Source organism: Enterococcus sp. 3C7_DIV0644 (assembly GCF_002141235.1).
In the GTDB taxonomy this organism is placed as follows: Bacteria; Bacillota; Bacilli; order Lactobacillales; family Enterococcaceae; genus Enterococcus_D; species Enterococcus_D entomosocium.
This window is the reverse complement of sequence record NZ_NGLK01000001.1, coordinates 2261755-2318477: the sequence shown is the minus strand read 5'-3', so window position 1 is coordinate 2318477 and position 56723 is coordinate 2261755. Positions and strand designations below refer to the sequence as shown.

Genomic DNA, 56723 nt, shown 5'->3' with positions numbered 1-56723 from the left:
TTGATACATTCCATTGCTCCTTTCACGATTCCTTCCCCATATTAGTCACTTTTACTTAAACTTGCAAGGAATAAGTTTCAGCATTTAAACATTGCTTTAAAAATTCATTAAACCCTCGTTTTTTTTGTACGATTTATCGGTTGTTTAAGATTACATCATTTCTATGCCCCTATAGTCTAGCACAGATGTTTCCTGTTGTGAATATAACATCAAAAGATTAAAAAAATATCAAACAAGATTTATTTTAACCTCGTAAAAAAAATTTGTCTGCGATGGATATGCTACAATAATGACAACCATGAAATTGCCAGGAGGTGCCCTATGTATCTCGAACAAATCACTTTTCCCGATCAAGAGACCGAGTTTGATTTTTTCCTTTCCATCAAACGAACCGTTTATGATTCTTACTACCCTTTTCAGATTCTCAGTGCCCGCCTTTTTCAGCAGATCGATTTTGAACCGGTCACGATCTTATATGGCGGCAATGGTTCTGGCAAAACCACCGCATTGAACGTGATTGCCGAAAAGATCCACGCGCAGCGCTTTGCTGCGTATAATCGCTCGAATTTTTTCGAGGACTACTTAGCCTACTGTACTACTGGCAGCATCGACGAACCGCAAGAAAAAGTACTTTTGACCAGCGATGATGTCTTTGATTACATGCTGGCTATTCGAAACTTGAATCAAGGGATCGATCATCGCCGAGAAGAAGTATTCCAAGAATACTACCAAGCAAAGTATGCAGACTTTCGTTTCACGGGTTTTGACGATTACCATGAATTGAAGAAAATCAATCTTGCACGATCCAACACACAGTCCAAATTCACCCGCAAGCACTTGATCGACAATGTCCGAGAATATTCCAATGGTGAAAGTGCCTTTCGCTTCTTTCAAGAAAAGATTCGTCCCAACAGCCTTTACTTATTAGATGAACCAGAAAATTCTCTTTCTGCTGAGCGTCAGCTGGAACTGGTGCAGTTACTGGAAGATTTTGTCCGCTATGAACAGTGTCAATTCATTATTGCTACCCATAGTCCTTTCGTTTTATCTTTAAAGGAAGCCAAAATCTATGATTTGGATCAAACACCTGTCGATGTTCGGAAGTGGACGCAGTTAGCTAATGTCCAGCAGTATTACCGCTTTTTTCAAGCACATCAAGCCGAATTTGATGATCGATCATGACCAAAGCAAACCATTTTCCGTCAAAGATTTCTTTTGGCATTTTTTTCCGCTACACTCACACAAAGACCAAAATCAAACTGATCAGAGCAATATAGAAGGCGACCACTCCCGCAATTTTGTCCCACTTGACTTCTGCTTGGTTATACTGATCGGAATGCTCCGCAATCTGAGCGGACAAAAAGTAGAACTTTTTAAAAACAAGCAAATACCCTGCTAAACCAAATAGTACGGCTAAGGCAAGTTGGTTGATTTGGCTTGAAATGACCTGATTCTGATGAAGCATTACCAACCCTACGGCACTAACCTCCCCTCATTTCATGAGGTTGGCTCTTGTACGATTCATGCACCTCCCCCTTTCTTTCAAAAATGCCAATACATCAAAAACATTCATTTTCTGACTAAATTATAGCATATTTTGAATAAAAAAATAAAATCCAAGAACTCGTAAACGAATGTTCTTGGATTTTTATCAATCGAAAAAGATGATTACTTGCTGGCTAATCACCACCAGCAAAAATTTCTTCTTTATTATAAATCGGTGTATGTTTTTTCAAGTCTTCAAGTGTTCCTACTTGTCTCCCTTTGGAGTAAAAACCATCTAACAAGCCTAAAGATTGAAAAATCGTTTGCTTATAGGCAATTTCCGCATTCCATTCCGTGGTATCTAGTATTTGCAAAGCTTTATGGATTGCTTCGATGCCAGATGCTCCTGGCGCACTGATCAGTACCCCATGACTGTTGAGGAGCAACATATTCGGTAAGGCGAGTTGTTCTTTTTTCATGTAATCAGAAACTAATTCTGCTAATTCTGGTGAGCAATTAGGTTCAAAGTCTAGTACAGGAATATAGCCAATTTTTTGGGTCGCTTCTGTTAAGTTAGGCATATCCAATCCAGCGGTTGCCCAAAACATCGAGTGAGGAGAATGGGCATGTAAGACTGCTTTTATCGCTGGATTCGTATCATAAACCGCTTCGTGTAAGTTGATTTCTCGTGTCAGCTGACCAACCCCATCAATCACTGTTCTCGTATGAGGCTCAACGACTAAAATCTGGGCTGGTGAGACCTCTCCTAAATAGGCTTCTGACATCATAGTTGGTGTCATAATAATGTATTCTTTTCCAGTTTCATCGGTTGTTTTAAAAGAAAAATTACCGCCTGCAACATTTGTATTCTTCCGGGTAAAAATCAATTTTACGATTCGTGCTAAATCTTCCCGTTCTCTTTCAAAAATCATCCGTCCATCTGACATATTCAAGACCACCTTTTTTATTTTTCAAACGTTTTGTTGCGTAAGATTGTTTGTACAGCTCCCCTTACTTTAGCTGCTTCTTCCTCTTTTTTCTTTTTCCGTTCATCGTATTCTTTAAAAAGTACTGGACTGCCATATTTGTATACACAGACTGCTAGACCAATCGCTACGACATTAAATAGGTACTGTTGTGTCACCAAAGCTAAGAGATAGCAGCCAATTGCTAGAAAAAGAAGCAATTGCCATTTTATTTTTTCGCTCTTTCCCATTCCTGTCGTCCTTTCCTTTTTGAAAATATTAGCCATTCGTCGCACGTACTTGCGTCGATGGGGTCCCTTGTTCTTCATATCTTTGACTTGGTACCTTTACCTTATTCATATATTTATACAACCAGACAAACATTGCGATAAACACAACGGAACCGACGATACCCAAGATATTTCCTTTAAACGCTTCTGCAAATAAAATTCGAAATTCCGGTCCTTCGATCGAAGACCAAGTGATTTGCTGCCCTTTTTGTATTCCTTCTACTGCGCCGGTTCGATCTGCTAAGCCCGTTAGGATCGGCGTCAAATACGTAGCTGCATATAGATAGATTGGCATCGAAATAACCCCCATGATCAGCATACGAACCAAGTTTCCGCCGGTGAGCAATAATCCACCTACTGCGATCGAATAGTTAATGATTCCTGCTAAAGGCAACACAGCATTTCCCGGCAAGATGATAGCATAGCCAATAAAGACAGGTACCAACAAGATAGCAGTGACCCAAATCTCAGAGCGACCAGCTAATACGGGCCAATCTAACCCAATGTAAACTTCCCGATCTTTAAAGCGTTTTTTCATCATTTCCGACATTGCATCAGCCAGTGGTGAAAGAGACTGCATAAACATTTTTGAGATCATTGGGAACAAAGCCATTGCAGTCGCGATTTGAATAGCTAAGTTCAATGAGCCTGACACGCCATAAGCTGCAGCTAATCCCAAGCCCAAACCAATGAGAAAGCCCATCACCGAATTTTCAGAGAAGATACCGATTTTCTTTTTTAAGGCTTTGGTATCGGCCCGTCGATTAAAGAAAGGAATTTTATCCATAATCACATTGATCGGTAATAAAAGCACTGCTGAAATATTCATCAAGTGGGTCACTGTTACTAAAGGAATACCAGTCAAATCCTCAATGTGGCGTTGGAACATATCCCCCATTTTAAGTTCCAAGATAACCTGTACGATGGCGGTGATAAACCCAGCAAGTAAACTTCCACTGATAAAGTAGACCAGATAGGCAGTCAGCGCTTTGCCCCATACATTCCACATATCGACATTCAACGTCTTGGTCCAGTTCAAAATCAACATGACAAAATTCACGCCAAGAACGACGGCAAAGAAAACAAATGCATAGGACCATGACCAGGTGATACTTGCCGCTCCTGTCCACCCTAAATCTAGCGCAGGCAAGTTCAAGCCAGTGTTTTTTGCCAATGCTTCGGAAGCTGGACTAACTGCATTTGACATAAAGCCAATGACCATAGACATCCCAGTAAAAGCAATACCTAACGTGATTGCAGACATAAAGGCTTTTTTGAATTTCATCCCTGCAACCAAGCCTAGGATTAAAATGATTAGCGGCACAAAAATAGCGGAACCTAAACCTAAGATATAATTGATAATGTCTTGAAATACTTGCATTTTTTTCACTTCTTTCTTTTGATAGGATGTTTTGTACTAGCCAATCAATTCTTTGATTTCTTCATAAATCGTATCCATACCCATACCGGTAAGAAACGGAATCCCAGCAAAAACGTGTACACCTAGCTCAGCGGCTTTTTCCAATACTTCATCATCTGGCTGAGCAACATACACATAAATTCCTGTCGACGGCAATTCATTTTGGATCGACTTGTAATCAACTGCTTCAACGGGGAAATCGATTCCGTCATCTTCAAGCATTCCAGCAATTTTACTTGCGATCGTTTGACTTGTTGCAACCCCACTTCCACATGCTACGATCAATCTTCTTTTCATCTTAAATTCCTCCAAAAATTTTATTTTGTATACTGTGTAACTAGCTGATAAATTGCCTGCACTTCTTGTGTTTCAATGAATGCCTTTACAAATCCTTCATCCATAAATAATGCCATTAACGATTGCAGTAAGCCGACTTGCTCTTTTGGTTCTTTGATTCCTAGAAAAAAGAGATCCTTGACCTGCATTTCTTGACTGTCGCCCATTTGCTTCATCTTCACCTCGTTTTTCAGACGCACGATCGCAATAAAAGGCTTTTCGACATACGCTGGTTCTGAATGAGGCAAGCCAATATTCAAATACTGTGTAATCAGTCCAGTTGGAAAAGCTTGTTCTCTTGCTAGTAATCCTTCTACATACTGTTCATTCACAAAACCTTGTTGCTGTAATCGTTTTGCTATTTCTTCAAATAGTTCTTTCAACTCCTCTCCTTCCACATCGAGAAAAATTAGCCTTTCATCAAACATGCTCGTATAGCCCACCTATTCTTCCTCCTTGTTCAACTCAAATGATAAATATTGTTAAAGTTTGTTACAATATGTTTTACAATGTAAATATACAATAGTTAATTTTTCTTGTCAACGCTTTCTTTTGGTATTTTTTTCAAACTGATTCCTTTCACCAATACACGAAACTATCAAACTTTAACAAAGATGAACATTTTCCCTTGCTTTTTCCAAAAGTAAATGCTATTAATTAATGTATAAAGAACATCGATAAAAAAGAAACTTAAAAAAATCGTTAATCAACCAGAGGTGAAACTATGTTAAAGAAAGAACGGCAAGAAAAAATTCTAGCGCTAGTGAATCAGCACGATTACTTATCCATTGCAGAAATAGCCAAAACATTAGACGTTTCCGATATGACCATTCGTAGAGATATTACAGAGTTAGCGAATCAATCTTTATTGGTAAAAATCTATGGTGGCGCCCAAAAACTCGAAAAAATCGAACACGAGCTTTCTACTCAAGAAAAAATCGATACGAACGTTGCCGAAAAGAAATTCATCGGAAAAGTAATGAACAGTATCATATCAGACAACGATACTATCTATATCGGTGCGGGAACTACGATGCTCCACGCTTTACCTGAACTAAAAAAAGCAAACTTATTCGTGATCACAAATAGTTTACTTGCTTTTAATTATTTGATTTACAACACAGACTATCGTGTCTTATTGACCGGTGGAGAATTTTCCCGCACGACGGAAGAATTTTATGGGGAAACAGCAGAGAAGAGTTTTGAAAATTTAAATATCGATATCGCTTTTGCTGCTACAAATGGGATCTTTGAAAATAATATCACCACTGCAAATCTTGTTGAAGGTTCGATTCAACGAGTCGCATTCAAACATTCCCGCAAAAAATGCATCGTTGCAGATAGTTCCAAGTTTAATCGCTCTGACGTTTATACCTTCTACTCGCTTTCAGATATCGACTATTTGATCACTGATGATAAACTTTCTGAGACTACTTTTGACTATTATCGTTCCTTTACAGAGATCCTCAAGGAGGAACAAAAATGATTTTAACCATCACAATGAACCCTTCCATGGACTACAACTATCTTGTTCCTTCGCTAAAATTGGATCAAGTAAATCGGGTAGATAACCCACATACATCAATTGGAGGAAAAGGCATCAATGCTGGCAGAGTCATCGCACAATCTGGGGAAGCCGTTTTATTGACAGGTATTTTAGGTGGACCTGTAGGCAAAACGATCCTTGATTCTTTACTAGCTGAAGAACGTTATGTATTGGATTTCCTCACCATCGACGGCAATTCTCGCAATGCGATCACGATCATGCATGACGGTAACACTCATACTGAGCTAGTAGAAAAAGGACTTTATCTGTCGGAGGAAAACGAACAACTTTTTTACCAACACCTTGCAGCAATAATTAAACAACACCCCATCACGGTCGTCTGTATTTCTGGATCAGTAAATTCTGATAATGGACACTTTCACGATCAGTTGCTTCAATTCATCCGTCAATCATTAGGTGAACAAGTCCCGATCCTCATGGATATAGCTGGGGAACAACTAAAAAATTGTTTGACTCAAACGAATGCTCGTCCGAATTTTATTAAACCAAATCAACAGGAATTAGAAGAACTAATGGGTCAAAAATTGCATTCATCGCAAGACATTTTCTCTGTCTTAGAGAGCACTCTTTTCGAAGGGATCGACACCGTCATGGTTTCTCAAGGCGGCGATGGGGCAATCGTTAAACACCAGTCGACTTTTTTTAAGATCGAGATCCCTAAAATCGCCATCGTTAATACGACTGGCTGTGGCGATTCAACCGTTGGTGGTATGGCTGTTGCAATGAATAAACAGTATCCAATGGAACAAGCATTGACCTATTCTATGGCTTGTGGCATGTCTAATGCGCTTTCGAAAACAAACGGTACGATCGATCCTGCACAAGTCGCTGCATTTAGCGAAAAGATCCACCTTTTCAAGATCAAAGAATAAACGGCTACCTATTTTTTTGGTTCTCTTGATTACGCAAAACATTCGTTGGTACAAAGAAAAAAAGCCCTAGCTAAGTGCAACTGATTGGTTCAGTGTTCTTAGCTAGGGCTGATTTTGTTAGTGGTTAAACATATTGTAATTCTTTGGCTTCTTTGTAGGCTGCATCGATCAAACCGCCGCCCAAGCATTCCATCCCGTCATAAAAAACGACTGCTTGTCCAGGAGTGATGGCGCGTACTGGTTCGTCAAAAATCACTTCTGCCCGATCTCCATCTAATAGACGCACCGTTACTGGTACATCTTGTTGACGGTAGCGGAATTTTGCTGTGCATGAAAATTCCGTTCCGCGGTCTTGTTCTGTAGTAAAGTGGATTTGGCTTGCTTCCAAGCGATCTGCATACAATGCGGGGTGATGGAATCCTTGCCCCACATACAAAGTGTTGGTTGCTAAGTCTTTTCCTACGACAAACCATGGTTCTTGAGTGGCACCGCCGCCGCCAATGCCTAAGCCTTGACGTTGTCCGATGGTGTAGTACATCAAGCCATCGTGTTGTCCTTTGACTTCGCCATCTAATGTAACCATATTGCCTTTTTTCGCTGGCAAGTAATTACTCAAAAATTGTTTGAAATTCTTTTCTCCGATAAAGCAGACACCCGTGGAATCTTTTTTCTTGGCTGTTGCTAGACCTGCCCGTTCAGCGATCGCTCGTACTTCTGATTTTTCCATGCCGCCTAGTGGGAACATGGTTTTGCTCAATTGTTCTTGTGACAATTGGCTTAAGAAATACGTTTGATCTTTGTTGTTATCCACGCCTCGCAACATATGAGTTACGCCGTTTTCATCAACGGTCACTTGCGCATAATGGCCGGTTGCTACATAATCGGCACCAAGATCCATCGCATAATCCAAAAAGGCTTTGAACTTGATTTCCTTGTTACACATGACATCTGGATTAGGTGTCCGTCCGGCACGGTATTCTGCAAGGAAATATTCAAATACACGGTCCCAATATTCTTTTTCGAAATTCACTGAATAATAAGGAATCCCGATTTGCGCAGCCACTTTGGCTACGTCTTTGTAGTCTTCTGTTGCGGTACAAACACCGTTTTCATCGGTATCATCCCAATTTTTCATAAAGATCCCGACAACATCATACCCTTGTTCTTTCAGCAAAAGTGCTGTTACTGACGAGTCTACCCCGCCACTCATTCCAACCACCACCCGGGTGTTTTCGTTAGACATGATTGTTTCACCATCATTTCAATTATAGATTCTGAAATCATCTACGATTTGAAGGTCGCAACTTTTCAGTAATTTGCATTATACAACAAAACACAAAAAACTTCACTGTTTGCTGTCTTTTCTTAAAAATTCCTTTTTTAGAAAAGACATCTGGAGAGAAGTAACTGTTCGTTATTCCACCTACTCAGCCAAATAGAGGAAGCGCTGCTTTTGTGTCTGTCATCGACAGCTGTCCAAACAGTAACAACTTACTTTTCAAATGGTGGTTGTCATAAAATCGTATGAAATTCTTCAGGAAATGCAGAAATGCTCTTATTAGAAAAAGACTATACTTCTCTTAGATACTACTTTACGAGGAGGGGCATTTCATGCGATCGCACACAAGGATATCGAAAACGAGGAGAAACGATGGGAAGAAAGAAAAGAGCCTTGCACTGCTGCTTTTTCTCATCGGTGGTGTTTTTGTCATTCATTACGTGATTGATCAGGTCAGGGATGCTGCGTTTGATCAGACAGCGCTTGTCTCAAAACAGTTCACTCGCCAAGCCAATCAAGCGATTCAACAAGCGATGGCAGACACGCAGCAACTGCCGTTGATTGTACAAACCGATCAACGCTGGGGCAATAACACGTATGGATATGGAGAAGAGCAAAACACCTTTGCGGCAAACGGGTGCGCTATTGCTTCTTTAGCCATGATCGATGCTTTTTGGACGGATCTTCCGCCGAATCCTGACAAACTATTGGAGTGGGCTGGCGATCAATTTTATCTTCCCAAACAAGGAACAAGTTGGCAAATCTTTCCTCAGTTTGCCGAAGCTTTTGGTTACCAATTTGCCGATTTAGGGGATTCATTTGAGGCTGCCTATGAGAAAATGACACAAGGCATCCCCGTTGTGGTCTCGGTTCAAGCAGGAACCTTTACGACATCCGGACATATCATGGTATTGGCTTTGAACAAAGAAGGAACGATTCAAGTATTCGATCCTAATGATTCCCCCGAAAAAGCCCATTATGAGAAAAGCTATCCTAACGATGTCTTTCAAGCAGAAGGAATCCATTATTGGAGCTTTTGGCTTTGATGTTCTGATCGGCTGAAGCTGCAAAAATACACCTTTTGTGGGACAAAAAAAGACTAGCCGCAGCTAGTCTTTTGCTTATCTTGCTATTATTGAACGCGTGGTTCGTTGTTTTCTTGAATACGCGTCGTTGTCCGGTTGAAGGCACCTTTGGCTTTACGTGTTTGTTTTGACGCAAAGTCGCCAGTTGTTTCTGCCGCACTGCTTACTTTGTCTTGAACTGTTTCAGAGTCTTTTTCGAATTGTTCACGTGTTTTGACATCTGCTACATTCACGTTTACTTCGATGACTTCTAAATTCGTCATTTTGTTGACTTGTGTTGAAACAACCTCTTTGATTTGGTCGTAGATCGTGGTCATGTCGCTGCCATATTCTGCAACGATATCAAGATCGACTGCCACTTGTTTTTTCCCAACTTCAACGTTGATCCCTGAAGTCACATCATCGGTGTTGACTAATTTACCTGCAATATTTGAGAAGAAACCGCCATCGACTGTTAAGAGTCCGTCTACAGATTCTAATGCAATGCCTACGATTTTTTGAATCACTTTATCTTCGTAAGTTAATTCTCCTTTAACACCTGTTGTTGGTTTTGTTTGGTTTTCCATCGTACATTCCTCCTACTATAATCTTGATATAAATTAAACTAATAATGTTACCAAAGTTAACGGCGCGGTCTTTGAAATTGTTCAAAGAATCCGACTTCTTTGAGATAAAATCCCAGATACGTACCTAGTGCCGTAAATAGCACCAGCAGTATGGTTTTCAAAAAGCCGATCGTTAGAAACAGGATCGCTAGGATCAAACCGAAACCTGCAAAGATAAGCGGGATCTTATAGTGGTAGAACCATTCACTCATACCTGTTCCTCCTAAACTACACGCGGTTGGTCATGGGCTGCTGGCGTTTCTTGCGTATCTTTTAAAACAACTTCCGTTTGGATATTGCTTTCGATACCGAAAAGCTGCTGCAGACTGCTGCTGATCTCACCAACCAAAGCTTCTTGTTTTTGCGGGATGGCTGCTGTTTGTTTCATTTCTCCATCGATTTTTACCGCTACTTTATTCTTGACGATTTTGATTTTTACCGATGGCTGATGGATGAAATCTGCTTGTTTCACCCGCTCGAGCACAAAATGCTCTAACGCCTTCTTCTGAATCACTAAATCGCCTGTCTTATGGGGAATGATCAAGCGGTCTGAGCGTTTTGGATAAAACAAAACGACAAAGAGTGCGATCACTGTAAAAATAGCAAAGCCAACAGATAACCAAAAGAGCAGCATACTCATGGAAGATCCGACCCAAGGATATTCATCCAAAGGAATCAAGTAAACAGGAAATGAAGCCGCTTGCTGATTGGCGATGATCCCAAAATAAAAGACAAGTAAGAGTAAAAGTAATCCGATGATAAAAATCACTTTAGAAATCTTACGCATTGGCAACCTCCTTTACTGCTTTCTACTTAAAGCATACACATTTCTTAAATATCCATCAAATAATAACTCTTGGAATCGATTATTTTTTACATATAAAGTTTATTTTTATCAAAAAAATTTCCTTAATCAAAGCTTGCTGTCAAAGTCATCACAAAAAAAGCAAGCCGTCCGACGTTGTCTTGACGCTTGCTTTTCTTGTTATCTGTTAACGAGCTAGCTTGGCAAGTTCTTGTTGCTTTGCATGATGTAGCACCGCCAGTTCATTTTCGGAAACTGGTCGACCGAAGGGACGCGGCTGCGGCAGAAACGCCAATTCCGGTGCATCGACTCCTACGTTGAGATTCTCAGCGATTGGTACACTGTGATGATGGATATGCCCATGCAGATTGCGGCTGTTTTTGGTGATCCCCAGCAGCATAGGATAATGGGTTAGTAAAAATTGCTGATGAGCAAACTTCAGCAAGACACCAACATCTTCAAACGCATACTTTTGGGCTCCCAAACAACCAGGATCATGCTTGCGCAAGTACGCAAAGAAAGCCCGAGTATCATGATTGCCTTTGATAAAAACGATTTTGCCCTGCAGCTGTGCTAACAGCGCCGCAATTTCTGGAAAACCTGCTTCATAAGCAGGGTGCATCGCGACATCCCCTAAATGATAAACGACATCTTTATCCGCAACCACCTCATTCCAGCTGGCGATCATCGTTTCATGCATTTGCGTCACTGTCTCAAAGGGGCGTGGGGCAAAGTCATTGTCCCCGAGCAAGGCTGCATGAAAATAATGGGTATCAGACGTAAAAAATTTCATAGTCGCTCCTTACTTTACTGCTTTTTTCTGTGATCTGCGTCTTTAAATCATCGCTAACGGCTGCTTTTTCGTTGGCTCCGGAAAGCGTGCATCGATTGTCGCCAATTCGCTTTTGGAAAAAACGATTTTGGTAGCTTCAATGTTCTGCAGCATATGCAGCGAGTCACTGGTTTGGGGGATCGCTAAGACGTGGGGTTGTCGAAGGGTCCATGCCAAAAGCAGCTGAAAAATCGTGCAGCCTTTGGCTTCTGCCAGCTCTTTCACCACTTCATCATTTTTGAAGTGGTGCCCTAGCCGATCGCCTTGAGCAATGGGTGAGTAGGCAATCACCGGAATCTCAGCCTCTGCCTGCCAAGGCAAAAGATCGTATTCGATCCCCCGGGCACCTAAATTATAGAGTACTTGGTTGGCGGCACATTGATCGCCGTTTTCTAACCGCAACAGCTCCTCCATATCTGCCACGTCAAAATTAGAGACGCCCCATGCACGAATCTTTCCAGAGGCTTTGGCAGCTTCTAGTGCGTCAACTGTTTCTGCTAACGGCACATCTCCTCGCCAGTGGAGCAGATACAGATCAAGATAGTCGGTGCCTAAACGCGCTAAGCTACGGTCTAAAGCTTTCGGCAATTCATCTGCGGAGGCATTCCAGGGATAAACTTTTGAAATCAAATAAAGATCCCCTCGTGTAAAGGGCTGGATCGCCTTGCCAACTAGCGTTTCTGCGTTTCCCTCGCCGTACATTTCTGCGGTATCGATGACAGCCGCTCCGGCTTTGATGCCCGCTTGCAGCGCATCGATCTCGGCTTTTTCCTTAGCAGGGTCATCCCCCATATGCCAAGTCCCCATTCCAACGGCTAACACGGATTGCTTGTTTAAGGTTCGTTTCATCTGGATTCCTTCTTTCTCGTCTCAACGTATCCACTTTCTGAGAACGGCTTAGGTTTGTTTTCTTTAGTATAAAAAGAAACCGGCAAAGATACAAAAGAAGTGTATCAATCCCTTGCCTGCTTGGCGGAGTGACACACTTCTTGCCCTTTGAACGGTATAGCTGCTTTTGACAAAAGCTTACGCTTTGACAAACAACCCGCGGCTGATAAAACCATCCATTAAAAAGTAAAATTTTTCTTGCAACATTTTGTGCTGTTCATCTTTGAAAATATTGACTGCTTTTAATCCATTGGCTGTCGTGATGGACATCTTGAAGGTTTGCAGATCTTTTGCAACAGTGATTTTTAATTTAAAGCCTTCTTTGCTTTGGGGTGTTGCTTCAAGGCCACGAATCAATTGGAAGTTGCCGCCGTTCGTTTCTGTAAAGCCATTATCCCGCAACGTATATTTTTTTGCTTCAGGAGCAATGCGGTATTGGGTTGCTGCGCCTAAAACGGTTGCTGTTGTTTCAAATGCCATGTTCTTCACCTCTTTAACATCATTTCTTTCATTATAAATAGTTTTCAGCGAGATTGCTAGCTGTTCTCCTACTTTTTCGTTGCTAAGACAGTTTCTGCTAATAGCTGAGCAAATGCTTCGATTTCCGCCAATGTGTTGCCATAGCCAAAGCTGATTCTGACCGATTCCCGAATAGCTGGATGCTCTTTGCCCACCATCGCTTCGAGCACATGGGAGGGCTCCACATTGCCCGCCGTACAAGCGCTGCCTGTCGAGATCGCAGCCCCTTTTAAGTCCAATTTCATCAGCAGCAAGTCACTGCTGACACCTGGGAAACGCAGATTCAAAATATGCGGCAATTTGTGTGCTGGGTCACCATTCAACTGAACATCGATGCCTTGTGCTGCTAAGGTCTCCATCAGTACATCGGCAAATGTTTGATATTGTTCCGCCGCTGCTTGCTGCGCTTCGGGGGTATGCAAAGAAGCTGCTTTGGCCATTCCCATGATGGCTGCTAAGTTTTCCGTCCCTGCTCGCCGTTTTTCTTCTTGTTCGCCACCATGGAGTAGCGCAGGTAGCGACAAGCCATCTCGTTTATACAAAAAGCCGATCCCTTTTGGTCCGTTGATTTTGTGAGCGGAAATGCTTAAGAGATCAATACTGTTTTCATTGATTTCAAGCGGGATTTTGCCATAAGCTTGCACGGCATCGGTATGAAAAACGGCGGGATGCTCCCGTAAAAGGGCGCCAATTTCTGCAATCGGCAACAAATTGCCCGTTTCATTGTTTGCCGTCATTATGGATACTAAAATCGTATCGGGACGTAAGGCAGCCTCAACTTCACTGACGGCCAATTGCCCCTTTTGATCTACGGGCAAATAGGTCACCTCAAAGCCTAAGCCTTCTAAATAGCGCATACTCTCAATGACCGCCGGATGTTCGATCTGGGTCGTAATGATATGTTTGCCTTGTGCTTGTTTGCTAAGGGCTGTACCGATGATCGCTGTATTATCGCTTTCGGTACCTCCACTGTTAAAAATGATCTCATGTTCCTTGACCCCTAGCTGCTGAGCGATCGCTTGACGAGCCAATTCTAATTGGGTGTGGGCGTCTCGACCATAATGATGAATGCTTGATGGATTGCCAAAAAATGTCTGCATCGTCTCACTCATCACTTTGATCACTTCTGGGTGCAGCGGTGTCGTTGCTGCATGATCTAAGTAAACCATTCTTTTCACCTATCCTTCATTACTGCCATTATAACAAATCTTCCTCAGACGTCTATCGTGAGTGTCCATACGAAAAAACCTGTCAGTCAAAAGCGGAAAAATCGCCAATGATGACAGGCAGCTGAACGCGTTCAGCCTTACGAAAAATCAGGAACGTGTGCTGTTTTGCTTGTGCGAATCACGTCACTTACTGATCGTTTTATTTTTTTCCAGGTTCAGAGGCAATGACAGTCAATTCACCAACCAATTCCCATTTCTTGATCGGGTTTGGCAAAATGCAGCTCGTGCCCATTTTTAGTTCATAGGAATGACCGTCGATCATCAACTGCCCATACCCATCAATCACGGTCATCAAGGTATAATCGGCCTTTTGTGCCAAAGATAATTTCCCACGTACTTCCCATTCATACACATTGAAAAATGGCGTTTCAAGATAGGTAACGACTGCTGATTGTCCTTGTTTGACTTCACGGATCGATAATTCTGGCGTCCGTGCAGGAATCGTCGTCACATCGATTGATTGTTGGATATGCAGCTCCCGTGTTTGTCCTTGATCATCAGTACGATCATAGTCGTACACCCGATAAGTCGTATCCGAGCTTTGTTGGGTTTCTAAGATCATGATCCCTTTCCCAATGGCATGGATCGTTCCACTTGGCACGTAGAAGAAATCGCCTTTTTTCACAGGGACTTTTGTTAACAAATCATCCCAACGACCCGCTTCGATCATTTCCGCAAGTTCTTCTTTGGTTTGTGCATGGTGGCCATAAATGATTTCCGCACCTGGTTCGGCATCAATGATGTACCAGCATTCCGTTTTCCCTAATTCCCCTTCATGGGCTAACCCATACGTGTCATCAGGATGGACCTGAACGGATAGATCATCTTCCGCGTCTAGAATTTTAATTAATAATGGAAAGACTGGTTCGTCTGAATGTCCAAACAGTTCTTGATGGTCTTGCCAAAGATCCGCCAATGTTTTGCCTTTAAACGGACCATTTTCAATGACGCTCACCCCATGAGGATGCGCACTGATCGCCCAATCTTCACCGATCTTGTCACTCGGTAAATCAAAACCAAAAACAGAATGCAGGCGACTGCCGCCCCAAATTTTTTCTTGAAAAACAGGTTTCATAAACAATGGTTCCATAATTGTTCCCCTCTCTAGTTGTTCGTGCATATTATAGCATGAATCCGCTTATTCGGCAGATTCTTTTAAGTAACATTGCAGGATTTCGTCACGATGACCCAAGTAGCTTTCTCGATGATCCACTGGATGGACCCGATTCGATAAGAAAATAAACGCTTTTTTGTTAGGAATATCTACTGCAAGAAACGTGCCTGTATAGCCTGTATGAAATAATTGGTACGGCGCACCCAATAAGTCCCAGCCATAGGTGCGGGGCTTTGTGCTTTCAGGCGTCTGCCTCTGAGCCAGCGCCTGCATCACTTTTTCTGAGAAAAACGGCGCACCTTGCTGCTGACCATTTGCCAATAACAGTTGAACGAACAGCGTCAAATCATCCACGGTAGAAAACAACCCGGCGTTGCCGGCATGGTTTCCCAGCACTCGTGCTTTTGGGTCATGGGTGATTCCTCTAAGGATACTGCCGTCTGGCTGCTGCTGGGTAGGCACGATCAATGGCAGCTGTGAAGGAGGAAAAGGCGGAAAGCCGCTGTTCTTCATGCCCAAAGGCGTCAAGACTTCTTCTTGAAAAATCTCGGTCACTGGTTTTTGATACAGCTCCTCCAATAAAAAGCCCAGCAAAATCGTCCCAGTATCCGTATAGCTGACCGTTTGACCGATCGTATCACTGCTTTCAAGCTGCAAATACGCCTTGCGCAAGGCAGCAGCATCCAACTGGTCTCGATGAGGAATCCACGTGTTGATGGCTGCCGTATGCGTCAGCAAGTGCTTGATCGTTACCCGATCGTCTTTAAACGCTGGCAACCAACGAGTAAGCGGTGCCTCCATCTCGATTTTCCCTTGATCCCACAATTTTAACAGGACGGTGGTTGTACAAATGACTTTCGTCAATGAGGCTAAATCAAACAAATGATCTTTCGTCATGGGTTCGGTTTTCGGAAGAAGCGCTGCCTGTCCGAATACCTGGGTCTCTTGGGTTTCACCAGCGATAAAACGCAGCACCGCTCCTGGGAAAACGGTCGGCATTTTTTCTTGAATGAGCTGTACTGTTTTTGGGTACATTGTCATCGTTCCATACTCGCTCCTTTCAGGCTTGTCTTGCTTCTAACTTTAGCACTTTTTGCCAATGAAAAAAACTACCCATTAAGGATAGTTTTCAGATTTTTTTCTAATCAGTGTTACATAGATTACTCATCGGCTGGTGCAGCTTTTGCTTGCGCCTTTTGGATGATTCTCAAATAACTGTAACACGCACATTGGCTACATAGTCCCCCTACGATCAATCCCGCGAGTAAGGGATTGATCAAGACGAGCAGTAAAGCGAGGCCACTCAACAGCCCTAGCAACATCAGTGTCTGCAACGGTGCCCAAAAGATGATGAAAAAGCTTTTGATCAAGGCGAGCCGCATGGGTGCCGCCAAATGCACACTGTCGCAGATAAAATACAGCAACCACACGAGTAAAATGATACTTAAAAACAAATAGCCGACAGCCAATAAGGGCAACTGAAAGGAATCGATTTGGCGATAAGAGCCTAACAGCAGCAAAGCGAGACTACCGAAAAAGAGGCCTGCGGCAAAACTGCGCCGATAATTTTCCCGATAGAGCCGCCAAAAGGTCCCTCCGATGGCCTGTCGTGGTTCTTGATAGTACAACCAGCGCCGCATGACCCCAAATAAAGCAAAGGTCGCTGGCAAAAGAATGCTAGGAAAACTAATGATCAAACCAACCAAAGAGAAAAGAAACTGACGAGGAGAGCTGGGGAAAATCAGCCCCAAAGCTAGCAATAGAACGGGCAGATTGAACAGTAACCAGTAGCCATTCAAAAGCAACATACTAGCTATCGCTTGACTGGCACCATACCAACGATACCATCGTTCATTTCCCATCAGTCCGCCTCCTTTCTCTAATCAGCTGATTTACCCTCTAGCGGGCTAAGTTTTGTAGATTTTGCTGCCATTTCTCTGTTTGATAATCCAGCAACTCTTGATAGCCCGCTGCTTGTGCTTGGGCTTCCGCCTCAGCAAAGATGGCACGCACTTCTTCATCGCTGTCAGCAAAGATCGCTGAAGCATTGGCTTCTTCAAAAATATCGTTGATCCGTTGCTGAATGATTCCTTCTGGTGAGTCTGGCATCGGGTTGATCGCCGCAAATTCCGTGTCGTCTTTTTGCGTGTCCCAAGTAATAGCATGCTGCCATTTCGTTGCCCAGTTCATTTGATCTTCTGGAAGATTCAGTTCAAATTTTGTTTTGGTATTGTCTAAAAAGGCGGAGTTGCCGTTCCATTGGAAACTTGAAGTTGCTTGCTCAATCTCCGAAACGCCTGCACTGTCTTCTGCATAGGCATCCGTAAATTGCGTATAGCCTTCTTCGTCAAAGCCATCCCAATACTGGCCTTCTGGACCAAACATCAAGATCGATTGGCCCAACGGTCCTGTCAACCAGTCTAAGAAGGCAAAGACTTTTTCTGGGTCTTCTGCATTTCTAGTAATGACACTGACATTCCACCCTAGCATTTCATAGGAACCTGGGAAAATATTGTCAGGATCTAGTCCTGGTTTTGCAATCGGCTCGATATAGAAATACCCCGCATCTGGGTTTTGCTCTTGTAAGATATAGTGGGCATCGCGAGCATGGTTGGACGGGCTGGCAGCCGCATAGACAGCTACGCGGCCGCTAGTTACTTTTTCTGCAACCATATCCGCATCTTGGGTCAAGGTATCTTGGGTCATCAAGCGCTCACGGTACAATCTTGACGCATATTCAATCGATTCTACGTAGTTTTCATTGGCAAAGATCGAGGTCAACACGTCGCCTTCAGGAACAGCGCGAATGCGGATATCTGCTGGTGAACGCCCTTCTGCAAAGGCGGAGTATAAGACATTGATCCCTTGTCCGCTGACATCTGTTTCAAATGGAATAACATCAGGAAACTCTGTTTGAACTTCTTTCAAATACTCATAAAGATCATCGGTTGTTTTCAATTCTGGCGCACCTAAAGCATCATGGATCTCTTTATTGACGACATAACCGGCATTCCCGAAAGGCTCCGAGCTATACCAGTTGGGAAATTGATAGAGCTTGCCGTCTTCTGAACGAAGCATGTTCAGGATGTCTTCTCCCGCCCATTCTTTCAAGTTCGGATACTTATCCAAGTAATCATCAAATGGCACTAAGGCACCCGCTTCTCGCAGCCGTTCCACATCCGACCCTCGATCAAGCCAAATAAAATCAGGTAGATCATCGCCAGCGATCATTGTGCTTAGCCGCTGTGCTGCATTCCCGCCACCATCGATTGCGCGAATATCTACCTTGGTCAGTTCTTTGATAGCAGCAGTTGCTGGATCATCTCCCCAACGATCCATCGTGTACCAATCATAATTACCAAACATCGTGATCTCCAACGGTTCACTACCTAATTCAAAGACCTCCGAACTGTCACGGTCATTCGCTGCCGCCCCATCACTTTCTTTTATCCCTGACTCACTGCCGCAAGCAGCCAGTAAGAGACTCATCGCAGTCACTGACAGCACGCCTTTTAATACCTTTGCTTTCATTCTTTTATCCCCTTTCAACGTTTCGTTCCTTCTCTCCTCTAATCAAGAGAGTTCCTCCTGCTCTGCTAATCTTTCAACGAACCAATCAATACACCTTTTACAAAATACTTTTGGACAAACGGATAAACCATTACGATCGGCAAAGTCGCCACCATCATGATCGCCATCGACAAGGATTTTCCTGTGACACCAGTCATTTCCGCCAAACGTGCTGCTGAGCCAGAATCGATTTGACTCATTTGCGAACTCACCGTGTTCGAATTCAAGACTCGTTGCAAAAAGGTCTGCAAGGGAATCAGATGATCTGAAGTAATGTAGATGCTTGGCATAAACCAATCATTCCAATGCCCAACGGCGGTAAATAGCGACAAAGTGGCAATGACTGGACCTGATAACGGCAAAATGATTCGGAAAAACGTGCCCCAATACCCACAACCATCAATTTTCGCTGAATCTTCCAATCCTTTCGGCAGTTGCTGAAAGAACGTACGGAAGATGATCATATTCCAAACACTGATCAGACCAGGAATGATCATTACCCAAAAAGAATCCATCAGTCCAAGTGAACGTACCACTAAAAAAGTTGGAATCAAGCCGCCGCTGAAGAACATCGTGAGGATGAAAAAAATCGTAATAAATTTTCGCCCTATCAGTTCTCTTTTTGACATTCCATATGCTGCCATCGCTGTCAGCATGATCGATGAAAACGTCCCGATCACTGTCCGTAAGACACTGATGAAAAAGGCATTCATCAAGCGCTGATCTTGAAAGACGATCTGATAGTTTTCCAACGTAAATTCTCTTGGCCAAAACGTGATCCCACCGGTCACCGTGTCACGTCCAGAATTAAAGGAAATCACCAGTGAATTCCAGAAGGGATAAAATGTCAAGAATGCAAGCGTTATCAAGAAAAGGTAGATAAAAATCATCATCGCTTGGTCGCCCCAATTTTTCTTCATTGTTCATTTCCTCCTCTGCTGATCACCATAAGCTGTGACCCACTTTGCGTGCGAAAAAGTTTGCTCCGCTCAAAAGAGTGACACTAATGACTGCTTTGAACAAACCAACAGCTGTTGCGTATGAATATTGAGAGTTGCTGATCCCTACCCGATACACATAGGTATCAATGACATCCGCCACATTTCTAAGAGCTGGATTGCTCCCAAGTAAAAGCAAATCTTCAAAGCCCGCATTCAATAAGTTGCCGATCTCCAAAATGAGAAAAATCGTAATGATTGGAACGATCGAAGGCAGAGTGATCAAAAAGACTTGCTGAAATTTCGTTGCGCCATCTAGTGATGCTGCTTCGTACAGTTGCGGATCGATCCCAGCAATGGCTGCCATATAGACGATCGAGCCAAAGCCAATCGATTTCCAAAGATTTGTCGTAACGATGATCGTCCAGAAATAGCGAGGGATCGATAAAAAGTTGATTGGTTCATCGATCAGGTTTAAACTCTCCAAAGCAATATTTAAGCTACCGTTATCCATCGATAAAATCGACATCGTAAACCCCGCCACGATCACCCATGATAAAAAGTGTGGGAGATAAGTAATCGTCTGCACCACACGTTTGAATGCAACGTTCTTGACCTCGTTAAGCATCAACGCCAGCAAAATCGGTGCTGGAAAACAAATAGCAATCTTTAGCACACTGATCATAATGGTATTCCGTAAAATTTCCCAAAAACGTGGTTCACTAAAAAAGCGCCGAAAATTATCAAAGCCGATCCATGGACTGCCTGTCATACCTTCAAAAATATTGTACTGTTGAAATGCCATCAAAATCCCGTACATTGGGATATAGCTAAAAATGCCTACCAGTAAGATCGCCGGCAGTACCATCATCTGCAGATCCCACTGAGCAAAATATCGGTGTATCCACTTTTTTTCCATCACATCTACTCCTTGTCTTCCCGTTACTGCTCAACACCATAAGAAACCGCATACATTAATAACAACAAATAACCTCTGCGTCCAGAGCCATCGAATCTCGATTCTTTTTTATTATAAATTAAGAATAACCACAATTCAATATAATGTTTGCGATTTTTGAATCATAATGGCTATTATATTAAGTTTTAAGACAAGCGTTTCAAATATTAAATAACTAAATAAGAAATTCAAAATAGATTGGACCTGTTCTACTAATGCAGATAAACTACCGTTTTTTCAATGATTGGTCTTCGAATCGATGTAACAGGTTTTTGCACTCTTTCGTGCGAAATAAAAACAAAAGTTTCTTTTTTTGACAAAAAAAAGAAAAAGCAGAGAATAGTCCTCGCTGCTTTTTCTTTCAAAACACTTTATTTTTTAACGATAAACCACCATTCGATACCGATCGCATCGTAGGTCGTCAACAATTGCCGTTTTTTGTCGATGAAAAACTCTTGGTTCTTCTCAGACAAGTGTTTTTCCAATGTATCGATATCTTCTTGACTGATGGAGATTTTCAAGAAGTCTAAGCCAAGCACCTCGTGGCTCGGTAAGTCGATCGTACCACCTTGTGCTTCAGTCAAGCCAACTTGGAAGTCACCATCATTGAGGATAAATTCCTTTGTTTCGGCTTCTTTTGTTTTCAATCCTAAGCTTTCTTCTAAGAAAAGCTGCTCTTTGGCTAAATCACTGACGTTTAAATACAGCTTGCCAAAATGAGCCTCTTTTGATAAGCCAGCCGCTTTTGCAGGTGCCGCTTTGATCAATTCTGCTTCGTCTTTTGGTACCGCAGTTCCTGCGGGTGCTGTAAATAAGACTTCGATTTTGTTTCCTTCTGGATCCGCTATAATAAAGCCTAATTGATTCGCTTCATAACGAGCTTCTTCGAAAGCAATCGCTTTTTGTTGGGCATTGCTCGCGATAGTTGCCGCTTCTTCTAGCGAGGATATGGCTAAAACGATGCGCTGCATCTTTTTGATCTCACCGAAATGGTCGTTGGCACGCGGGCTTTCTTCCAACCATAAAACTTCTCTATCTAATCCTTTTAGACCAAAGATGGCCAACTCATTTTCTTCTCTTTTCAGCTCAAAGCCAAGTACATCGCGATAAAAGGCAATCGCTTGATCGCGGTCTTTTACCCGAATTGCAACAGTCAGCAACTTCGTACTGCTCCCCAATAAGAAATCTGTCATTGTTTCTCCCCCTACTTACATATGTACTCATTGTACTGATAAAACGAAATTCTAGCAAATGAAATCCCTATCTCTTTTATTCTTTTTTTAGAGAAAATAAGAAGAAACGCACAGAAAAGTCAGAATTTTGCATTTTTATGAGTAGAGAGGAGGCGCTTGGGTGTCGCTAATGGCTTCAACTACAGCCAGCTGCTGCTGGACTTGCCGCGAGGATCTGGGTTCCTAAACGATCGATCCGATCGGTGATACAAACGGCAGCTACCCCTGCTTTTAAGGCTTTCTGAGCACTTTTTAGTTTTGGCAGCATGCCGCCCGTGACTACTTCTTCGGTGATCAAGCGGGGGATCTCTTCAAAAGAAACAGCGGATAACCACTTGCTTTCTTGCTTGATCCCAGGGACATCCGTCAACAAATACAGTTTTTCGGCTTGTAAGCTGGCTGCGACCTGACAAGCCACTTCATCCGCGTTGATGTTCAACCATTGCCCCTCTGGCGTAATTCCTAGTGGGGCCAAGATCGGGACATGTTTTTTCTCTGTCAAGAGCTGCAAGAAGGCGGCGTTGATTCGCTGAACTTTCCCTACTTGCCCTAATTTCTCCTCATCGATAACTTCTCCTTGGATCAGCTGATCACAGCCAGCATTCAGTCCCACGGCATGGAAGCCAGCTTGCTGGAAAGCGGTCGTGATCAGCGGTTGAACTTGTCCCAAAAGGACCATTCTAGTTACTTCAAGCGTCTGGGGGTCGGTCACCCGCAGGCCGTCTTTGATCGTGACTGTCAACGCCATTTTCTCCATCATTTCTGAGATGTAGTGACCGCCGCCATGGACGATGACCACTTTTTTGCCCGCAGCTTGCCAATCTGCTATCGTCTCAAAGAATGACGGGGTTAAATTGTCTGAAGCGACACCGCCGATTTTTACTACGATCGTCTCCATCTACTCGCTCCTTTTTGTCTAGTACCTGATTTGTTTCAGGTATGATATAGTGCGTTGATTTTCACATAGTCATAGGTCAGATCACAGCCCCAAGCGGTGCCAACACCTGCCCCTTCTTTCAGCTCAACAGCGACTTTGACTTCATTTTCCGCCAACTGTTCTTGCATGATGGTTTCGTCAAAAGCTACCGGTGTCCCTTGGACAAAGACGGGAATGTCGGCTAATGCGATCGATACCGTTGCTGGATCGATGGGTTGCCCACTATAGCCCACTGCACATAAGATACGCCCCCAGTTTGGGTCTTTGCCAAAGAGGGCTGTTTTGACCAGCGGCGAACCGACGATGGTTTTGCTGATCATGCGGGCTGCTTCATCGGTCACAGCTCCACTCGTGTGAGCTTCGATCAATTTGCTGGCGCCTTCTCCGTCCTTCGCAATTGCTTTGGCTAAGGCGGTCAGAACTGCTTTAAGCATCCCTTTAAACTCATGATAAGCTGGCGTATCGGCTTCGATCGTTGGATTTTTGGCTAACCCGTTGGCTAAAACTAACACCATATCATTGGTAGATGTATCACCATCGACCGTGATTTGATTAAAGGTGACATCGGTCAACTCTTTCAGCAGTGTTTGCAAGAGTGCTGACGAGATCGCTGCATCCGTCGTAACAAAGGCCAGCATCGTGGCCATATTAGGATGGATCATACCAGACCCTTTGGCACAGCCCGCAACAGTCACCGTTTTGTCAGCGATCGTTGATTGGATGACACTGCTTTTTTCAGTCAGATCCGTCGTCAAAATTGCTCTTTGAAATCGGTGGGCATCCCCTTGCCTGTTTAGTTGCTGAATCCCTGCCGTGATTTTTTCCATCGGTAAGCTCTTACCAATGATCCCGGTGGAGGCTACCGCAAAGGCTTCGGGACTCGTATGCAGCTGGGCTGCTGCCAATTCTGCCATCTCTTGTGCATCTTTTAAACCTTGCTCCCCGGTACAAGCATTGGCATTGCCCGCATTGACGATCACGCCTTGCAAGGTGCCTGCTTGCATTTTTTCCTTTGTAACGAGAATGGGTGCCGCTTGTACTTGATTGGTGGTAAAGACTGCCGCAGCACTGGCTGGCACTTCAGAGACGATCCAACCAAGATCGACTTTCTCTTTCTTCAGACCGCAATGCAGACCGTCGGCAAAAAAACCTTTGGGGGTTGCGATCGTTCCTTCGATTTCTTTCATTTTCTTTCCTCCTACTGCCACCTTTTTGCGGATTGTCCACTGGCTGACACGAGTATCCTCACGCGTCTGTTGGCTATTTTATGGATATAACGGTGCTTGCATAAGACCAGTCGTTTCTGGTATCTTTGCCCATCGATTGAAGTTTTGGATCGCTTGGCCAGCAGCCCCTTTGCCTAAATTATCGATCACTGCGACAACGGTCAACACTTGGGTCAGTGGATTGAAGCATAGGCCAATGTCACAAAAATTCGTTCCCGTCACTTGCCGCAGCTCTGGCAGCTTTCCTAACGGTTGCACTCGGACAAACGGATGGTTTTGATACGTTTTTACATATTGCTCATAAACGGCTTCTTGGGAAATCGCGTCTTTGAGAGGCGCATAAAGCGTCATAAAAATCCCTCTTTTGACAGGAAGTAAGCTGGTAGAAAATTGGATCGGCGGTATTGCCTGATCCCATTGTTGAAACTGTTGCATGATCTCGGGAATGTGCTGATGCTGATTTGGCTTATACATCGTCATGTTATCTGCAGCGGTTGTAAAGTGACTGGTGTCGGACAATTTCTTACCAGCACCCGACAAGCCCGACTTGCCATCAAAAATCAACGTACCGCTGAATAGTTTTTGCTGAACCAACGGCGCAGCAGCTAAAATGGCAGCAGTCGCATAACAGCCTGGATTGGCGATCAAATTGCCAGGAGTCGTTGCAAACTCAGGCAGCGAATAGGTCGCGTGTGCCAACAACTCGGCAGGGGCAGCTTCTTGGTGATACCATTTTTGATAGCTATCCCGATCCTTCAATCGCAGATCACCAGAAAGGTCAATCACTGGAAAGTCATTTGCGACAAAAGTAGCTGCGAGTTCTTTGCTGATTCCAGCAGGAGTCGCAAAAAACACGAGTTGATTTTCCTTTTGGATTTTTTCTGCATCAAAAGGTTCGATCAGCTGCTCTGTCAGCCCAACTAGATGAGGATACAAAACTGATGAATTTTCATGCATAGAATGACTATGCAAGGTGCCCACCTCCAATTGGGGATGTTGCTGGATCAAACGAATCAATTCAATTCCGGTATACCCTGTTACACCAACGATTGCTGCCTTCAAACACGTCACTCCTCAAAAGAATTTACTTAAGATTATAAGAAACTCCCATTGCTCTGTCAATGATTATTTATAAAACTATTCAAAATAAATTCGCTGTTATTCGGTTTTTATAAGAAAAAATGCCCAAAAAATCTATTTTTATACAATTATGCTAAGATTGCTTGTAAAATCGCCAAGGCTGCTTTCGTTTCCTCTTGCGAGATCGTTAAGGGTGGCAGCAAGCGCAAAACCTTGGTACCCGCCTTTAATGCGAGGAGGCCTTGGTTCCGCAGTTGAGTCAACACGGATTGCAAGCTTTCCGAATCTGCTAATTCGATACCAATCATCAATCCTTTCCCACGAATCGCCTGCACCTTAGATAGTCCTTGCAATCCGTCGAAAAACTGCTGCTGACGCAATTGAACATTGACTTGAATGTCCTCTTCTTGCAACACACTGCAGACGGCACTAGCAGCGGCCATCGCTAATTTATTGCCACCAAAGGTCGAACCGTGACTACCGGGTCCAAAAGCCGTTTGCAAATGACTTTTGCCTAGCATTGCTCCGACAGGGATCCCGTTACCAAGCCCTTTTGCTACGGTAAAAAGATCAGGTTCAATGCCGTATCCTTCAAAAGCAAACAGTGTTCCTGTCCGTCCCATCCCGGTTTGGATCTCATCCACCACCAGCAGTGCTCCCTGCTCCTGACAAAGGGCTGCCACCCCTTGGACCCACGCCACCTCGGCAGGGATTACGCCGCCTTCGCCTTGGATCAATTCTAAAAACACGGCTGCCGTCTGCTCATCTAAAACGGCTTGCAATGCCTCAAGGTCATTAAACGGTACATAAACCATCTCTGGTACCAGCGGACCAAACCCATCGTGAATACTGCTTTGCCCAGTCAAAGACATCGCGCCAAAGGTCCGACCGTGGAAAGATTGTTCAAAACTGATGACTTTGCTACGGCCAGTCGCTTTGCGAGCCAGCTTTAAAGCTGCTTCGTTCGCCTCAGCGCCGCTATTACAAAAATAGGCCAGATACGGCTCGTCTGATACGTTCTTTTGGTTTTGGGTCAGCTTTTGGGCAACTTCTTCTTGTAGTTGGCTGTCATATAAATTCGGCACATGCCAAATCTGCTCTGCTTGGGTCATCAAAGCGGCTTGCACTTTGGGATGTCCATAACCGAGATTGACAACCCCGATACCGCTCGTTAAATCTAAATATTGGTTCCCTTGCGAATCTACGACATAGCTCCCGCTGCCTTGCTGGATATCGATGGGCAAACGGCTGTAATTAGGAAAAAGATGACTCATTGGATTCACTCCTTGTCTTGGATCATTCGAAATTATGTATTAATATACATTTTTATCTAGATAATTGCAATAAATATTTAAATTAAAGCGGTAAAAATTCATAAAAAAAGAAAGCAGTGACAATCACTGCTTTCTTTCAGTCAACCTTTGGCGGTCTGTTTATTATCATTTGGGGAAGAATTTCTTTCATTACAAACAGTGGATCACGCCACTTCTTCTGAAAATTGACTGTTATAAAGGTCTGCATAGAAACCGTTTTGCGCCATCAATTCCTCATGGTTTCCAGTTTCAACAATAGATCCGTGATTCATCACGATGATATTGTCAGCATCACGAATCGTAGAGAGACGGTGAGCAACCACAAAGCTGGTCCGATTTTCTAACAAACGCCCCATTGCTTTCTGGATCAAGATCTCAGTCCGCGTATCGACACTAGAAGTTGCTTCATCCAAAATCAAGACGTCCGGATCCGCTAAGAAGGCGCGGGCGATCGTGATCAGCTGACGTTGACCTTGGGAGATGTTGCTGGCTTCTTCATTCAAGACCGTATCATAGCCTTCTGGCAATTTGCGAACAAAATCATCCACATGGGCAGCCTTCGCCGCAGCAATCACTTGTTCTTTGGTCGCTTTTTCATTTCCATAATGAATGTTGTCATAGATGGAGCCGGTAAACAACCACGTATCTTGCAGCACCATCGAGATATTACTACGCAATTCATCACGAGTCAAGTCTCGGGTATCTCTGCCATCATAACGAATGCTACCGCCAGAAACATCATAAAAACGTTCCAAGAGATTGATCAGCGTGGTTTTCCCAGCGCCGGTTGGTCCTACGATAGCCACCATCTCACCAGCTTTGACATCCAGATTAAAATCGGTCATCAATAATTTGTCTGGGGCATAACCAAATTGAACATGATCGAAACGAACTTTGTATTCACTGTCTTCCACTGGTAAACCAGAAGGCTCATCATTCATTTCTTCTTCATCCAAGACTTCAAAGACCCGTTCGGCAGATGCAACGGTTGATTGGATGGTGTTTAGCAAACTAGCGATTTGAGTGATCGGTTGAGAGAATTGATTGGTGTATTGCAAGAATGCTTGCACATCCCCTAACGTCATGTTCCCATTCGCTACCTTGATTCCACCAAGGACAGCCACGAAGACATAGCCTAAGTTTTTAATGAAGTTCATCAAGGGCATAATGATCGCTGAAATAAATTGGGCTTTCCAACCAGCAGAATACAGACGGTCATTTTCTTCTTCAAAAACGACTTGATCGGCAGCTTCATGGTTGAAGGTTTTGACTACTGTATGACCGCCGTAAGTTTCTTCGACTTGGTCATTGAGCAATCCTAAACTTTTTTGTTGGGCCGCAAAGAATTTTTGCGATTTTGGTGCGACGATCATCACGACGATCAAGCTTAAAGGAACCGTTGCTAAAGCAATCAAAGTCAGTTGCCAACTGATCGTCAGCATCATCCACAAAACCCCGATAAAGGTCACGACACTCGTAATAAATTGGGTCAAGTTTTGTTGCAGGGTACTTGCGATATTATCCATATCATTGATTGCCCGTGACATGATATCCCCATTTGAGTGAGTATCATAGTAAGAGATCGGCAAGCGGTTCATTTTTTCATCTAAGTCTCGACGCAGCTCATAAACCGTTCGTTGAGAGACACGGGTCATAATAAACTGTTGTAGAAAGTTGAAGACGGCTGAAATCACATACATGCCGATCGCGATCAAAATGATTTGACCAACTTTCTCAAAATCGATAGGAAATTCTGTCACCTGTTGGCCGGCTTGCATCTGCTGCGTACCGATCATGACCCCTTTAAAAATTTCAGTGGTCGCTTCCCCTAAAATTTTCGGTGTTTGGATTTGGAAGATCACGGCTGCGATCGCTAAAACGAAGACGGCAATGATAGCGAGGGAGCGTTTCGACATGTACCCGAAAAGCCGTTTGACCGTCCCCCAAAAGTTTTTTGGTTTTGGTCCTTTGGCACCGATGTTACGGCCCGGGCCGCCACCCATTGGTCCGCCACGGTGTTGTGTTGTTGTTTTCTTTTCACTCATGCAAGATCCTCCTCTCTCAATTGTGAAGAAACGATTTCTTGATAGGTTTCATTGTCTGCCATTAATGATTCATGGGTCCCTTTCCCTACGAGTTGTCCTTCATCCAATACTAAGATCGTATCGGCATCCATGACGGTGCTGACCCGTTGGGCAACCACGACCATGATGCTGTCTTGCATGTCGCGTTTCAGCGCTGCTCGTAAGTTTGCATCGGTTTTGAAGTCCAATGCGGAGAAGGAATCATCAAAGACATAGACATCTGCTTGTTTCACTAACGCACGAGCAATCGCTAAACGTTGACGTTGTCCACCAGAGAAGTTGCCGCCGCCTTGTTCTACACGGCTATCTAAGCCATCTGCCAGTTCGGAGACAAAATCTTTGGCTTGGGCGATCTCTAATGCTTGCCAGATTTCTTCGTCTGTCGCATCAGGTTTTCCGTATTTCATATTTTCACGAATGGTACCGGAAAACAGTACCGCTTTTTGCGGAACAAAGCCCACGACTTCTCGTAGATTATGCTGGGTGATTTCTGCAATATTGACCCCATTGATTTTGATTGCACCAGACTCCACATCGTACAAACGAGGCAAGAGATTGACTAGGGTCGTTTTCCCTGAGCCCGTCCCACCGATGATGGCAACAAAATCACCAGATTTTGCTTGGAAGTCGATATCTTCCAACGCCAATTTCTCAGCGCCTTGGTAGCGATACGCCACATGGTCAAAAGTCAAGGTTGCTTGATCCCCTTGTAAGCTCAATGTCGCTGGTGTTTTTGGATCGAGAATTTCATCTTCTTCATTTAAGACTTCGTTGATCCGGTCAGCTGATGCTTGGGCTCTTGGCACCATCACGAAGATCATGGACAGCATCATAAAGCTGATCAAAATTTGCATCGCATAAGTCATAAACGCAATCAGGTTCCCGACTTCTAAGGTCATTTCGGCAATATAATGACCACCAAACCATGTGATGGCAATGTTCGTTCCACTCATGATCAACGTCATTAAAGGCATCATCAAGGCCACGATGGTATTTACTTTGATCGCGGTGTGGGTGTAATCTTTGTTGGCTTGATCAAAGCGATTCGCTTCATAATCCGTCTTGTCAAATGCCCGAATAACGCGGACCCCCGTCAAGCCTTCACGAAAGACTAAGTTCAAACGGTCAGTTTTCTTTTGCATACTTTTGAATAAAGGAACGGCAAAATACATAATACCGCCAACTAATACTAGCATGATAGGAATAACGACTAAAAAGATTCGTGTTAATTGGGCATCTTTTTGATAGGCCAAGAAGCTCGCCCCAATCAGTGTGATCGGTGCATTGATCATCATACGTAAAAACATTTGCGTCACCATTTGAATTTGGTTGACGTCGTTAGTGGTTCGTGTGATCAATGATGCGGTCCCAAATTTATCGAAAGAACGAGAAGAAAAATTCTCAACTTTTTGGTAAATGTCCGAACGTAGTTTTTGTCCTAATTTTTGTGATTCTCTTGTTGCGAAATACGTATTTCCTAAAGCAGCGATGATACTGATCAATGAAAAGCCGATCATGTAAAAGCCGGTTTTCCAAATGTAATCAATGTCCCCTGTCGCCACACCATTGTTGATAATATTGGAAGTCAATGTCGGTAGATACAAATCAGAAACGACTTGGATCACCATAAACACCACTGCCATGATTATGGAAATGACGGATACGCGTTTTATCAGCTTAATCATAAGTTTCCCCTCTTTCTTTTTTTGCGCCCTCTCTTAACCAGCGGACTTTACTGTTGAAATCAGCGATCGCTTCGGCAGGATCATAGTCTGGATCAAATGCTGATTGGCGATAGGCTTCGGCAATCGTCGAAAAGACGGTATGCATCAGCAGCTGGATCAGCATTTTCAACTCATGGTCGTCTTTGACTTTCAATAAATCTTTGTCGACCTCTGACAAAAAGATGGCTTGCTGCTTCTGCCGATCGGCTTTGTGTTCTTGATGCATCTTGTGCTGCATCTCTGGCACGACTTTATGGAAGGAACGATAATCCATACTCATAAATAAATTGCGGTAAAAGTTTGCGTTTTTGCCTTTGAAAACCTCGGCGATCATCCGTGAAAAGTACCATTCGAACCCCGCAAACAGATCACCGTTTTCATGTTGGATCGATTTCAGCAGATCTCGCTGACTATTTTTTTTCAACGTATGGAAATAATAGTAATAAAGATCTTCTTTGTTTTCGAAGTATTGGTAAAAACTCCCGCGAGGAATCTCGGCATCTTTGATGATGTTGGCGATCGAGGCGTCTTTCAACGGCAGCCTTGAGAATTCTTTTTTCGCCGCATTTAAGATGCGCTTTTGTTTTTCTGGCGGCAAGTGAAAAAATGTATCGGTCGGCATCACAAGCAACTCCTTTCTAATTTAAAATAAATCACAGCTCTCGATATGACACGTTGTCATATGACACTGTGTCATTATACACCCCTCACCAGAGAATGCAAGAATTTAAATTTGACTTTTTTATGAAGGAATCGATTCTGGTCTTTTTATAAAGGGCGTTATTTGAAAAGAAATAACCAATGAAATTTCTGAAAACAAAAAACCTTCGTTTCCCTGATGGAAAACGAAGGTTGCTATTTTTTCATTCCGCCGATTATAAATAACGGTCATTTTTTCTTTCGGCGCCATAAAATCAAGAAAACGATCAGCAGCAGGATAACACCGGCGATCAATAAGGTATAACTTGGCGCTTCATTGGTTTTAGGTAATGTTTTTTCGCCATCGGCAGTAGCGTTGGCCTCTTTCGAAGAAGTCGTTGTCGCTGTTTCTTGGGCTGTCGTCGAAGTTGCCGTCGCTTCTTCAGTCGTACTCGTTTGCGTGCCTGTAGGCAGATACATGGAATCATTTGCCGCTTGAATGATATAAGAGATCCGTCCGGGGACAAAGGCACCTGGATCAACTTGCATCTCTTGTTCCATCTGATTCAAATTGGTCAAAATTGAAATCATCCATTCGTTGGAAACGGCTTGATTCAAATGTAAAAAGACTCCGTCTGATGGATAGACGACCCGTAAATATTCCTGCAACTGATCCACGACAGGAATCAAGTCAGCAAAACTGGCGTAGCTATTCGCATCAAAAGCCAGTTGCGGCTCAATGGCTTCCCAGGATAACGTCTGATCGACAAACAAGGCACCGATGATTTTTGCCAAGTAAGCAATATCAAAGCCCATCGCATCACTAGAATAACGTAACGCTAGGCGATTGCCATTGGTCAATTCTTCATCTGTCAACTGGTCCAACTGTTCTTGGGTAAATGCGGTCACACTGCCTTCAGTGATCCCTTGGGTTAAGGCGCTACGAAGCGAACTAGGTTCATCGGCTAACGTGTTGATCTCATTGACGTTTTGCGTCCCTGTCTCTGCTTGGATCGAGGCAATAACGGCTTCGGAATCGACTGGCTCTTGATTCTCGTCAGCTGTAGTTTCTGAAGTAGCGGATTGATCCGTTTCTTGGTTTTCATCTGTACTTTCTTGGGCAGAATTTTGAATCTGCTCACTGTCTGTTTGCCCTTCTGATGAAAGCGTCTCGCTAACGGCAACCGGATTGTCACTTCCACTCGTAGCCGTTTCATCTGCATGAACCATCATTGGTGAAAATGCCAGCGTCATTAGTCCGAACCAAATTATTTTTTTCATCATCATTGCCTCCTCGAATGGGATTTCTCCCTTTGTAACGAAACTGTAACATAAAGGCCTCGTTTCCGCAATCAATTTAGTAACTTCTTAAAAAAAACCTCCATCTTTATCAGATAGAGGTTTTACCATTATTTTATCGTTGCCACATGCATGACTGCTTGACCTGCGTTTGTTTCCGCGATCGGTAACAGTTCAACGTTGGCTGCTTGGTCCATATTGGTGATAATGACAAGCATCTCAGAAGCTTTGCCTTTAGCCGTCAACTGCGCCAAATCGACTTGGGCAACTTGGGTGGCTGGTGTCACCGCTTGGCCTTCCTCCACCAGGATCTCAAAAGGTGCTCCTTGCAATTCGACGGTGTCGACACCCATGTGCAGCAGAATCTCTAGCCCGCTAGCAGTCTTGATCCCCAATGCATGTTTCGTTGGGAAAATCGTCGTGACGGTTCCTGCTGCTGGTGCAAAGATCGCCCCATTGTCTGGCAAGACGAAATACCCGTCGCCCATCATTTTTTGCGAAAATACCGGATCACTTGACGCGCTGATCGATTTTGTCGTACCTGTTGCTACTGCGTATAAGGGTGTATCGATCGTTGTTGCTGATGAATTTGCTGCCGTTTCCTTTGCAGCCGTTTCACTCGTTTCTTTTGGTTGCGGTTGCACAGTGACGGTTGCAGCTGGTTTTGCCTCCTCTGCCTCAATCCCTTTGACTGCTTCTAAGCGATCTTTAGGAATCCCAAAGAAGTAGGTGGCAACGAAGCCGCCAGCATAGCCTGCTAACAAGCCGAAAATATAGCCCATCCAACGGCCGTTGGCAATCAATGGAATCAAAGCTAGCCCTGATGGTCCAATCGCCGTTGCGCCGATATTTGTCAAAGCGCCAATGACCGCACCACCGATCCCACCACCAATACAAGCAGTGATAAATGGTCGACCTAATGGCAATGTCACTCCGTAGATCAATGGTTCGCCGATACCTAAGATCCCAACTGGCAATGCACCTTTGATCATTTCAGAAAGCTCTTTGTCTTTACGTAGTCGTACCCATAAGGCGAAAGCTGCTCCGACTTGACCGGCACCAGCCATGGCTAAAATCGGTAATAATTGCGTGCTGCCTGTTGCTTCGATCATTTGGATGTGGATCGGGGTCAAAATTTGATGCAAACCAAACATGACCATTGGTAGGAAGGCCGCCCCTAAGACAAACCCAGAAAACGCACCGCCCACATTCAAGACCCAAGTGATTGAACCGACTAAGCTGTCAGAGATCAGACCTGCCAATGGCATGATCAAGAAAATCTCCGTCAAACCGATGATCAACAAACACAACGTCGGAGTCACGATAATATCGATCGCTTCAGGAATCACTCGATGCAGCACTGCCTCTAATTTCGCCAAAAGCCATACAGCGAAGATCACACCGATGATCCCTCCTTGGTTGGCAGCTAAAGCTTCGCCGGTGAACAAGTTTTGGATCGGGGCTTCTGGGTTCATACCGGTCAGCAAGATGATCGAACCGATCACTCCACCAAGGGTTGGATTGGCTTTAAAGACCTGCGCAGCATTGACCCCAGTAAAGATTGCTAAATAGGTGAACATCCCATTTCTTAGGACGTTTAAAATCATGACATAATAATTCCAAGTGTCTCCATCTAAATTTCCAGCAGTGATCATGTTGGTCAGAACGGAGGCGATCCCTGCAACGAGTCCTGCACCAACGAAGGCTGGAATCATTGGAACAAAGATATTTGAAATGTCTTTCAGCAGCGACTTCAATGGTGATGATTTTTGTTTGGCTTTTTGGGCTGCTTTCATCTCTGCCGTTTTTTCTGATAACGCCTCTTTGCCTGATTTTTGCTGCGGGATCTCTTGCCCTAAATCAACACCGGCTTTTGCCACCATTGCGTTGGCTACTTTGTTGACTTTCCCTGGTCCGATAATGACTTGCAGCTGCTCGTCATTGACGACACCCATCACGCCGGGAATCTCTTTTAACCCTTGTTGATCGACCTTGTCGTGGTCGCGGACGGTCATTCGTACGCGAGTCATACAGTGATTGACTGTTTCTACGTTATCCATTCCGCCGGCTTCTTGAAAAATCTTCTCCGCTAACTCTTCTACCGTCAGTGTTTCTTTTGCCATTACTTTTCTCCTCCTAACGCCGTTTTGACAAACCCTTGTGCCGTGGCAAGTTTTGCTTGTGCTTCGTCTTTCGTGCTATCCGTCAACAGCATCACGATCGCCAATTTGACATTCTGATCTGCTTCTTCAAATGCTGCAGCGGCTGTTTCATAATCAGCTTCAGTTGCCTGCATGATGATCCGTTTTGAGCGTTCCACCAATTTTTCGTTGGTCGCTTTCACGTCGACCATCAAATTATTGTAGACTTTACCGATCCCTACCATCGATAACGTCGAGATCATATTCAAAATCAATTTTTGGGCAGTTCCTGATTTCAAACGAGTCGAACCCGTCAGAAACTCTGGGCCACAATCGACTTCAATTGGAAAGCTGGCATGTTGAGAGATCTCCGCATCTTTGTTACAAGCGATCGTAGCTGTTGTGGCACCAAGCTCATTGGCGTAATCAAGAGCCCCAATCACGTAAGGCGTTCTACCACTGGCAGCGATCCCGATCACCATGTCATTTGGGTTCAACTTCAGATCGACAAGGTCTTGTTTCCCTAGCGTTAAGGAGTCTTCTGCTCCCTCGACAGCAACCGTCATCGCTTCTTCACCACCGGCGATCAGACCGACCACCATCTCAGGTGATACCCCAAAGGTTGGGACACATTCGGCCGCATCCAAGACGCCTAATCGACCACTTGTCCCAGCGCCAAGATAAATCAAGCGTCCGCCTTTTTTAAAAGCAGCGATAGTTTGTTCAATCACTTTTTCAATACTAGGAATTTCATTTTCCACCGCATAGGCAACTTTTTGATCTTCTTGGTTCATTTTTTGACACGCTTCTAAAATTGTCATTTCATCTAAATTACTCGTTTCGCTATTGCGTCGTTCAGTCGTTAATTTGTCTAAATTGATTTTATTCATTGGAATCATCTCTTTCTAAATTAAATCGCATCCCTGCTTTGATTTGTTGGATCAAAGGCAGATCAGCTGGTATCACCTGAGCGGCGAGGTTGACTTTGGGGTCTGCAGGCAATGGTCGTTTGCACACTTGAATCTCTCCCATATAGCGCAAATACTCTTGGTTATCGATCGTCACAGCACCAATTGTCCGCTCTTGACTAAGTTCAGGTTTGACTTCTGGAATGGCATTGAAACGGGCATCAGCACTGCGCAAGACATCCCGAGCTTCATCGTAACGATTCTGGTGATCCCCTAGTACGTGTTCAAAGTAAGTAGAACCAAGATCTTTGACCCGCAAAACGATCCGCGCTTCTTGCAGATACGTCGCAAACTGCTGCGCACTTTTTGCAGAAACCATCCCATCACCAATGTAAACAGCATCAACTGAGCCAGTAGCCAACAAGTCGATCGCTGCGGCAAAAGGCGACCAGTTGCGGTGTCTTTCCAGTGTGGGTAATCCTTGAAATAACGGTCCGCGTTTCTTGGCATCTCCTGGAACAAAGGCTTGGACGAAAAAGCCTTGTGCTTTCAACCAGCGGTTCTTCTCCTGAAACCAGTCAGCATCCAGTCCTGTTTCTGGTCGGGGGTAATAATTGTGCCAAGCTTCCAAACGAGTAAAATCAGCTCCATACGTCTGCAGCTCTCGAATGTCTTTTTCCGTTAATGTACTGGCATTCAAACTAATGGTCATTTCTTTTGAAAAAGCAGCGATTTGTTGATTGTCAATGGCATAGTCCATTCGTAAACCAGTGACACCGATCTCCCTTAGTTCCGCCAGATTGTCGATGGAAAAGCCCGCTTCTGCTAAGGCGTTTCCAGAAATATCTACCATTAAAGACAGCTGATGGTCTTTTGCGAAACCTCCCAAGTCCGTCAGACGCTGCCGATAGGTACTGCGATCGTCTTCTGGTATGTGCATGGAGGTGAAAATCCCTTTAAAGCCTGATGCCATCGCAGTCATCTGCTCAAGTTCTGCTGCCGTCAAGTCTTCGTTCATAAATACAGAAAAGCCGAACATCTCTTTGCCTCCTTGGTGAGTCACTATCGTGATACCGTTTTCTATAAAAGCATTATAACTGATTCTCTTCCTGTTCGCAACTATATTTCATAATTAAATCATCAATATAGAAATATCGTTTCATTTAATAAGAAAGCTTTACCGTTTAAACTTTCTTATGCCCTTCTTTCTGCACTTGTGGTACACTTTATTAGGAACGAAACTTGCTTTCGTCATTTTTACATAGTAGGAGGAATCACATCATCAATGATTACAATGGATGATATTATTCGCGAAGGCAATCCAACCTTGCGTGAAGTAGCAAAAGAAGTACCATTTCCTTTGAGCGAAGAAGATATCGCACTAGGAAAAGAAATGATGACCTTTTTAGAAAACAGCCAAGACCCAGTCAAGGCAGAAGAACTCGAATTAAGAGGTGGTGTTGGTCTAGCAGCTCCTCAATTAGATATTTCAAAACGAATCACAGCGGTCCTCGTCCCTAGCAGCGACCCAGAAAAAGCAGAACCTGATTTTAAAGATGTTCTTTACAATCCTAAAATTCTAAGTCATTCCGTGCAAGAAGCTTGTTTGGGTGAAGGCGAGGGCTGCCTGTCCGTGGACCGTGAAGTCCCTGGCTACGTGGTACGCCATGCCCGGATCACGATCAGCTATTACGACATCAACGGCAAAAAGAAAAAAGTTCGTTTAAAGAACTATCCTGCGATCGTCGTTCAGCATGAGATCGATCATTTGAACGGGGTCATGTTCTACGATCATATCAATCAACAAAATCCTTTTTCATTGAAAGAAGGCATTTTAGTCATCGACTAACTAAAAAGTCTCTACCGACATTTTGCGGCAGAGACTTTTTTTTCTTCTATATTATTGAGTATCCTCTGGATATCTTCTTTCACGATTTTGGCATTAATTGCCTTTCGCTAAACTTTCTTGATGATCGGCTTTGATTTTTTCTAATAACGCCGGTTGTTCAAAAAGATCTAACGCGGTCAGCGCTAAAAGTTCAGCCGCGATAGCGATCGACTGCAAGCCTTTTTCACTCTTGGCAGCGGCTTTGAATTCTTCCGAATGACCCGCAATGTAGTCATCTGAAATCGAAACGGTGGGTTGGATCGTCGGGATCACTTGACTGACATTGCCGACATCAGAAGAACCAAGACTTGTTTTGGCTTCCGTATCGATCTCATCGGCAGGTACGCCCGCTTCTTGGGCATGGGCAAAGAAAATCTCATCAAAACTTGGTGTCACGATCACATCATCGACGGAGTTTTGGAACAAGCCGAATTCATAGGTCGCTCCCGTAGCTAAAGCGGCTCCTTTGACGATGTTTTCGACTTTCTCGTAGACATCGTTCAAGGTCGCTCGATTGGCTGCTCGTAAATAAAAACGACCGGCTGCATATTCTGGCACGACATTGGCTGCCACGCCACCATCGGTGATCACACCATGAATATTGACGTCTTTTGGTAAGTGCAGACGCAATCCATTGATCCCGTTAAAGACTTGCAGCAATGCTTCTAACGCGTTGATGCCTTTTTCTGGTGCAGCTGCCGCATGGGAAGCTCGACCATAGAACTTGATATCCACTGGATCATTGGCTAATGACGCTGTCGTTTTGCCATAGCGATGGGCTGGATGGACACAAAGAGCGGCATCGACATCATTGAAGAACCCTTCACGGACAAAACTGCCTTTAGCGGAACCATTTTCCCCACCTTCTTCTCCTGGCGTCCCATAGACTCGAATCTCCCCGCCTAGCTCATCGATGAAAGGTTGCAGGGCACTGGCTGCTAAGACGGAATAAGTCCCGAAGAGATTGTGCCCACAAGCATGACCGATCCCTGGTAACGCATCGTACTCAGCTAAAAAGGCAATCGTTGGGCCCGGTTTTCCACTGACATAGCGGGCATCAAAGCCGGTACGATGTCCTGCGACATCCTTTTTAACAGCAAAGCCTTCTTTTTCTAATTGGGCGATCAGGGCATCGGCTGAGTAAAACTCATAGTTGCTGACTTCTGGGTGATTATGGATATCTAATGCCAAGGCTTGATAAGCGGCTAAACGCTCTTGGATAAATGGTTTAATCGTTGCTTTTGTAATAGTTGCTGTTGTCATAATCAAATCTCTCCTTTTTTATACATGTTTTTTCAATTTTATATCAAATTACGTGGTACTTATTTTGCCCCAAAGGTTTCCCAAGCAGGAACACTTGATCCTTTTGACGTTTCCTCGATGACTTTTTTCGTATCCTCTGTTTGGTAAGCAGCAACCACTTTTTGGTAAACTTCATTGTCTTCATCTTCTTTACGGGCGGCAATGATGTTGACGTAAGGACGGGCCGTTTCATCAACAGGCTCTAAAAAGATTGCATCTTCGGTAGGCACAAATCCTGCATCTACCGCCATGCCGCTATTGATAACAGAAACATCGACATCGGAAAGTGCCCGGGCTGTTTGCGCTGCATCAAGTTCCGAAATTTCTAAATTCAAACGGTTTTCAGTAATATCCGCGACCGTTGGTGTTTGTCCGGCTGCTTCATCCACTTTGATCAATCCAGCTGATTGTAACAAGAGCAATGCCCGACCACCATTGGTCACATCATTCGGGATCGCAACTTTAGCTCCTTCAGCCAAGTCGTTGACATCCGTCACTTTGTCGGAATAAATGCCTAATGGCGCGTTGACTGTATTGCCGATCGATACGAGATCGGTACCAAATTCTTTATTATAATTGTCCAAGAAAAATTGGTGTTGGAATGAATTGAGGTCAATGGAACCATCAGCTAATGCTGCGTTGGGTTGATTGTAATCAGAGAATTGGACATATTCTAAATTGATGCCTTCGTCTTTCAAACGATCTTTGACATCATCCCAGACATCGGTGTCCGCGCCAATCACTCCTAATTTCACAGTGACTTCTTCTTGATCAGTGGCTGCGGCACTGCCATTGTTTCCGCATCCGGTAATAAATAATAATGCTGCCCCTAAGACGATTGATTGTACGATTTTTTTCATTTTTTCTTCCTCCATAGACTTGCTTGTTTTTTTATTTGTACGTAAGTGGTGGTCAGTGTGATACTCGTTTAATGAGTAGGTTGCTGACAAATTGACTGATAAAAACGAATACTAAGATGATCAAGGTCGCCATGATCGTGACATCGGTCTGGAATCGGTTGTACCCGCGGGTGATGGCTAAGTTACCTAAACCGCCAGCGCCAACTGCTCCTGCCATGGCGGTCAATCCGATCACATTGATCACGGTCAATGCAGAGACCCGAATGATTCCCGCCACGCCTTCTGGCAAATAGACCCGAAAAATGATGCCGAAAGGACTGGTGCCCATCGCTTCGGCTGCTTCCACGACACCGGGGTCAACTTCTAGCAAGGCAATCTCGATCTGCCGAGCAAAGAAAGGAATGATCCCAGCAATCAGAGGAACCAATGCTGCTGTTTCGCCGATCGTCGTTCCCACAAGAAATCGGGTAAAGGTTCCTAGCAACGTCAATAAGATAATAAAAGGGATCGAGCGGACCACATTGATGACCTTATCGAGAAATTCAAAGAGTGGTCGATTTTCTAAAATTCCACTCGGTCGAGTCACTACCAGGACGATCCCTAACAAGATGCCTAAGATGCCCGCGATCAAGGAGGTCCAAAAAACCATATACAAGGTTTGGATCGTTGCTGCGACAAATTCATCTTGGATCGCAACAACATTGGGAAAATATCTTTCTAATAAGGCAGCCATCTAAAATCCTCCTTTAATCACATTGTTTAATGGTTCTGCATGATTTTCTTTTAAAATATTGGTGTACACTCCTTGAGACTTCAAATATTCTAAGGCATGTTTGCGCTGTTGGTACTCTCCGGATAAGCTAACGACCAAGCTGCCGATCGGCACTTCTTGCAAGATCTCCACGTTGCCGTAAAGAATATTGGTGGTCACTTTGTAGCGACTGTACAATTGGGCGATCAGTGGTTCATTGGTTTGATCCCCCACGTAGGACAGCTCCACCAGCCATTCATTCGGTGCCAAGGAAGAAAACTTCGAACTGCCGAGGATCGTTTCTAAGGCTTGGTCGATGTGCGTCGCCGTTCGGATGAAATCTTTGGTCAATGGTTTTTCTGGTTGGCTAAAAATCTGAACGCTCGAACCTTGCTCAATAACTTCACCGTCTTCCATCACTGCCACTTTGTTGCAGATTTCTTTGACAACTTGCATTTCATGGGTAATGATCACGATGGTCAAACCGAGAGTCCGATTTAATTTTTTCAACAAAGCCAATATCTGTAAGGTCGTTTTCGGATCAAGGGCGCTAGTTGCCTCATCACACAGCAAGATCTCTGGATCATTTGCCAAAGCTCTGGCAATGGCGACCCGCTGTTTTTGTCCTCCAGATAGTTGGCTAGGAAACGCTTGGGCTTTTTCTTCCAATCCAACAAGCGCCAGCAGCTCGGTTACTTTTTGATGACGTTCCTGTTTGGACCGTCCCCCATATTTCAAGGAAAAATCCACGTTATCAAAAACATTGCGGCTGTCCATCAAGTTGAAGTGCTGAAAGATCATTCCGATCGTTTTCCGTTTTTCTCGCAGGTCTTTCGCAGAAAGTGTGGTCAGCTCCGTGCCGTTGACGACGACGCTGCCGCTGCTTGGGCGCTGCAATAAGTTGATCACACGGACGAGTGTACTTTTCCCGGCGCCTGAGTAACCCACGATGCCGTACACGTCCCCTTTGTCGATCTCGATCGATACGTTTTTGACCGCTTGGATCGCGGGTTTCTTTGATTGATTGAATGTTACTGATATATCTTTTAATGAAATCATCGTCTTCCCCCTAGTTCTTGTCTTTTTCAATAAAAAAAGGCATCCTCAAACAAGTCACCTGTGACTTGTTTGAGGACGCCTTTTTGCGTGTTACCACCTCAGTTTAAGCTGTACTCGCATACAGCTCCTTTTCGAGTACGATCATACTCTAGCCAGATAACGGTCGCTACCGTCGTCGCCTTGCAAACTACTGCTCGGAACGAATCACTCCTTGGCCATTTTCTAAAAGTCGTTTGATGCTTCTTTTCAGCTACCGAAGCTCTCTGTTGAAAAAACGTGCTTTTGTACTTACCAATTCTTCGTGTGTGGTGCTATTTGATTTTTGTGTATAAAAAAAGTCCTTTTACCAGCGTTTGCTAGTAAAAGGACGAATACTCGTGTTACCACCTTTTGTTTAGAAGGTTTCCCTTCCCTCAACCCAACGTCTAGCCGTGCTAGAGATTGGTGCACTTTGTAACGGTAGTGCGCATCCGTGATTGCCTACTTATCGACAATCAATCCTCCAAGGCCATTTTTCATCGCTTCTGACTTGACTCTTTCCACCAACCAGAGTCTCTCTTTAAAGTATCCGCGGTTACTTTCCTTCTCAACAGATTCATTATTCTTGTTGAGTTGTACTTTACTGGAAAATGAACGCCTTGTCAACAAAAAATCACAATTTTTTCATCTAAGTGTTCCCCAAGACTGCCGATAGCGTCCTTGCCAGAATGGTTTACGCCTCAATTTTGATAGAGCATGCCTTTTTCTGCTAACTGTTGTTTGGCTTTTTCCAGAGCCGCAGGATCGGTGTAACGCAACGTATGCAAGTGTACCCCATTGGTTAAATCTGAGAGCAAGCGGGCTTCTGCATGTTTGGTTTTGTTGATGAAATCAGTCACGTCTTGGTCTGTTTGAATCTGCAAATTGCCAGTGATCTCTCCATAGATTTCATGTTCAACGATGACATCGACCACTTCCACGCCACAAGCGACAAAAATCCGCAATTCTTCTTCGGTTTGTTCAGGCCGATGCTGCACCGCTAGCTTGCTGACATGCCCCGCCTCATTCAACAGTGCTTGCAGTCGATAGCCGCGAGCAGTGGCCGCGATCGCTTCACCGGCTGCTCGCAGCAAGGCAATGTCCCCAACGATGATTTGGCGACTGACTCCTAGTGATTCTGCCAGTTTGCTGGCACTGATCGCTTTGTCCGCTTGCTTCAATGCCGCTAAAATCGTTTCTCGACGTGTTGCTCCATCCATACTCATTCCTCCAATTGATTCTCTTGATAGGTTTTTGAGTGTTTCATAATTGATTGAAACATGGCTAAAATCGTTTCCTCATAGGCTTGATTTGAAATCGCCTGCCGAATATTTTCCAGCACTTTCTCTTCACGATTTTCATCTAAAACCGGCAACTGACTACTTTTCTTCAATTGCACGATTTCATTAACTGTACTCATGCGTTTTTCTAAAAGATGCGTGAGCTGCCAATCAATGTCATCGATCGCCGCTCGCTGAACAGCCAAAGGATCTTGCTGGTTGTTTTCTTCTTCCAAGTCGATCGTCTTGATGACCCGTGCCGGATTTCCCGCCAGCACAACATTGTCTGGGAATGATTTTGTGACCACACTGCCAGCCCCCACCACGACATTGTTACCTAAGCGCACCCCCGGCAAAATCGTGGCCGCGCCACCGATCCACGCGTTATCGCCAATCACGATCGGTGCCCCTAATTCTAAGCCGCTATTTCGTTTGACCGGATGCAATGGATGAGTCGCCGTAAACAACCGAACATTGGGTGCCAGCATACAGTTGTCACCAAAGGTAATTGGACAAACATCTAATAGCACACAGTCGTAGTTAGCATAGAAGTTTTTGCCGACAGAAATATTGTAGCCATAATCAAAGCGGACATTCGGTTCGATATAGATTCGACCAGTCACAGAGCCGAAAGTTTCTTTTAGTAACTGCTCTTTGATTTTTGCATCAGTTTCTTGGTTGATCAGGTTCATTTGTTCACGGGCATATTTCCGGTCTGCCACCAATTCTGGATCTGGGGAAAAATACAATTCGCCAGCAATCATTTTCTCTTTTTCGGTACGTTGTGTCATATCATAAACTCCTTCATTCAATTTTCTGGAAAAACGTTTCGGCTGCTGCTGTCAACATGCCATATTCATTCGGGATCGCCAATGGTTCCTTATTGATGACCAACACCTGCTGGCTGTAATCGACTAGCCCTGCAAAAGGATAGACTTGCAGCGAAGTCCCCACGACCACCGTCAGGTCGGCTTGAGCAACGGCCTGAATGGCTCCTTCAATGGTTTCATCCGTAAATCCTTCCCCATAAAGCACGATCGCCGGCCGAATCTGACCGTCACATCCTGCATGGTGCCAATCCTGCAAATACGCTTGCCAAGGTACCGGATTACCGCATTTTCGGCAATAACAGTTGTACAAGGAGCCGTGAAAATCGATTCTTTGGTGACTCCCCGCTTTTTCATGCAGTCCATCGATGTTTTGTGAAACGACCCAAACTGTTTTTTTCGTTTGCAGCGCAGCCATTTTTTGATGAATGATGTTCGGCTGGGCCTGAGGATGGTAGAGGTGCTTGACGAACTGATAAAATGTTTCCGGTTCGTTTTCTAAACAGTCATGGCTTAACAAATACTCTGGCTGGGCCAGTCCTTGATAGACCCCTTTTAAGGAACGGTAATCAGGAATGCCCGATGGGGTTGAAACACCGGCACCCGTCAAAAAGGTCACGGATGATGCGGCGGTGACCGTTGCGATTGCTTGCTCAATAGATACCTTCATCGTTCTAACTTCCTTTATGGCTTTTCTCTTATTCTAACCGAAAAAGAACCGTTTTTGCGAAAAATCAGCCATTTTCTTTTTTAAAAGCAACTAATGCTTTTTCTTGCGGAATTGCTTATAATAAATGCAATAAATACAAGAAGAATGGGAAAACCAAATGAAAATTTTGATTATCGAAGACAACAATGAGATCAGCGAAATGTTGGCTACTATTTTAGCAGCTGACTATACCGTCCAGCAAGCCTATTCAGGCACGGAAGGTCTGCTGCTTTTTCAGCAAGATGCTTTCGACTTGATTTTGCTAGATCGAATGCTCCCCGGTAAAGATGGGACACAAGTCTTGCAAGAGATTCGCCAAACCTCCACGGTCCCCGTCATTATCTTGACTGCCTTAGATGAACCAGCCGATGTTTCCACCCTTTTGCTGGCGGGAGCCAATGATTACTTGACCAAACCCTTCAATGTCGAAGAATTAAAGGCACGTATCATTGTTCAATTGCGAACAAATAAACAACCCCCTCCAGTTGCCAGCAGCCACTCGTATAAAAACATTCAACTGTTGCCTGACTCGTTTCAGCTGCAACGAGGAGAGGCAACGGTTCAGTTAAAGAAAAAGGAGTTTGAGATTTTTTCCCTGCTCTTAGCGAACCCCAAAAAAGTTTATACCAAAGAAATGCTCTATGAAGCTGTTTGGCAAGAACCTTACTACGGTGAAGAAAACACGATCAATGTCCATATCAGCCATTTACGCAGCAAAATCAAAACACTCGATCCAGATGAAGCGTATATCGATACTGTCTGGGGCATCGGCGTCAAGCTAGCTTAAAAAGGAGGAACCTCATGCATATACTTCAGTTTTTCGCCGCTCTGATCGTTGTGTTATTGTTTGGCTATTGGTTTTTCTTACTATATGATCTAAAAAAGTACCACCAGCAATTAACAAGAATCAGCGAAATCGAAACAAATCAAGAGATCCATTTGCAGACCCGCATCCCCGCTTTAAAAGCGATCGCCTTGTTAAACAATCAGATACTTAGAAAAAATAAGCAGCAACACTATCAAATGCTGCAAGAAAACCAGCAGTTGGAACAAGCCATTCAAAATATCTCTCACGACTTACGCACACCTTTGACGGTCGCCAGCGGCTACACACAACTGCTGCAAGCCGATGCGACCCTCACCCCGCAACAACTACAGCTGCTGGATAAAGTCAGCAGCAACCTAGAAAAAGTCGAAAATCATCTGGAACAGTTGTTGACCTATCAGCGTCTCAAAGACAATCAACTCGCTTTGACTTTGGAAGAATTCAATCTTTCTCGTTTATTGGAAGAAGAACTGCTCCAGCTTTATCCTTCTTTTGAGGAAAACCATTTATCACTGACGGTTGCGATCCAACCCAACATCATGATCATTTCAGATAAAAAAAGCTGGCAACGAATTTTCCAAAATGTCCTTGGTAACCTGCTGGAACATGGCAGTGAAACGGGGACGATCCGCTTGAATCAGCAAGGAGATCGTATCGTTTTCCAACAAGAAAATCAGCTGAGGACACCGATCCAGCACCCAGAAAAATTGACTCACCGCTTTTATACGGAAGACCTTTCACGGCATAAACAGCAAGCCGGACTTGGTCTGTATATCATCGCGGCATTGACTAATACATTAGACGGCAAGATCCAATTGGATACAACCGAAGAGACGTTTCGTTTGACCCTTTTTTGGCAGCAGTCCGTTGAACCCCACTAACTCATGGCTATACACAAAAAACACCCAATCGCTCGACCTTCACTAGTCGATACGGTTGGGCGTTTTTCTGCTCTTACAATTCTTGTCTCTTAAACACCAGATGCGCAGCCAAGAGGCAGAGCAATAAACTGATCAGGCTCCCAAGAAAAATGGGTTGGACTGTTTCCCATGTTTGGAAAGTAGTCATGGTCACCATCTCTAACCCGCCTTGAAAGTCCAAGTATTCTAAAAACTTCCAGTTGGGTAAAGAGATTCGGGCAATCGCAAAGGCCATCGGAATAAAAATCGTCGCCAACACGCTGACCGCTGTATTTTTGGTCAAATACAAAACTAGCACTGCAAAAGAGGAAGTCGCTAATAAAATCAGTACAAAACTAACGAAATAATACAACAAGTTTTCTATCTGTGAAAGGTCATTATAACCAATCCCCCCAATAACCGTTCCCGCTACAAAGCTCACCAAACAAATCGCGATGATCTGTAAGACCAGCACCAAAGTATAAACCAAGAATTTCCCAAAAAGATAAGCGGGTTTGGAGACACCAACGGTAATGATATTTTTCATCGTCCCTTTCGTGTACTCACTGCCTAAGACCTGCATCACCAATGGCAAGGAGTAATACAGCAACATGGAAGACAAACTGGTCTGGATCGCCAGAAAGCCAGTCATTTCCGTAAGGCTGCCTGCTGTTTGCGTACTATCCCCAAGAGTGACCCCTACACTACCATTGGAAACAACGGATAAAATCACCAACAATAAAATAATTCCTTCTGTGATCCAAAAACTTTTACTTCTTGATAAACGATACAAATCGGCTCGAATAAAATTCAACATCTTAATTTCCCCCTTCACTTGTTACTAACTCTTTGAAATACGACTCTAGATTTTCCCCTTCAAAAGAAATCCGGTCGATAGCGATCCCTTCATAAACCAGCTGACGGACCAGGTCACGAATCAACACATTCTCTTGATAAATATGAATTTTGTGGTCACTGACGACTTTATATTCGGAAATCAGCTGACTCTCTAGCAAGCGGCTAGCTGTGGCTACATCATCCACTTCTAATTGAATAAACCGTTTCGCCATCAGATCGAATTCGTGTTTGGTCATCTCTTTGATCAGACGCCCCTCACTAATGACCCCAAAACGTGTAGCCACTAAGTACAACTCTTCTAAAATATGACTGGAAATCAAAATCGTCATGCCGCGTTCTTGATTCAATCGTAAAAGCAGCTCCCGAAACTCAACGATCGCTACAGGATCCAGGCCATTGATCGGCTCATCTAGTATTAGAAAATCCGGTTGGTTCAATAAAGCGATGGCTAAGCCTAGCTTTTGTTTCATACCCAAAGAAAAATCACGGTATTTCTTGTGGCCAACATTGGTCAATCCGACAAACGCCAATGCTTTACTGACCGCCTCAGGTTCCACCACCCCGCTGATTTTGCAATAATAGTTCAAATTTTGCTCTGCGGTCAATTGGTCGTAAGCAACTGGGGTCTCAATCACATTACCGACCCGTTTCAGCATCTGAGTGTACACTTTGCCGCCTTCAACATCAAACAACTGCAGACTGCCACTAGTTGGTTGGATCAACTGAACGATCGCTTTTAATAGGGTCGTCTTCCCAGCACCATTTCTCCCCACCAATCCATAAATATCTCCCTTAGCGATCGTTAGATCGACATCATGTAGCGCCTGCTGTTTGCCGTAACGTTTGTTTAATCCTTTGATTTTAAGAACATTTTCCATTTTTACTTCCTCCTTGCTTGCTTCTGTGCTTATTCTAGCAAGCAGATCTAAATCAGCTATTAACTAATTATTAATTGATTCTTAACTCGTAGTTTTCTGCAAAAAACAGTTTATTTCTATTATACACAGCTGAAAATGAACCGATCTAGAAAAACCGTCCCTTTTCAGCAAACCAACCAATAGCAGATGATCTTTTCATTACTGCTTTTGCTCTTTGTTTTTTGCCTCACAAAGAAAGAGATTCCTTCATGACAAGGAACAAAAAACGTGGTAAACTAGTCACGAATCAAAGTGAGGTGAAATACATTGGTAGCAGCTATTATTTATTGGGCAATGATCATTATCAGTTTCGGTTGGTTGGCAGTCAGCTTATATTTCTCTATCTTCTATTTAGCACGTAAAGAAAATGGCAATTTATGGGCATTCGGCTTTTTAAATGTCATCACAGCAATCATTCAAGCCATCGTCCTTGTGGTTTACCGTACCTTCGGACAAGATTGGGGCGTTACACAATACTCAAGCCTCATCTATCTAGCACTTGGCTTATTGCTTGCTTTGACAGTCATCCAAGCTGTTTTAGGCCGTGAACCAAAAGCGAAAGTCGCTTAAGGGTTCCAATAGACACTCGTAAAAACGATCCGCTTTCTCTTTGATAAAAATAGGGAAATGGTCGTTTTTTTGTTAAAAAGAATTGACATTTGGGTGCTTTTCTTCTAAACTCTGAGAAGAATCAAATTAAATACGAGTACCCTTTAACATTTAGGTAGAGGTCGCGAGGTTCATTAATCCTGCTGAGTGAAGCAACACGTTTACAGCAGAGCTAGGGAACATCGCCGAAACAAGGTCGGTTTTGCTTGCATCGATTTTGTTGGGCCGCAAATGAACAATTTGCGGACTGTCTTAGCTTGTCTAAGTTGCGCTATGTTTTGTGAAAGGTTTGTCGACGATGACCTGTCAACAGCCGTTTTCCAATCATGGAGTACGGCTGTTTTTTTGCTTTTTCATCCTTACCTGCTTGTCCAACTCGTGAAAGGAAAGAGAAAAAATGAAAAAAAATAATTGGATCTGGGCAGTCTTCGCCCTCTGTCTAACCCTCATTCAGCTGCCCCTAACCGTGCAAGCGGATGACCAAACGCCTGCGGAACAATTCCGTGTCGGTATGGAGGCAGGCTATGCCCCATTTAACTGGACGCAAACGACGGACGCCAATGGTGCCGTGCCGATTTCTGGGGAAGAAGGCTCGGCGTTTGCCGGCGGTTACGATGTCCAGATCGCCAAACGAATCGCTGAAGGCTTAGGCAAAGAATTAGTGATCGTCAAAACTCAATGGGACGGTTTGCCGCCAGCTTTGCAAGCGGGGACTATCGATGCTGTGATCGCTGGTATGTCACCAACTGCCGAACGTCGCGAGCAAATTGATTTTACCGATCCTTACTATGAATCAGATTTGGTGGTAGTGGTTCGTAAAGACGGCGAGTTCGCCGATGCCAAAAGCCTCGCTGATCTTTCGGGGGCAAAAATCACTGCCCAGCTGAATACTTTCCATTATACCGTCATAGATCAAATCCCTGAGGTCCAAAAAGAACAAGCCATGCGGGACTTCTCCTCCATGCGCGTTGCTTTAGCTTCGGGCATCATTGACGGCTACGTCAGCGAACGTCCAGAAGGCGTCACTGCCGTCGGGGCAAATCCTGATTTGAAGATGGTCGAGTTCGATGAAGGCGCCGGTTTTGAAACCAACCCAGAAGACGTCCAAGTAGCAGTCGGAATGCGCAAAGGCGATCCCGATGTTGAAAAAGTCAATGAGATTCTTGCAGGAATTTCTGAAGAAGAACGGGTTTCCCTGATGGATCAAGCAGTCTTAGATCAACCTGCAGATGCCAGCGGAGAAACAGCGGATCAAGGTCTGATCGCTGATTTTAAAAAAATCATTGATGATTACGGCATGCTCTTTTTACGAGGCGCTGGCTTGACCTTATTCATCGCGATCCTTTCAACGATCATCGGATTGATTATCGGTCTTTTAGTCGGTATCTTCCGGACATTGCCGCTTTCAGAAAATCCAGTAGGACGTTTCTTCCAACGCATCGTCAATGGTTTACTGACCATTTATATCGAAGTTTTCCGCGGCACCCCAATGATGGTTCAAGCAATGGTTATTTTCTACGGAACTGCTCTAGCCTTTGGTGTCTCCATGAATCGCACGCTGGCAGCCGTGCTGATCGTTTCTATCAATACGGGTGCCTACATGTCTGAAATCGTTCGTGGGGGGATTTTTGCTGTAGATGACGGTCAATTTGAAGCAGCTCAAGCCATCGGAATGACCCATTGGCAAACCATGATCAAGGTCGTGTTGCCGCAAGTGATGCGCAATATTTTACCAGCTACCGGGAATGAGATCATTATCAATATCAAAGATACTGCCGTCTTAAGTGTCATCAGTGTTGCAGACCTCTTCTTCCAAGGTACATCAGCCGCTGGAACGAACTTCCAATACTTCCAAACATTTGCGATCATCGGTGTGATCTACTTAGTCTTGACCATCAGTGCCACCCAGATCTTGCGCTTTGTTGAACGCAAAATGGATGGTCCCAGTGCGTATGTCAAATTAGAAGACATCAACCCGAACGAATAAGGAGGAAGAACATGTCAGCAATCATTGAAATTGACCATTTAAAAAAGAGTTTTGGCGACAACGAAGTCTTAAAAGACATCAGTTTGTCTGTTAATAAAGGAGAAGTTGTCACGATCATCGGTTCTTCTGGTTCAGGAAAATCTACACTTCTTCGCTGCATCAACTTATTAGAAAAACCAACCAGTGGGCAAATCATCTACTTAGGTGAAAATGTGCTGGAAAAAGGCTATGACTTGCCGAAATACCGTACGCATCTAGGAATGGTTTTCCAATCCTTTAACCTATTCAACAATATGAATGTATTAGAAAACTGCGTGACGGGCCAAGTCACTGTTTTGAATCGTGATCGCAAAGAAGCAGAAGCGACTGCCAAAGAAAATCTGGAGCAAGTCGGTATGGCTCAATATGCCAATGCCAAGCCTTCCCAGCTTTCAGGTGGACAAAAACAACGAGTAGCCATTGCCCGTGCCTTATCGATGAATCCGGATGTCATGTTGTTTGATGAGCCGACTTCTGCGCTAGATCCAGAAATGGTCGGTGAAGTGTTGAAGACCATGAATACGTTAGCTCATACTGGCTTGACAATGGTGATCGTTACCCACGAAATGGGCTTTGCCAAAGAAGTGTCTGATCGGGTCATCTTTATGGATCAAGGTGTCATTGCCGAACAAGGGACGCCTGAAGATATCTTTATTCATCCAAAAGAGCAACGCACCAAAGAATTCCTTTCCCGTGTGTTGAATTAATTTTCTGTCTTGAAACACTTAGCGGTCTTCTTCCGAGCTTTTTCGTCCTTTTTCAGTAAGCTTGGAAGAATTCAATGCTAAGTGTTTTTTTATTGCAGGAGGAGTAATTGTCAGAATTTATCAAAAAATCACAAAAAACCATTGCTATTTGTTAGAAACTTTGTTATTTTTTTTAAAACTAAGGAATTATAGGAGCTTTCATTTATGGAAAAAAAGTTACAGTTTAAGGATTACATGTATGTTGGATCAATGCTTTTCGGTCTTTTCTTTGGTGCCGGAAATCTGATTTTCCCCGTTCACATGGGACAAGAAGCTGGCGCGAATGTCGGCTTAGCCAACCTTGGCTTTTTAGTTACAGGGATCGGCTTGCCATTTTTAGGGGTCATTGCTATTGGCGTTTCCCAAAGCAGCGGTGTTTTTGAATTAGCTTCTCGGATCAATCGCCGCTATGCAATGATATTTACGATTTTGCTTTATTTAGTGATTGGGCCATTCTTTGCTCTGCCTCGTTTGGCTACTACTTCTTATGAGATCGGGATCGCTCCCCATGTTTCATCAGACATGCAAACTTGGTTATTGGCGTTGTTCTCTGCCCTATTTTTTGGAGCTGCCTGGTGGTTTTCACGCAAACCTAGCAAAATCTTAGATTATGTAGGGAAGTTTCTAAATCCCTTGTTTCTGGTCTTACTAGGAGTTTTGCTCTTTTTTGCCTTTTGGCAACCACTAGGAACCATCAGCGATGCGCCGATCTATCCTAGCTATCAAAGCGATGCTTTCTTTACTGGTTTCACAAACGGCTACAATACTCTCGATGCGCTGGCATCTTTAGCCTTCGGGATCATCATCGTCTCAACGATTCGCAATATGGGGGTTGAGAAACCTGCGACGGTCGCAAAAGACACGATCCTTTCCGGCTCTGTCAGCATCGTGTTGATGGGGATCATCTATACCTTACTTTCTTATATGGGAACCAAAAGTTTAGGCCAGTTTCCCATCAGCGAAAACGGTGGGATCGCTTTGGCACAAATCGCCAACCATTACCTTGGCACTGTCGGCAGTCTGCTATTGGCATTGATCGTCATCTCTGCCTGTTTAAAAACCGCCATTGGTTTGATCACGGCCTTTTCCGAAACCTTTGCTGGATTGTTTCCAAAGCAAAGCTACGGATTCTTTATCGCTTTGACAAGTATCTTACCAGCGATCTTCGCTAATGTCGGCTTGACCAATATCATCGAGTTTTCTATTCCAGTCTTGATGTTTATCTATCCACTGGCGATCACTTTGATTTTGTTGGCGATCATCAGTCCATTATTTAACCATCGTGCCAGTGTCTATCGAATGACGACATACTTCACGTTGATCGCTGCAATCATCGACGGCTTAAATGCGAGTCCTGCAGTGATTACCAACAACGCTTTCGTGCAAGGAATCTTGTCTTTTGCGTCAGATTATCTGCCCTTTTTCCAAATCGGGATGGGGTGGGTCGTACCAGCTGCGATCGGATTTTTGATCGGTTTGCTATGGTCGTGGTTCAAAAAAGACCCTGTTTCAGCCTAAATTAGTTAAAAAGATGAAAATAACCTACCTTTTTTTAAAGGGTAGGCTATTTTTTTGATTAAAAAGACTGACAGTTTCGTAAAAAAAAGATACAATAGAGCCACAAAGGAGGATACCTATGTTTTATGAAGAACTTATGATGGACCCGCAAACATTAATTAAATTTAAAATATTCCGGCGTATGCTGACTCTGCAAAACCCTAGCCACCCAATCGCACAATTGGCAAAGGAAATGGAGTTAAGCTACCAACAAGCTTTTATAGAGTTGACTGAGATCGACCAAGATCTAACTGAGTTAACTCCGGATCATATGTCGATACTCGGTCGTGGCGGTAAATTACAGCCTCAGAATATCGCGGTAACGATCGATGAATACCGCTTCTATTTATTGAATAAAAGCGTTCCGTTCTTATATGTTCTTTACATGCTGAATGAAGACAATCCTACGATCACGGATTTTTGTGCAAAATACGATGTCAGTCGTTCAACGGTGTCTCGCAAATTTGAACATCTAAAAAAACATTTGAAGCAATTTCAGCTTCGCTTTACGTACACTGAATCAAACTTAGTGGGCGATGAGCGTCTTGTGCGGCTCTCCCTATTCAATATCATTTGGTTAGGTACTCGTGGAATAGAATGGCCATTTGCGATCGCTGAGAGTGAGACAGAAAAAATGGTGGATCGATTCACGGAGTATTTCCCAATGACTCATTCTTATCTTGGCCGATTAGAGTTGAAGTATTTCGCCGCCTTGATTCTTTTACGAATCAAAAAAGGGAATTTTGCCAAATACGACAAGCGGTACAATTTCCTGATGAAAAATAATCCATATTTCGATTTTGAGCGTTTGACACAAGTCGTTGATCCTGAAGTTTCAATGACAGACAAACAATTAAAAGGCGAATCAGGGTTTATTTATTTGATGGCGCAAATCTTCCCATTCTACTTGAGTCCTGAAGAAGAAGCTTTGCAACAAACCTTGCAATTCTTTTCAAGCAAACAAAACCCAGTTTATCCGTTAGTCGCAGACTTGTTAGCAGAGATGAAAGCAACCTTCTTTGCTTCACAACCTGGCCTGTTAGACGAGCCATTGGTCGTGGGTAATTTAATCAATGTGACTTTCGGCAACTACGTTTTCCGTCAGCCGTTTCCAAATATCTATCGCTTGCTGACACCCTCGATCAATCGCGGGTCTGCTGAAGAGCAGCTGCAGCAAAAAATCGATGAATTCTTAACGAACTATCGCGAAGAATCAGCGGTGGACTATATCAATGATGAAAACCAAGAGCAGATGGCAACGATGTATACCCACGCCCTGCTGCCGTTTTATGATCAAATCCGTTATTCGAATCGTTTACGGGTAGGGGTTGCGTTAGAAGATAATTTCTTAGTCGTTCAAGGATTGAATCAATTCCTACATGACTTGACCTTCGTAGCAGCAGAACCTTATGATCTAAACCAGCAAGAAAATTATGATGTCATCGTTAGTTCCAATCAGTTGATGAAAAAACTCAAACCAGAAAAAATGAGTTATATTTGGGATTATGCGGCAGACGATCGGCAATACATTGATTTGTATCGTACGTTGAAAAACCGTTTTGATGAAAAGAACCTTTCTCTGTAACCAAACCGTTACGGTTTCTTAAGAACTTCCGAAAAGATTTGTCACAGAATATTCATATTTATCTCGTATACTCTATGTATACCAACAAACAACCCTAACTAACACTTTTTCATTTTTAACTCCTTCCCGTCGGCCACCCACCGACGGGTCTTTTTTTACTTATTTTCGCAGCCAGCAAACTTAAACACTTTCCAATCTTTTCTCCACAAAAAATTCATATTTGGACAGTATAGTATACATAACCCAACAAACAACCCTAACTAACACTTTTCATTTTTACTCCTTGCCTGTCAGCTACCCACTGACAGGCTCCTTTTTTTCTTACGGGGTTTGCCGTATACTAAAGGCAGGAGGTGGCCTATGACAACAGCCATTACGACAGTTGACCAATACATTGCAGCAGCTCCAGCAGAACGACAAGCGATTTTAAGAAAGGTCCGTCAAACCATCAAAGCCGTTTTACCTGAAGCGGTTGAAAAGATCAGTTATCAAATGCCTACTTATCATCAGGGAGAAAATATCGTACATTTTGCCTGCGCCAAACAGCATCTAGGCTTTTATCCCACGCCTTCTGCGATCACGGCCTTCCAAGAGGACTTACAACCATACAAGACCAGTAAAGGGGCGGTCCAGTTTTCTTTTGCACAGCCGATCCCTTACGAACTGATCGCTGTGATGACCGCTTGGCGACTCGCAGAAGTCAAAAACAAGCACGCGTAACTAGCAATTAAAAAACCGCTATGTCTAATGACGCAGCGGTTTTTTTGCTATGCACAGGCTTGTTTACAAGCCGGGTTTTGTATTCAAGGTGCTAACTTTCAGCACATGATGCAGGGGAATAATCCGCAGCTGCTGACGGTCGCTTTGTAATTTCAAGACAACTTGTTCTTTTGCTACCGTTTTGCCGACGATCCAGCCGGTAACGGTTTCAAAACCACCCAATTTCTCTGTTTTTACTTGCAGCACGACCAGATGCTTGGCAGCGGCTGCCTCTTGCAGCGTTCGCCGGATTTCTTTGACTTTCTCAGACTGATTCTTCTTGTCAGCATCATCACTGAAAAAGGTATCCAGCAACGTTGTGGATGTCATCACAATGAGTTTGCCCAATTGTTTGATGGGCGATGGTTTCTTTTCCATTGGACATTCCTTTCTGCGCGTTGCAGCAGTTTCTAAAACCACACATACGTTCGCATTTCCATGGTTCTATTTTAGCAAATTTTTGATAAAATACAAGCGAACACGCCTTATTTTTCAGAAGAAATAACCTCTAGCCAATAAGGAATCCCCTCTTGCAGCAGTTGATAGGTCTCTTCGAAATCTCCTGTATAATAAGGATCTGGTACTTCCTCAGCCTCTTTGCCAGGAACAACACTCAAATACGAACGGATCTTTGCGGTCGTATCGGCAGGTGCTAGCGCTTGAAGTGTTTCAACATTGTTCGCATCCATGCCGATGATCCAATCAAATGTGGCAAAATCCGCTTCAGTGATCTGCCGTGAAATAAGACCGTCACTAGAGATCCCTGCTTGACGCAGTCTTTTTTTGGTTCCGGGATGAGCAGAATGTCCGACTTCCCATGAGCTGGTCGCTGCCGAATCGATCTGCCAATCCAACTTGTGTTTTGCTATTTCTGCTTTATAAATAGCTTCTGCCATGGGGGAACGGCAAATATTACCTAAACAAACAAATAAAACTTTCGTCATCGCTTACTGCTCCTCTTTTTCATAGATTTGGTGGCCAAAAAATTCCACATCCTTCGCCAAACGAAACAATTGCGTCGCAATCTCTAATGGGGTCTCTGGAAAGTCGTTGTGAATCCAATTTTCCAAAATGCCTCCGCAGCCGTAGGAAAAGAATCGGCTATAAAATAGAATGTCTTGTTTCGTCAATTGCTGCTCTTGATCGACCTCCAAGAACAAGCGCTGAAAAAGCGGTTCTGTGATCTGTAAAAAACCGTTCATTAAGATCTCGCGGTCATAAGCCAGTGATTTGCGGTAAAAGGCCGGCGCTTGTTTCATTGCTTTCAGCATGCGCAAGGCGGCTTCTTCCCAGTTATCAAGGGAGACATCTTCTGTCGTCAAAAAAATCAGGGCATCTTGCCGATAGATCCATTGGATCAAAGCTTTTTTATCAGGAAAATGGTAGTAAAACGTCTGCCGATTGACTTGCGCCTTTTCGGCGATCTCCTGTACGCTGATTTTATTCACTTCTTTGGTCTCACAAAGGGTGATCAATGTCTGGCCAATCACAGCCTTCGTTTGTTTCCCATCCATCATAGGGCACCTCTTTTTCTTCTCTTTCTATCATACCAAATTTTCTACTAAAAAAAAATCCTATCAAATGGTCCTTTTTCACAGACCTTATCCGAACACTTCATCAGGGCAATAGATCCCTGTGTGCTTTTTGCATATGGTAGATTTCTGCAAAAAACGCCTGCCTTCATTTGAGGCAGACGCTGCTTTCGATAGTTAAACGGCAAGATGCTCACTGTGCCGTTTTGGTTTGAAATTGTTCTCTGCGAATCACGCTGATTTTTTCAGTAAAATTGGCCCAATCGATGGGTCTAGGTGGTGCTAGCCATAAAATATGGTCGATCCCCAACGCACCATAAAATGGCAGGTTTGAAAGAATCAGGTGCGTATGATCATCTGGGTAACTCTGGAATT

General features: G+C 43.9%; 59 protein-coding genes, 1 riboswitch and 2 other annotated features (2 of these 62 only partly in view). Of the genes, 13 read left to right on the top strand and 46 right to left on the bottom strand.

The features are described 5' to 3' along the window. Window positions 1-9 carry the 5' portion of a DUF1033 family protein gene (locus A5877_RS11025; RefSeq protein ID WP_005227251.1) on the bottom strand. It extends 369 nt beyond the left edge of the window, so the window shows 9 of its 378 coding nt (coding positions 1-9); it begins with the start codon at window positions 7-9; its stop codon lies beyond the left edge, outside the window. Between the two features lie 312 nt (window positions 10-321). On the opposite strand from A5877_RS11025, the gene A5877_RS11020 reads away from it, so the two are divergent. After that, the gene (locus tag A5877_RS11020; protein WP_016611423.1) at window positions 322-1182 is read left to right on the top strand and encodes an AAA family ATPase; all 861 of its coding nucleotides are present in this window, start codon (window positions 322-324) and stop codon (window positions 1180-1182) included. A 55-nt stretch (window positions 1183-1237) separates the two neighbouring features. Here A5877_RS11020 and A5877_RS11015 read toward each other — a convergent pair whose 3' ends face one another. From A5877_RS11015 to A5877_RS10990, 6 genes are all read right to left on the bottom strand, one after another. Further along, a complete protein-coding gene (locus A5877_RS11015) occupies window positions 1238-1465 on the bottom strand; it encodes a hypothetical protein (RefSeq protein ID WP_254907472.1) in 228 nt (75 codons plus the stop codon). A 214-nt stretch (window positions 1466-1679) separates the two neighbouring features. After that, window positions 1680-2432, bottom strand: a complete 753-nt coding sequence (locus tag A5877_RS11010) for a class II aldolase/adducin family protein (RefSeq protein WP_061053679.1) — start codon at window positions 2430-2432, stop codon at window positions 1680-1682. A gap of 17 nt (window positions 2433-2449) precedes the next feature. Next, window positions 2450-2701 carry a hypothetical protein gene (locus tag A5877_RS11005; RefSeq protein WP_061053678.1) on the bottom strand — a complete coding sequence of 84 codons (252 nt, stop codon included), beginning with the start codon at window positions 2699-2701 and terminating at the stop codon, window positions 2450-2452. Window positions 2702-2729: 28 nt separating this feature from the next. Further along, the gene (locus A5877_RS11000) at window positions 2730-4121 is read right to left on the bottom strand and encodes a PTS galactitol transporter subunit IIC (protein ID WP_008376155.1); all 1392 of its coding nucleotides are present in this window, start codon (window positions 4119-4121) and stop codon (window positions 2730-2732) included. Window positions 4122-4157: 36 nt separating this feature from the next. Beyond that, window positions 4158-4457, bottom strand: a complete 300-nt coding sequence (locus tag A5877_RS10995; protein ID WP_005227245.1) for a PTS sugar transporter subunit IIB — start codon at window positions 4455-4457, stop codon at window positions 4158-4160. 20 nt (window positions 4458-4477) lie between these two features. Further along, the gene (locus A5877_RS10990) at window positions 4478-4939 is read right to left on the bottom strand and encodes a PTS sugar transporter subunit IIA (RefSeq protein ID WP_008376156.1); all 462 of its coding nucleotides are present in this window, start codon (window positions 4937-4939) and stop codon (window positions 4478-4480) included. 281 nt (window positions 4940-5220) lie between these two features. Between A5877_RS10990 and A5877_RS10985 the strand changes: the two genes are divergently transcribed. Next, window positions 5221-5982: a DeoR/GlpR family DNA-binding transcription regulator gene (locus tag A5877_RS10985; protein WP_008376158.1), complete on the top strand. Its 762-nt coding sequence runs from the start codon at window positions 5221-5223 to the stop codon at window positions 5980-5982. Then, entirely contained in the window at window positions 5979-6935 is a 957-nt protein-coding gene (locus A5877_RS10980; protein WP_008376159.1) for a 1-phosphofructokinase family hexose kinase, read from the top strand. The genes A5877_RS10985 and A5877_RS10980 overlap by 4 nt, the downstream gene beginning before the upstream one ends. A 124-nt stretch (window positions 6936-7059) precedes the next feature. Here the strand turns inward: A5877_RS10980 and mnmA are convergent, their stop codons facing one another. Then, a complete protein-coding gene (gene mnmA, locus A5877_RS10975) occupies window positions 7060-8178 on the bottom strand; it encodes a tRNA 2-thiouridine(34) synthase MnmA (protein ID WP_026008140.1) in 1119 nt (372 codons plus the stop codon). Window positions 8179-8546: 368 nt separating this feature from the next. On the opposite strand from mnmA, the gene A5877_RS10970 reads away from it, so the two are divergent. Continuing rightward, the gene (locus tag A5877_RS10970; RefSeq protein ID WP_086316826.1) at window positions 8547-9260 is read left to right on the top strand and encodes a C39 family peptidase; all 714 of its coding nucleotides are present in this window, start codon (window positions 8547-8549) and stop codon (window positions 9258-9260) included. An 86-nt stretch (window positions 9261-9346) separates the two neighbouring features. Here the strand turns inward: A5877_RS10970 and A5877_RS10965 are convergent, their stop codons facing one another. The 25 genes from A5877_RS10965 to A5877_RS10840 all read right to left on the bottom strand — a co-directional run bounded on the left by A5877_RS10965 (window position 9347) and on the right by A5877_RS10840 (window position 36379). Continuing rightward, window positions 9347-9865, bottom strand: coding sequence for an Asp23/Gls24 family envelope stress response protein (locus A5877_RS10965; RefSeq protein ID WP_005232258.1), 519 nt, complete (start codon window positions 9863-9865; stop codon window positions 9347-9349). A 56-nt stretch (window positions 9866-9921) separates the two neighbouring features. Then, the gene (locus A5877_RS10960; RefSeq protein WP_005232259.1) at window positions 9922-10116 is read right to left on the bottom strand and encodes a DUF2273 domain-containing protein; all 195 of its coding nucleotides are present in this window, start codon (window positions 10114-10116) and stop codon (window positions 9922-9924) included. 11 nt (window positions 10117-10127) lie between these two features. Next, window positions 10128-10691 (bottom strand): alkaline shock response membrane anchor protein AmaP, encoded by a 564-nt coding sequence (amaP, locus tag A5877_RS10955; RefSeq protein WP_086316825.1) that lies wholly within the window; start codon window positions 10689-10691, stop codon window positions 10128-10130. A gap of 205 nt (window positions 10692-10896) precedes the next feature. Beyond that, on the bottom strand, window positions 10897-11502 hold the full coding sequence (locus A5877_RS10945; RefSeq protein ID WP_005232261.1) for a metallophosphoesterase: 606 nt from the start codon (window positions 11500-11502) through the stop codon (window positions 10897-10899). A 42-nt stretch (window positions 11503-11544) separates the two neighbouring features. Beyond that, window positions 11545-12390 (bottom strand): aldo/keto reductase, encoded by an 846-nt coding sequence (locus A5877_RS10940; RefSeq protein WP_008376169.1) that lies wholly within the window; start codon window positions 12388-12390, stop codon window positions 11545-11547. A gap of 177 nt (window positions 12391-12567) precedes the next feature. Beyond that, the gene (locus A5877_RS10935) at window positions 12568-12909 is read right to left on the bottom strand and encodes a DUF1831 domain-containing protein (protein ID WP_005232263.1); all 342 of its coding nucleotides are present in this window, start codon (window positions 12907-12909) and stop codon (window positions 12568-12570) included. Between the two features lie 68 nt (window positions 12910-12977). Then, complete coding sequence (locus A5877_RS10930) at window positions 12978-14117, bottom strand: cysteine desulfurase family protein (RefSeq protein ID WP_008376171.1); 1140 nt, start codon at window positions 14115-14117, stop codon at window positions 12978-12980. 199 nt (window positions 14118-14316) lie between these two features. Continuing rightward, a complete protein-coding gene (gene manA / locus A5877_RS10925; protein WP_176257035.1) occupies window positions 14317-15270 on the bottom strand; it encodes a mannose-6-phosphate isomerase, class I in 954 nt (317 codons plus the stop codon). Window positions 15271-15315: 45 nt separating this feature from the next. Further along, a complete protein-coding gene (locus A5877_RS10920) occupies window positions 15316-16332 on the bottom strand; it encodes a serine hydrolase (RefSeq protein WP_086316824.1) in 1017 nt (338 codons plus the stop codon). Between the two features lie 119 nt (window positions 16333-16451). Beyond that, window positions 16452-17153: a DUF624 domain-containing protein gene (locus A5877_RS10915; protein WP_086316823.1), complete on the bottom strand. Its 702-nt coding sequence runs from the start codon at window positions 17151-17153 to the stop codon at window positions 16452-16454. A 37-nt stretch (window positions 17154-17190) separates the two neighbouring features. Further along, window positions 17191-18822, bottom strand: coding sequence for an extracellular solute-binding protein (locus tag A5877_RS10910; RefSeq protein ID WP_086316822.1), 1632 nt, complete (start codon window positions 18820-18822; stop codon window positions 17191-17193). A gap of 65 nt (window positions 18823-18887) precedes the next feature. After that, the gene (locus A5877_RS10905; protein WP_005232275.1) at window positions 18888-19781 is read right to left on the bottom strand and encodes a carbohydrate ABC transporter permease; all 894 of its coding nucleotides are present in this window, start codon (window positions 19779-19781) and stop codon (window positions 18888-18890) included. A 22-nt stretch (window positions 19782-19803) separates the two neighbouring features. Beyond that, window positions 19804-20718 carry a sugar ABC transporter permease gene (locus A5877_RS10900; RefSeq protein ID WP_005232278.1) on the bottom strand — a complete coding sequence of 305 codons (915 nt, stop codon included), beginning with the start codon at window positions 20716-20718 and terminating at the stop codon, window positions 19804-19806. A gap of 410 nt (window positions 20719-21128) precedes the next feature. After that, window positions 21129-21950: a VOC family protein gene (locus A5877_RS10895; RefSeq protein WP_016609582.1), complete on the bottom strand. Its 822-nt coding sequence runs from the start codon at window positions 21948-21950 to the stop codon at window positions 21129-21131. A 175-nt stretch (window positions 21951-22125) separates the two neighbouring features. Beyond that, window positions 22126-22887: an acetylglutamate kinase gene (argB, locus tag A5877_RS10890; RefSeq protein ID WP_016611433.1), complete on the bottom strand. Its 762-nt coding sequence runs from the start codon at window positions 22885-22887 to the stop codon at window positions 22126-22128. 35 nt (window positions 22888-22922) lie between these two features. Next, window positions 22923-24113 carry a bifunctional glutamate N-acetyltransferase/amino-acid acetyltransferase ArgJ gene (gene argJ / locus A5877_RS10885; protein ID WP_034872069.1) on the bottom strand — a complete coding sequence of 397 codons (1191 nt, stop codon included), beginning with the start codon at window positions 24111-24113 and terminating at the stop codon, window positions 22923-22925. A gap of 78 nt (window positions 24114-24191) precedes the next feature. Further along, the gene (gene argC, locus A5877_RS10880) at window positions 24192-25214 is read right to left on the bottom strand and encodes an N-acetyl-gamma-glutamyl-phosphate reductase (protein WP_016611435.1); all 1023 of its coding nucleotides are present in this window, start codon (window positions 25212-25214) and stop codon (window positions 24192-24194) included. A gap of 146 nt (window positions 25215-25360) precedes the next feature. Next, window positions 25361-26506, bottom strand: coding sequence for an acetylornithine transaminase (locus A5877_RS10875; protein ID WP_016611436.1), 1146 nt, complete (start codon window positions 26504-26506; stop codon window positions 25361-25363). A 203-nt stretch (window positions 26507-26709) separates the two neighbouring features. Beyond that, a complete protein-coding gene (locus A5877_RS10870; RefSeq protein ID WP_005232291.1) occupies window positions 26710-28590 on the bottom strand; it encodes an ABC transporter ATP-binding protein in 1881 nt (626 codons plus the stop codon). Beyond that, window positions 28587-30314: an ABC transporter ATP-binding protein gene (locus tag A5877_RS10865; protein ID WP_008376197.1), complete on the bottom strand. Its 1728-nt coding sequence runs from the start codon at window positions 30312-30314 to the stop codon at window positions 28587-28589. The genes A5877_RS10870 and A5877_RS10865 overlap by 4 nt, the downstream gene beginning before the upstream one ends. After that, window positions 30307-30975, bottom strand: coding sequence for a TetR/AcrR family transcriptional regulator (locus A5877_RS10860; RefSeq protein ID WP_005232294.1), 669 nt, complete (start codon window positions 30973-30975; stop codon window positions 30307-30309). The genes A5877_RS10865 and A5877_RS10860 overlap by 8 nt, the downstream gene beginning before the upstream one ends. 266 nt (window positions 30976-31241) lie before the next feature. After that, window positions 31242-32273, bottom strand: a complete 1032-nt coding sequence (locus A5877_RS10855) for an LPXTG cell wall anchor domain-containing protein (RefSeq protein WP_086316821.1) — start codon at window positions 32271-32273, stop codon at window positions 31242-31244. A 128-nt stretch (window positions 32274-32401) separates the two neighbouring features. Further along, window positions 32402-34414: a glucose PTS transporter subunit IIA gene (locus tag A5877_RS10850; protein ID WP_016619647.1), complete on the bottom strand. Its 2013-nt coding sequence runs from the start codon at window positions 34412-34414 to the stop codon at window positions 32402-32404. Further along, window positions 34414-35322 carry an N-acetylmuramic acid 6-phosphate etherase gene (gene murQ / locus A5877_RS10845; protein WP_042890168.1) on the bottom strand — a complete coding sequence of 303 codons (909 nt, stop codon included), beginning with the start codon at window positions 35320-35322 and terminating at the stop codon, window positions 34414-34416. Before murQ ends, A5877_RS10850 begins: the two co-directional genes overlap by 1 nt. Next, a complete protein-coding gene (locus tag A5877_RS10840; protein ID WP_042890166.1) occupies window positions 35315-36379 on the bottom strand; it encodes a DUF871 domain-containing protein in 1065 nt (354 codons plus the stop codon). The genes murQ and A5877_RS10840 overlap by 8 nt, the downstream gene beginning before the upstream one ends. Window positions 36380-36625: 246 nt before the next feature. Between A5877_RS10840 and def the strand changes: the two genes are divergently transcribed. Continuing rightward, window positions 36626-37189 carry a peptide deformylase gene (def, locus tag A5877_RS10835; protein ID WP_008376209.1) on the top strand — a complete coding sequence of 188 codons (564 nt, stop codon included), beginning with the start codon at window positions 36626-36628 and terminating at the stop codon, window positions 37187-37189. Between the two features lie 93 nt (window positions 37190-37282). On the opposite strand, the gene A5877_RS10830 is transcribed toward def, so the two are convergent. The 7 genes from A5877_RS10830 to A5877_RS10800 all read right to left on the bottom strand — a co-directional run bounded on the left by A5877_RS10830 (window position 37283) and on the right by A5877_RS10800 (window position 43995). Then, a complete protein-coding gene (locus A5877_RS10830; RefSeq protein ID WP_005232314.1) occupies window positions 37283-38491 on the bottom strand; it encodes a M20 family metallopeptidase in 1209 nt (402 codons plus the stop codon). Between the two features lie 59 nt (window positions 38492-38550). Beyond that, window positions 38551-39390, bottom strand: a complete 840-nt coding sequence (locus A5877_RS10825; protein ID WP_008376213.1) for a MetQ/NlpA family ABC transporter substrate-binding protein — start codon at window positions 39388-39390, stop codon at window positions 38551-38553. A 52-nt stretch (window positions 39391-39442) separates the two neighbouring features. Beyond that, window positions 39443-40123 carry a methionine ABC transporter permease gene (locus A5877_RS10820; protein WP_005232318.1) on the bottom strand — a complete coding sequence of 227 codons (681 nt, stop codon included), beginning with the start codon at window positions 40121-40123 and terminating at the stop codon, window positions 39443-39445. Next, a complete protein-coding gene (locus A5877_RS10815) occupies window positions 40124-41200 on the bottom strand; it encodes a methionine ABC transporter ATP-binding protein (protein WP_008376218.1) in 1077 nt (358 codons plus the stop codon). 68 nt (window positions 41201-41268) lie between these two features. Further along, window positions 41269-41509 (bottom strand) — a binding site (T-box leader). Between the two features lie 51 nt (window positions 41510-41560). Beyond that, window positions 41561-41799 (bottom strand) — a binding site (T-box leader). A gap of 120 nt (window positions 41800-41919) precedes the next feature. After that, window positions 41920-42444: a transcription repressor NadR gene (locus A5877_RS10810; protein WP_016611442.1), complete on the bottom strand. Its 525-nt coding sequence runs from the start codon at window positions 42442-42444 to the stop codon at window positions 41920-41922. Continuing rightward, the gene (locus tag A5877_RS10805; protein ID WP_042890165.1) at window positions 42441-43289 is read right to left on the bottom strand and encodes a chorismate mutase; all 849 of its coding nucleotides are present in this window, start codon (window positions 43287-43289) and stop codon (window positions 42441-42443) included. Before A5877_RS10805 ends, A5877_RS10810 begins: the two co-directional genes overlap by 4 nt. A gap of 13 nt (window positions 43290-43302) precedes the next feature. After that, window positions 43303-43995: an NAD-dependent protein deacylase gene (locus A5877_RS10800; RefSeq protein WP_005232325.1), complete on the bottom strand. Its 693-nt coding sequence runs from the start codon at window positions 43993-43995 to the stop codon at window positions 43303-43305. Between the two features lie 157 nt (window positions 43996-44152). Here A5877_RS10800 and A5877_RS10795 point away from each other — a divergent pair, with 157 nt between their 5' ends. Both A5877_RS10795 and A5877_RS10790 read left to right on the top strand, forming a co-directional pair. Beyond that, entirely contained in the window at window positions 44153-44821 is a 669-nt protein-coding gene (locus tag A5877_RS10795; RefSeq protein ID WP_005232327.1) for a response regulator transcription factor, read from the top strand. Between the two features lie 14 nt (window positions 44822-44835). Further along, the gene (locus tag A5877_RS10790; RefSeq protein WP_086316820.1) at window positions 44836-45741 is read left to right on the top strand and encodes a sensor histidine kinase KdpD; all 906 of its coding nucleotides are present in this window, start codon (window positions 44836-44838) and stop codon (window positions 45739-45741) included. A 73-nt stretch (window positions 45742-45814) separates the two neighbouring features. Here A5877_RS10790 and A5877_RS10785 read toward each other — a convergent pair whose 3' ends face one another. Beyond that, complete coding sequence (locus A5877_RS10785) at window positions 45815-46576, bottom strand: ABC transporter permease (protein WP_086316819.1); 762 nt, start codon at window positions 46574-46576, stop codon at window positions 45815-45817. A gap of 1 nt (window position 46577) precedes the next feature. After that, window positions 46578-47495, bottom strand: coding sequence for an ABC transporter ATP-binding protein (locus A5877_RS10780; RefSeq protein WP_008376231.1), 918 nt, complete (start codon window positions 47493-47495; stop codon window positions 46578-46580). 306 nt (window positions 47496-47801) lie between these two features. Here A5877_RS10780 and A5877_RS10775 point away from each other — a divergent pair, with 306 nt between their 5' ends. From A5877_RS10775 to A5877_RS10745, 6 genes are all read left to right on the top strand, one after another. Further along, a complete protein-coding gene (locus A5877_RS10775) occupies window positions 47802-48104 on the top strand; it encodes a hypothetical protein (protein ID WP_005232333.1) in 303 nt (100 codons plus the stop codon). A 147-nt stretch (window positions 48105-48251) separates the two neighbouring features. Continuing rightward, window positions 48252-48425: riboswitch (Lysine riboswitch) on the top strand. A gap of 115 nt (window positions 48426-48540) precedes the next feature. Next, window positions 48541-50130, top strand: coding sequence for an ABC transporter permease subunit (locus tag A5877_RS10765; RefSeq protein WP_005232337.1), 1590 nt, complete (start codon window positions 48541-48543; stop codon window positions 50128-50130). Window positions 50131-50141: 11 nt separating this feature from the next. After that, complete coding sequence (locus tag A5877_RS10760) at window positions 50142-50876, top strand: amino acid ABC transporter ATP-binding protein (RefSeq protein WP_005232339.1); 735 nt, start codon at window positions 50142-50144, stop codon at window positions 50874-50876. A gap of 204 nt (window positions 50877-51080) precedes the next feature. After that, the gene (gene brnQ / locus A5877_RS10755) at window positions 51081-52433 is read left to right on the top strand and encodes a branched-chain amino acid transport system II carrier protein (RefSeq protein ID WP_008376239.1); all 1353 of its coding nucleotides are present in this window, start codon (window positions 51081-51083) and stop codon (window positions 52431-52433) included. A gap of 118 nt (window positions 52434-52551) precedes the next feature. Beyond that, window positions 52552-54057, top strand: a complete 1506-nt coding sequence (locus tag A5877_RS10750; protein ID WP_005232342.1) for a helix-turn-helix domain-containing protein — start codon at window positions 52552-52554, stop codon at window positions 54055-54057. Between the two features lie 360 nt (window positions 54058-54417). Then, window positions 54418-54777: an iron chaperone gene (locus tag A5877_RS10745; RefSeq protein WP_005232344.1), complete on the top strand. Its 360-nt coding sequence runs from the start codon at window positions 54418-54420 to the stop codon at window positions 54775-54777. Between the two features lie 63 nt (window positions 54778-54840). On the opposite strand, the gene A5877_RS10740 is transcribed toward A5877_RS10745, so the two are convergent. From A5877_RS10740 to A5877_RS10725, 4 genes are all read right to left on the bottom strand, one after another. Beyond that, window positions 54841-55194 carry a hypothetical protein gene (locus tag A5877_RS10740; protein ID WP_005232346.1) on the bottom strand — a complete coding sequence of 118 codons (354 nt, stop codon included), beginning with the start codon at window positions 55192-55194 and terminating at the stop codon, window positions 54841-54843. Window positions 55195-55301: 107 nt separating this feature from the next. Then, complete coding sequence (locus A5877_RS10735) at window positions 55302-55760, bottom strand: low molecular weight protein-tyrosine-phosphatase (RefSeq protein ID WP_005232347.1); 459 nt, start codon at window positions 55758-55760, stop codon at window positions 55302-55304. A 3-nt stretch (window positions 55761-55763) separates the two neighbouring features. After that, entirely contained in the window at window positions 55764-56333 is a 570-nt protein-coding gene (locus tag A5877_RS10730; RefSeq protein WP_005227190.1) for a TetR/AcrR family transcriptional regulator, read from the bottom strand. Between the two features lie 208 nt (window positions 56334-56541). Continuing rightward, window positions 56542-56723: the end of a helix-turn-helix domain-containing protein gene (locus tag A5877_RS10725; protein ID WP_005232351.1), read on the bottom strand. 1279 nt of this gene lie beyond the right edge of the window; the window shows 182 of its 1461 coding nt (coding positions 1280-1461); the start codon falls outside the window, past its right edge — the gene reads right to left on this strand; the stop codon is at window positions 56542-56544.

What these genes read in the sequence shown, in the direction of transcription:
- A5877_RS11020 (WP_016611423.1), top strand. Translation starts at nt 322, where the DNA reads ATGTATCTCGAACAAATCACTTTTCCCGATCAAGAGACCGAGTTTGAT.
- A5877_RS11015 (WP_254907472.1), bottom strand. Translation starts at nt 1,465, where the DNA reads ATGCTTCATCAGAATCAGGTCATTTCAAGCCAAATCAACCAACTTGCC.
- A5877_RS11010 (WP_061053679.1), bottom strand. Translation starts at nt 2,432, where the DNA reads ATGTCAGATGGACGGATGATTTTTGAAAGAGAACGGGAAGATTTAGCA.
- A5877_RS11005 (WP_061053678.1), bottom strand. Translation starts at nt 2,701, where the DNA reads ATGGGAAAGAGCGAAAAAATAAAATGGCAATTGCTTCTTTTTCTAGCA.
- A5877_RS11000 (WP_008376155.1), bottom strand. Translation starts at nt 4,121, where the DNA reads ATGCAAGTATTTCAAGACATTATCAATTATATCTTAGGTTTAGGTTCC.
- A5877_RS10995 (WP_005227245.1), bottom strand. Translation starts at nt 4,457, where the DNA reads ATGAAAAGAAGATTGATCGTAGCATGTGGAAGTGGGGTTGCAACAAGT.
- A5877_RS10985 (WP_008376158.1), top strand. Translation starts at nt 5,221, where the DNA reads ATGTTAAAGAAAGAACGGCAAGAAAAAATTCTAGCGCTAGTGAATCAG.
- A5877_RS10980 (WP_008376159.1), top strand. Translation starts at nt 5,979, where the DNA reads ATGATTTTAACCATCACAATGAACCCTTCCATGGACTACAACTATCTT.
- mnmA (WP_026008140.1), bottom strand. Translation starts at nt 8,178, where the DNA reads ATGTCTAACGAAAACACCCGGGTGGTGGTTGGAATGAGTGGCGGGGTA.
- A5877_RS10970 (WP_086316826.1), top strand. Translation starts at nt 8,547, where the DNA reads ATGCGATCGCACACAAGGATATCGAAAACGAGGAGAAACGATGGGAAG.
- A5877_RS10965 (WP_005232258.1), bottom strand. Translation starts at nt 9,865, where the DNA reads ATGGAAAACCAAACAAAACCAACAACAGGTGTTAAAGGAGAATTAACT.
- A5877_RS10960 (WP_005232259.1), bottom strand. Translation starts at nt 10,116, where the DNA reads ATGAGTGAATGGTTCTACCACTATAAGATCCCGCTTATCTTTGCAGGT.
- amaP (WP_086316825.1), bottom strand. Translation starts at nt 10,691, where the DNA reads ATGCGTAAGATTTCTAAAGTGATTTTTATCATCGGATTACTTTTACTC.
- A5877_RS10945 (WP_005232261.1), bottom strand. Translation starts at nt 11,502, where the DNA reads ATGAAATTTTTTACGTCTGATACCCATTATTTTCATGCAGCCTTGCTC.
- A5877_RS10940 (WP_008376169.1), bottom strand. Translation starts at nt 12,390, where the DNA reads ATGAAACGAACCTTAAACAAGCAATCCGTGTTAGCCGTTGGAATGGGG.
- A5877_RS10935 (WP_005232263.1), bottom strand. Translation starts at nt 12,909, where the DNA reads ATGGCATTTGAAACAACAGCAACCGTTTTAGGCGCAGCAACCCAATAC.
- A5877_RS10930 (WP_008376171.1), bottom strand. Translation starts at nt 14,117, where the DNA reads ATGGTTTACTTAGATCATGCAGCAACGACACCGCTGCACCCAGAAGTG.
- A5877_RS10920 (WP_086316824.1), bottom strand. Translation starts at nt 16,332, where the DNA reads ATGACAATGTACCCAAAAACAGTACAGCTCATTCAAGAAAAAATGCCG.
- A5877_RS10915 (WP_086316823.1), bottom strand. Translation starts at nt 17,153, where the DNA reads ATGGGAAATGAACGATGGTATCGTTGGTATGGTGCCAGTCAAGCGATA.
- A5877_RS10910 (WP_086316822.1), bottom strand. Translation starts at nt 18,822, where the DNA reads ATGAAAGCAAAGGTATTAAAAGGCGTGCTGTCAGTGACTGCGATGAGT.
- A5877_RS10905 (WP_005232275.1), bottom strand. Translation starts at nt 19,781, where the DNA reads ATGAAGAAAAATTGGGGCGACCAAGCGATGATGATTTTTATCTACCTT.
- A5877_RS10900 (WP_005232278.1), bottom strand. Translation starts at nt 20,718, where the DNA reads ATGGAAAAAAAGTGGATACACCGATATTTTGCTCAGTGGGATCTGCAG.
- A5877_RS10895 (WP_016609582.1), bottom strand. Translation starts at nt 21,950, where the DNA reads ATGACAGATTTCTTATTGGGGAGCAGTACGAAGTTGCTGACTGTTGCA.
- argB (WP_016611433.1), bottom strand. Translation starts at nt 22,887, where the DNA reads ATGGAGACGATCGTAGTAAAAATCGGCGGTGTCGCTTCAGACAATTTA.
- argJ (WP_034872069.1), bottom strand. Translation starts at nt 24,113, where the DNA reads ATGAAAGAAATCGAAGGAACGATCGCAACCCCCAAAGGTTTTTTTGCC.
- A5877_RS10875 (WP_016611436.1), bottom strand. Translation starts at nt 26,506, where the DNA reads ATGAGTCATCTTTTTCCTAATTACAGCCGTTTGCCCATCGATATCCAG.
- A5877_RS10870 (WP_005232291.1), bottom strand. Translation starts at nt 28,590, where the DNA reads ATGAGTGAAAAGAAAACAACAACACAACACCGTGGCGGACCAATGGGT.
- A5877_RS10865 (WP_008376197.1), bottom strand. Translation starts at nt 30,314, where the DNA reads ATGATTAAGCTGATAAAACGCGTATCCGTCATTTCCATAATCATGGCA.
- A5877_RS10860 (WP_005232294.1), bottom strand. Translation starts at nt 30,975, where the DNA reads ATGCCGACCGATACATTTTTTCACTTGCCGCCAGAAAAACAAAAGCGC.
- A5877_RS10855 (WP_086316821.1), bottom strand. Translation starts at nt 32,273, where the DNA reads ATGAAAAAAATAATTTGGTTCGGACTAATGACGCTGGCATTTTCACCA.
- A5877_RS10850 (WP_016619647.1), bottom strand. Translation starts at nt 34,414, where the DNA reads ATGGCAAAAGAAACACTGACGGTAGAAGAGTTAGCGGAGAAGATTTTT.
- murQ (WP_042890168.1), bottom strand. Translation starts at nt 35,322, where the DNA reads ATGAATAAAATCAATTTAGACAAATTAACGACTGAACGACGCAATAGC.
- A5877_RS10840 (WP_042890166.1), bottom strand. Translation starts at nt 36,379, where the DNA reads ATGTTCGGCTTTTCTGTATTTATGAACGAAGACTTGACGGCAGCAGAA.
- def (WP_008376209.1), top strand. Translation starts at nt 36,626, where the DNA reads ATGATTACAATGGATGATATTATTCGCGAAGGCAATCCAACCTTGCGT.
- A5877_RS10830 (WP_005232314.1), bottom strand. Translation starts at nt 38,491, where the DNA reads ATGACAACAGCAACTATTACAAAAGCAACGATTAAACCATTTATCCAA.
- A5877_RS10825 (WP_008376213.1), bottom strand. Translation starts at nt 39,390, where the DNA reads ATGAAAAAAATCGTACAATCAATCGTCTTAGGGGCAGCATTATTATTT.
- A5877_RS10820 (WP_005232318.1), bottom strand. Translation starts at nt 40,123, where the DNA reads ATGGCTGCCTTATTAGAAAGATATTTTCCCAATGTTGTTGCGATCCAA.
- A5877_RS10815 (WP_008376218.1), bottom strand. Translation starts at nt 41,200, where the DNA reads ATGATTTCATTAAAAGATATATCAGTAACATTCAATCAATCAAAGAAA.
- A5877_RS10810 (WP_016611442.1), bottom strand. Translation starts at nt 42,444, where the DNA reads ATGAGTATGGATGGAGCAACACGTCGAGAAACGATTTTAGCGGCATTG.
- A5877_RS10805 (WP_042890165.1), bottom strand. Translation starts at nt 43,289, where the DNA reads ATGACACAACGTACCGAAAAAGAGAAAATGATTGCTGGCGAATTGTAT.
- A5877_RS10800 (WP_005232325.1), bottom strand. Translation starts at nt 43,995, where the DNA reads ATGAAGGTATCTATTGAGCAAGCAATCGCAACGGTCACCGCCGCATCA.
- A5877_RS10795 (WP_005232327.1), top strand. Translation starts at nt 44,153, where the DNA reads ATGAAAATTTTGATTATCGAAGACAACAATGAGATCAGCGAAATGTTG.
- A5877_RS10790 (WP_086316820.1), top strand. Translation starts at nt 44,836, where the DNA reads ATGCATATACTTCAGTTTTTCGCCGCTCTGATCGTTGTGTTATTGTTT.
- A5877_RS10785 (WP_086316819.1), bottom strand. Translation starts at nt 46,576, where the DNA reads ATGTTGAATTTTATTCGAGCCGATTTGTATCGTTTATCAAGAAGTAAA.
- A5877_RS10780 (WP_008376231.1), bottom strand. Translation starts at nt 47,495, where the DNA reads ATGGAAAATGTTCTTAAAATCAAAGGATTAAACAAACGTTACGGCAAA.
- A5877_RS10765 (WP_005232337.1), top strand. Translation starts at nt 48,541, where the DNA reads ATGAAAAAAAATAATTGGATCTGGGCAGTCTTCGCCCTCTGTCTAACC.
- A5877_RS10760 (WP_005232339.1), top strand. Translation starts at nt 50,142, where the DNA reads ATGTCAGCAATCATTGAAATTGACCATTTAAAAAAGAGTTTTGGCGAC.
- brnQ (WP_008376239.1), top strand. Translation starts at nt 51,081, where the DNA reads ATGGAAAAAAAGTTACAGTTTAAGGATTACATGTATGTTGGATCAATG.
- A5877_RS10750 (WP_005232342.1), top strand. Translation starts at nt 52,552, where the DNA reads ATGTTTTATGAAGAACTTATGATGGACCCGCAAACATTAATTAAATTT.
- A5877_RS10745 (WP_005232344.1), top strand. Translation starts at nt 54,418, where the DNA reads ATGACAACAGCCATTACGACAGTTGACCAATACATTGCAGCAGCTCCA.
- A5877_RS10740 (WP_005232346.1), bottom strand. Translation starts at nt 55,194, where the DNA reads ATGGAAAAGAAACCATCGCCCATCAAACAATTGGGCAAACTCATTGTG.
- A5877_RS10735 (WP_005232347.1), bottom strand. Translation starts at nt 55,760, where the DNA reads ATGACGAAAGTTTTATTTGTTTGTTTAGGTAATATTTGCCGTTCCCCC.
- A5877_RS10730 (WP_005227190.1), bottom strand. Translation starts at nt 56,333, where the DNA reads ATGATGGATGGGAAACAAACGAAGGCTGTGATTGGCCAGACATTGATC.